At 66.1% G+C, this 54,471-nt stretch carries 55 protein-coding genes, 1 tRNA gene and 2 pseudogenes (2 of these 58 cut by a window edge); 27 read left to right on the top strand and 31 right to left on the bottom strand.

The genetic code is table 11. The features are described 5' to 3' along the window. From boxC to VARPA_RS00550, 5 genes and pseudogenes are all read left to right on the top strand, one after another. Positions 1–788, top strand: partial view of a 2,3-epoxybenzoyl-CoA dihydrolase gene (gene boxC / locus VARPA_RS00530; protein WP_013538578.1) — the end only. It extends 889 nt beyond the left edge of the window; only the last 788 of its 1,677 coding nucleotides appear in the window; its start codon lies off the left edge, out of view; the stop codon is at positions 786–788. A gap of 31 nt (positions 789–819) precedes the next feature. Then, entirely contained in the window at positions 820–2,247 is a 1,428-nt protein-coding gene (gene boxB / locus VARPA_RS00535) for a benzoyl-CoA 2,3-epoxidase subunit BoxB (protein ID WP_013538579.1), read from the top strand. A 125-nt stretch (positions 2,248–2,372) separates the two neighbouring features. Next, the gene (gene boxA, locus VARPA_RS00540; protein ID WP_013538580.1) at positions 2,373–3,662 is read left to right on the top strand and encodes a benzoyl-CoA 2,3-epoxidase subunit BoxA; all 1,290 of its coding nucleotides are present in this window, start codon (positions 2,373–2,375) and stop codon (positions 3,660–3,662) included. A 10-nt stretch (positions 3,663–3,672) separates the two neighbouring features. Further along, positions 3,673–4,116: a MaoC family dehydratase gene (locus VARPA_RS00545; protein ID WP_013538581.1), complete on the top strand. Its 444-nt coding sequence runs from the start codon at positions 3,673–3,675 to the stop codon at positions 4,114–4,116. A gap of 106 nt (positions 4,117–4,222) precedes the next feature. Continuing rightward, positions 4,223–4,609, top strand: a pseudogene (locus tag VARPA_RS00550) (Rrf2 family transcriptional regulator); the annotation flags it as partial. On the opposite strand, the pseudogene VARPA_RS31925 reads toward VARPA_RS00550, so the two are convergent. Next, positions 4,607–4,675 (bottom strand): annotated as a pseudogene (locus tag VARPA_RS31925) (hypothetical protein); the annotation flags it as partial. The pseudogenes VARPA_RS00550 and VARPA_RS31925 overlap by 3 nt on opposite strands. On the opposite strand from VARPA_RS31925, the gene VARPA_RS00555 reads away from it, so the two are divergent. Next, complete coding sequence (locus VARPA_RS00555; RefSeq protein ID WP_013538583.1) at positions 4,674–5,582, top strand: NAD(P)/FAD-dependent oxidoreductase; 909 nt, start codon at positions 4,674–4,676, stop codon at positions 5,580–5,582. The pseudogene VARPA_RS31925 and the gene VARPA_RS00555 overlap by 2 nt on opposite strands. 65 nt (positions 5,583–5,647) lie before the next feature. Continuing rightward, positions 5,648–5,723 (top strand) — tRNA-Gly (locus VARPA_RS00560). Positions 5,724–5,776: 53 nt separating this feature from the next. Here VARPA_RS00560 and fahA read toward each other — a convergent pair. From fahA to VARPA_RS00595, 7 genes are all read right to left on the bottom strand, one after another. Further along, positions 5,777–7,099 carry a fumarylacetoacetase gene (gene fahA, locus VARPA_RS00565; RefSeq protein WP_013538584.1) on the bottom strand — a complete coding sequence of 441 codons (1,323 nt, stop codon included), beginning with the start codon at positions 7,097–7,099 and terminating at the stop codon, positions 5,777–5,779. A 19-nt stretch (positions 7,100–7,118) separates the two neighbouring features. Then, positions 7,119–7,925: a cyclase family protein gene (locus tag VARPA_RS00570; protein ID WP_013538585.1), complete on the bottom strand. Its 807-nt coding sequence runs from the start codon at positions 7,923–7,925 to the stop codon at positions 7,119–7,121. Positions 7,926–7,993: 68 nt separating this feature from the next. Continuing rightward, a complete protein-coding gene (locus tag VARPA_RS00575; RefSeq protein ID WP_013538586.1) occupies positions 7,994–8,785 on the bottom strand; it encodes an ABC transporter permease in 792 nt (263 codons plus the stop codon). Next, positions 8,782–9,552 (bottom strand): ABC transporter permease, encoded by a 771-nt coding sequence (locus tag VARPA_RS00580; RefSeq protein ID WP_013538587.1) that lies wholly within the window; start codon positions 9,550–9,552, stop codon positions 8,782–8,784. Before VARPA_RS00580 ends, VARPA_RS00575 begins: the two co-directional genes overlap by 4 nt. Next, on the bottom strand, positions 9,545–10,402 hold the full coding sequence (locus tag VARPA_RS00585) for an ABC transporter ATP-binding protein (protein ID WP_041942722.1): 858 nt from the start codon (positions 10,400–10,402) through the stop codon (positions 9,545–9,547). Before VARPA_RS00585 ends, VARPA_RS00580 begins: the two co-directional genes overlap by 8 nt. Further along, positions 10,399–11,346 (bottom strand): ABC transporter substrate-binding protein, encoded by a 948-nt coding sequence (locus VARPA_RS00590; RefSeq protein WP_013538589.1) that lies wholly within the window; start codon positions 11,344–11,346, stop codon positions 10,399–10,401. Before VARPA_RS00590 ends, VARPA_RS00585 begins: the two co-directional genes overlap by 4 nt. After that, entirely contained in the window at positions 11,343–12,077 is a 735-nt protein-coding gene (locus VARPA_RS00595) for a TetR/AcrR family transcriptional regulator (RefSeq protein WP_013538590.1), read from the bottom strand. Before VARPA_RS00595 ends, VARPA_RS00590 begins: the two co-directional genes overlap by 4 nt. Positions 12,078–12,177: 100 nt before the next feature. Here VARPA_RS00595 and VARPA_RS00600 point away from each other — a divergent pair, with 100 nt between their 5' ends. Both VARPA_RS00600 and VARPA_RS00605 read left to right on the top strand, forming a co-directional pair. Then, positions 12,178–14,181, top strand: coding sequence for an acetoacetate--CoA ligase (locus VARPA_RS00600; RefSeq protein ID WP_013538591.1), 2,004 nt, complete (start codon positions 12,178–12,180; stop codon positions 14,179–14,181). An 8-nt stretch (positions 14,182–14,189) separates the two neighbouring features. Beyond that, the gene (locus VARPA_RS00605) at positions 14,190–14,636 is read left to right on the top strand and encodes a YbaY family lipoprotein (RefSeq protein ID WP_234974900.1); all 447 of its coding nucleotides are present in this window, start codon (positions 14,190–14,192) and stop codon (positions 14,634–14,636) included. A 7-nt stretch (positions 14,637–14,643) separates the two neighbouring features. Here VARPA_RS00605 and VARPA_RS00610 read toward each other — a convergent pair whose 3' ends face one another. Next, positions 14,644–16,617 (bottom strand): adenylate/guanylate cyclase domain-containing protein, encoded by a 1,974-nt coding sequence (locus VARPA_RS00610; RefSeq protein WP_041942723.1) that lies wholly within the window; start codon positions 16,615–16,617, stop codon positions 14,644–14,646. A 184-nt stretch (positions 16,618–16,801) separates the two neighbouring features. Beyond that, positions 16,802–17,518: a 2OG-Fe(II) oxygenase gene (locus tag VARPA_RS00615; RefSeq protein WP_144298932.1), complete on the bottom strand. Its 717-nt coding sequence runs from the start codon at positions 17,516–17,518 to the stop codon at positions 16,802–16,804. A 112-nt stretch (positions 17,519–17,630) separates the two neighbouring features. On the opposite strand from VARPA_RS00615, the gene VARPA_RS30380 reads away from it, so the two are divergent. Both VARPA_RS30380 and VARPA_RS00625 read left to right on the top strand, forming a co-directional pair. Continuing rightward, positions 17,631–19,463, top strand: coding sequence for an AAA family ATPase (locus VARPA_RS30380; RefSeq protein WP_080559342.1), 1,833 nt, complete (start codon positions 17,631–17,633; stop codon positions 19,461–19,463). A gap of 106 nt (positions 19,464–19,569) precedes the next feature. After that, positions 19,570–20,076: a GFA family protein gene (locus VARPA_RS00625; protein ID WP_013538596.1), complete on the top strand. Its 507-nt coding sequence runs from the start codon at positions 19,570–19,572 to the stop codon at positions 20,074–20,076. Positions 20,077–20,086: 10 nt separating this feature from the next. Here VARPA_RS00625 and VARPA_RS00630 read toward each other — a convergent pair whose 3' ends face one another. Further along, positions 20,087–21,019: an AraC family transcriptional regulator gene (locus tag VARPA_RS00630; protein WP_041943127.1), complete on the bottom strand. Its 933-nt coding sequence runs from the start codon at positions 21,017–21,019 to the stop codon at positions 20,087–20,089. An 11-nt stretch (positions 21,020–21,030) separates the two neighbouring features. Next, entirely contained in the window at positions 21,031–21,933 is a 903-nt protein-coding gene (locus VARPA_RS00635; RefSeq protein WP_013538598.1) for a LysR substrate-binding domain-containing protein, read from the bottom strand. 185 nt (positions 21,934–22,118) lie between these two features. Between VARPA_RS00635 and VARPA_RS00640 the strand changes: the two genes are divergently transcribed. The 5 genes from VARPA_RS00640 (at position 22,119) to VARPA_RS00660 (ending at position 26,324) form a co-directional block, all read left to right on the top strand. After that, positions 22,119–23,318 carry an acyl-CoA dehydrogenase gene (locus tag VARPA_RS00640; RefSeq protein ID WP_013538599.1) on the top strand — a complete coding sequence of 400 codons (1,200 nt, stop codon included), beginning with the start codon at positions 22,119–22,121 and terminating at the stop codon, positions 23,316–23,318. Positions 23,319–23,328: 10 nt separating this feature from the next. Beyond that, on the top strand, positions 23,329–24,564 hold the full coding sequence (locus VARPA_RS00645; protein ID WP_013538600.1) for a CaiB/BaiF CoA transferase family protein: 1,236 nt from the start codon (positions 23,329–23,331) through the stop codon (positions 24,562–24,564). A gap of 16 nt (positions 24,565–24,580) precedes the next feature. Then, positions 24,581–25,012: a VOC family protein gene (locus VARPA_RS00650; protein WP_013538601.1), complete on the top strand. Its 432-nt coding sequence runs from the start codon at positions 24,581–24,583 to the stop codon at positions 25,010–25,012. A gap of 244 nt (positions 25,013–25,256) precedes the next feature. Next, on the top strand, positions 25,257–25,646 hold the full coding sequence (locus tag VARPA_RS00655) for a hypothetical protein (RefSeq protein ID WP_013538602.1): 390 nt from the start codon (positions 25,257–25,259) through the stop codon (positions 25,644–25,646). Positions 25,647–25,727: 81 nt separating this feature from the next. Then, positions 25,728–26,324 (top strand): hypothetical protein, encoded by a 597-nt coding sequence (locus VARPA_RS00660; protein WP_013538603.1) that lies wholly within the window; start codon positions 25,728–25,730, stop codon positions 26,322–26,324. A gap of 6 nt (positions 26,325–26,330) precedes the next feature. Here the strand turns inward: VARPA_RS00660 and VARPA_RS00665 are convergent, their stop codons facing one another. Next, positions 26,331–26,789 (bottom strand): CopD family protein, encoded by a 459-nt coding sequence (locus VARPA_RS00665; RefSeq protein WP_013538604.1) that lies wholly within the window; start codon positions 26,787–26,789, stop codon positions 26,331–26,333. 96 nt (positions 26,790–26,885) lie between these two features. Between VARPA_RS00665 and VARPA_RS00670 the strand changes: the two genes are divergently transcribed. After that, complete coding sequence (locus tag VARPA_RS00670; RefSeq protein WP_013538605.1) at positions 26,886–27,716, top strand: isocitrate lyase/PEP mutase family protein; 831 nt, start codon at positions 26,886–26,888, stop codon at positions 27,714–27,716. Positions 27,717–27,732: 16 nt separating this feature from the next. Further along, on the top strand, positions 27,733–28,311 hold the full coding sequence (locus VARPA_RS00675) for a uracil-DNA glycosylase family protein (RefSeq protein WP_013538606.1): 579 nt from the start codon (positions 27,733–27,735) through the stop codon (positions 28,309–28,311). On the opposite strand, the gene VARPA_RS00680 is transcribed toward VARPA_RS00675, so the two are convergent. Both VARPA_RS00680 and VARPA_RS00685 read right to left on the bottom strand, forming a co-directional pair. Next, on the bottom strand, positions 28,312–30,003 hold the full coding sequence (locus VARPA_RS00680) for a hypothetical protein (RefSeq protein ID WP_013538607.1): 1,692 nt from the start codon (positions 30,001–30,003) through the stop codon (positions 28,312–28,314). Between the two features lie 67 nt (positions 30,004–30,070). Continuing rightward, the gene (locus VARPA_RS00685) at positions 30,071–30,265 is read right to left on the bottom strand and encodes a DUF1127 domain-containing protein (protein ID WP_013538608.1); all 195 of its coding nucleotides are present in this window, start codon (positions 30,263–30,265) and stop codon (positions 30,071–30,073) included. A gap of 90 nt (positions 30,266–30,355) precedes the next feature. Here VARPA_RS00685 and VARPA_RS00690 point away from each other — a divergent pair, with 90 nt between their 5' ends. Then, positions 30,356–31,246, top strand: coding sequence for a LysR family transcriptional regulator (locus VARPA_RS00690; RefSeq protein WP_013538609.1), 891 nt, complete (start codon positions 30,356–30,358; stop codon positions 31,244–31,246). On the opposite strand, the gene VARPA_RS00695 is transcribed toward VARPA_RS00690, so the two are convergent. From VARPA_RS00695 to VARPA_RS00705, 3 genes are all read right to left on the bottom strand, one after another. Beyond that, positions 31,237–32,274 carry an aliphatic amidase gene (locus VARPA_RS00695; RefSeq protein WP_013538610.1) on the bottom strand — a complete coding sequence of 346 codons (1,038 nt, stop codon included), beginning with the start codon at positions 32,272–32,274 and terminating at the stop codon, positions 31,237–31,239. The two genes, VARPA_RS00690 and VARPA_RS00695, sit on opposite strands and share 10 nt — an antisense overlap. Before the next feature lie 194 nt (positions 32,275–32,468). Further along, the gene (locus tag VARPA_RS00700; protein WP_013538611.1) at positions 32,469–32,969 is read right to left on the bottom strand and encodes a hypothetical protein; all 501 of its coding nucleotides are present in this window, start codon (positions 32,967–32,969) and stop codon (positions 32,469–32,471) included. Continuing rightward, positions 32,966–33,919 (bottom strand): LysR family transcriptional regulator, encoded by a 954-nt coding sequence (locus tag VARPA_RS00705; protein WP_013538612.1) that lies wholly within the window; start codon positions 33,917–33,919, stop codon positions 32,966–32,968. The genes VARPA_RS00700 and VARPA_RS00705 overlap by 4 nt, the downstream gene beginning before the upstream one ends. Positions 33,920–34,014: 95 nt before the next feature. Here VARPA_RS00705 and VARPA_RS00710 point away from each other — a divergent pair, with 95 nt between their 5' ends. Further along, complete coding sequence (locus tag VARPA_RS00710; protein WP_013538613.1) at positions 34,015–35,013, top strand: SDR family oxidoreductase; 999 nt, start codon at positions 34,015–34,017, stop codon at positions 35,011–35,013. Positions 35,014–35,119: 106 nt separating this feature from the next. Here VARPA_RS00710 and VARPA_RS00715 read toward each other — a convergent pair whose 3' ends face one another. Both VARPA_RS00715 and VARPA_RS00720 read right to left on the bottom strand, forming a co-directional pair. Next, positions 35,120–36,052 carry a glutaminase gene (locus VARPA_RS00715; RefSeq protein WP_013538614.1) on the bottom strand — a complete coding sequence of 311 codons (933 nt, stop codon included), beginning with the start codon at positions 36,050–36,052 and terminating at the stop codon, positions 35,120–35,122. Between the two features lie 8 nt (positions 36,053–36,060). Next, positions 36,061–36,969 (bottom strand): DMT family transporter, encoded by a 909-nt coding sequence (locus VARPA_RS00720; RefSeq protein WP_013538615.1) that lies wholly within the window; start codon positions 36,967–36,969, stop codon positions 36,061–36,063. A gap of 247 nt (positions 36,970–37,216) precedes the next feature. On the opposite strand from VARPA_RS00720, the gene VARPA_RS00725 reads away from it, so the two are divergent. The 3 genes from VARPA_RS00725 (at position 37,217) to VARPA_RS30385 (ending at position 39,474) form a co-directional block, all read left to right on the top strand. Beyond that, the gene (locus VARPA_RS00725) at positions 37,217–38,314 is read left to right on the top strand and encodes an aromatic ring-hydroxylating oxygenase subunit alpha (RefSeq protein WP_013538616.1); all 1,098 of its coding nucleotides are present in this window, start codon (positions 37,217–37,219) and stop codon (positions 38,312–38,314) included. A 112-nt stretch (positions 38,315–38,426) separates the two neighbouring features. Then, complete coding sequence (locus VARPA_RS00730) at positions 38,427–38,759, top strand: DMT family transporter (protein ID WP_013538617.1); 333 nt, start codon at positions 38,427–38,429, stop codon at positions 38,757–38,759. 34 nt (positions 38,760–38,793) lie between these two features. Beyond that, on the top strand, positions 38,794–39,474 hold the full coding sequence (locus VARPA_RS30385) for an NBR1-Ig-like domain-containing protein (protein WP_013538618.1): 681 nt from the start codon (positions 38,794–38,796) through the stop codon (positions 39,472–39,474). Positions 39,475–39,505: 31 nt separating this feature from the next. Here VARPA_RS30385 and VARPA_RS00735 read toward each other — a convergent pair whose 3' ends face one another. From VARPA_RS00735 to VARPA_RS00745, 3 genes are read right to left on the bottom strand one after another with little or no spacing between them, the layout of a single operon-like run. Then, positions 39,506–40,024: a BON domain-containing protein gene (locus VARPA_RS00735; protein ID WP_013538619.1), complete on the bottom strand. Its 519-nt coding sequence runs from the start codon at positions 40,022–40,024 to the stop codon at positions 39,506–39,508. Then, the gene (locus VARPA_RS00740) at positions 40,024–40,533 is read right to left on the bottom strand and encodes a flavin reductase family protein (protein ID WP_013538620.1); all 510 of its coding nucleotides are present in this window, start codon (positions 40,531–40,533) and stop codon (positions 40,024–40,026) included. Before VARPA_RS00740 ends, VARPA_RS00735 begins: the two co-directional genes overlap by 1 nt. A gap of 41 nt (positions 40,534–40,574) precedes the next feature. Then, the gene (locus VARPA_RS00745; RefSeq protein WP_013538621.1) at positions 40,575–41,522 is read right to left on the bottom strand and encodes a LysR family transcriptional regulator; all 948 of its coding nucleotides are present in this window, start codon (positions 41,520–41,522) and stop codon (positions 40,575–40,577) included. A gap of 107 nt (positions 41,523–41,629) precedes the next feature. Between VARPA_RS00745 and VARPA_RS00750 the strand changes: the two genes are divergently transcribed. Beyond that, complete coding sequence (locus VARPA_RS00750; RefSeq protein ID WP_013538622.1) at positions 41,630–43,603, top strand: alkyl/aryl-sulfatase; 1,974 nt, start codon at positions 41,630–41,632, stop codon at positions 43,601–43,603. Positions 43,604–43,610: 7 nt separating this feature from the next. Here VARPA_RS00750 and VARPA_RS00755 read toward each other — a convergent pair whose 3' ends face one another. Beyond that, on the bottom strand, positions 43,611–44,840 hold the full coding sequence (locus VARPA_RS00755) for a nucleoside recognition domain-containing protein (RefSeq protein WP_013538623.1): 1,230 nt from the start codon (positions 44,838–44,840) through the stop codon (positions 43,611–43,613). A 70-nt stretch (positions 44,841–44,910) separates the two neighbouring features. Here VARPA_RS00755 and VARPA_RS00760 point away from each other — a divergent pair, with 70 nt between their 5' ends. From VARPA_RS00760 to VARPA_RS00770, 3 genes are all read left to right on the top strand, one after another. Next, positions 44,911–46,488, top strand: a complete 1,578-nt coding sequence (locus tag VARPA_RS00760) for a phospholipase D family protein (RefSeq protein ID WP_013538624.1) — start codon at positions 44,911–44,913, stop codon at positions 46,486–46,488. A gap of 86 nt (positions 46,489–46,574) precedes the next feature. Next, positions 46,575–47,732 carry an ABC transporter substrate-binding protein gene (locus VARPA_RS00765; RefSeq protein ID WP_013538625.1) on the top strand — a complete coding sequence of 386 codons (1,158 nt, stop codon included), beginning with the start codon at positions 46,575–46,577 and terminating at the stop codon, positions 47,730–47,732. Between the two features lie 98 nt (positions 47,733–47,830). Then, positions 47,831–48,196: a hypothetical protein gene (locus tag VARPA_RS00770; RefSeq protein WP_013538626.1), complete on the top strand. Its 366-nt coding sequence runs from the start codon at positions 47,831–47,833 to the stop codon at positions 48,194–48,196. Between the two features lie 15 nt (positions 48,197–48,211). On the opposite strand, the gene VARPA_RS00775 is transcribed toward VARPA_RS00770, so the two are convergent. The 7 genes in view from VARPA_RS00775 to VARPA_RS00805 are tightly spaced (at most 48 nt apart) and all read right to left on the bottom strand, a layout consistent with a single transcriptional unit that may run on beyond the window. After that, complete coding sequence (locus VARPA_RS00775) at positions 48,212–48,934, bottom strand: ABC transporter ATP-binding protein (protein WP_013538627.1); 723 nt, start codon at positions 48,932–48,934, stop codon at positions 48,212–48,214. Beyond that, positions 48,927–49,694 (bottom strand): ABC transporter ATP-binding protein, encoded by a 768-nt coding sequence (locus VARPA_RS00780; RefSeq protein ID WP_013538628.1) that lies wholly within the window; start codon positions 49,692–49,694, stop codon positions 48,927–48,929. Before VARPA_RS00780 ends, VARPA_RS00775 begins: the two co-directional genes overlap by 8 nt. Further along, positions 49,691–50,653 carry a branched-chain amino acid ABC transporter permease gene (locus tag VARPA_RS00785; RefSeq protein ID WP_013538629.1) on the bottom strand — a complete coding sequence of 321 codons (963 nt, stop codon included), beginning with the start codon at positions 50,651–50,653 and terminating at the stop codon, positions 49,691–49,693. The genes VARPA_RS00780 and VARPA_RS00785 overlap by 4 nt, the downstream gene beginning before the upstream one ends. After that, the gene (locus tag VARPA_RS00790; RefSeq protein WP_013538630.1) at positions 50,650–51,510 is read right to left on the bottom strand and encodes a branched-chain amino acid ABC transporter permease; all 861 of its coding nucleotides are present in this window, start codon (positions 51,508–51,510) and stop codon (positions 50,650–50,652) included. Before VARPA_RS00790 ends, VARPA_RS00785 begins: the two co-directional genes overlap by 4 nt. 35 nt (positions 51,511–51,545) lie before the next feature. After that, the gene (locus VARPA_RS00795; protein WP_013538631.1) at positions 51,546–52,745 is read right to left on the bottom strand and encodes an ABC transporter substrate-binding protein; all 1,200 of its coding nucleotides are present in this window, start codon (positions 52,743–52,745) and stop codon (positions 51,546–51,548) included. Positions 52,746–52,793: 48 nt separating this feature from the next. Continuing rightward, a complete protein-coding gene (locus VARPA_RS00800) occupies positions 52,794–53,117 on the bottom strand; it encodes a 2Fe-2S iron-sulfur cluster-binding protein (RefSeq protein ID WP_013538632.1) in 324 nt (107 codons plus the stop codon). 15 nt (positions 53,118–53,132) lie between these two features. After that, a protein-coding gene (locus tag VARPA_RS00805) for a glutamine synthetase family protein (RefSeq protein WP_013538633.1) crosses the window boundary here: on the bottom strand, positions 53,133–54,471 show its 3' portion. 116 nt of this gene lie beyond the right edge of the window; 1,339 of the gene's 1,455 nt are visible here — the last part of the coding sequence; its start codon lies off the right edge, out of view; its stop codon occupies positions 53,133–53,135.

Consider the following 54,471-nt stretch of genomic DNA (forward strand, 5'->3'; position numbering starts at 1 on the left):
CCGCCATCGAAGCTGCGGGCGCCGCCTGGTGGCCGCTCGCGATGTGCCGCGAACTCGACGACGCGATCCTGAACCTGCGCACCAACGAACTCGACGTGGGCACCTGGCTGCTCAAGACCGAAGGCGAAGCCGCCGCCGTGCTCGCATCGGACGCCGTGATGCTCGCCAACAAGGACCACTGGCTCGTGCGCGAAACCATCGGCGCGCTGCGCCGCACGCTCGCGCGCCTCGATGTGTCGTCGCGCAGCCTGTTCGCGCTGGTCGAAGCCGGTTCGTGCTTCGCCGGCACGCTGGCCGAACTGGCCTTCGCGGCCGACCGCACCTACATGCTCGCGCTGCCCGACGACGCCGAGCGCGCCCCGAAGCTCGTGCTCGACGAATTCAACTTCGGATTCTTCCCGATGGTGAACGACCAGAGCCGCCTGCAGCGCCGCTTCTATGAAGAAGCCGCGCCGCTCGATGCTGCTCGAGCCGCAGCCGGCAAGCCGCTGGACGCCGACGAAGCGCTCAAACTCGGCCTGGTCACCGCCGCGCCCGACGACATCGACTGGGACGACGAGATCCGCATCGCCATCGAAGAGCGCGCCGCGATGTCGCCCGACGCGCTCACCGGCCTGGAAGCGAACCTGCGCTTCGCGAGCAAGGAGAACATGGCGACCCGCATCTTCGGCCGGCTCACCGCCTGGCAGAACTGGATCTTCAACCGCCCCAACGCCGTCGGCGAAAAGGGCGCGCTCAAGGTCTACGGCACCGGCGAGAAGGCCGGCTTCGACATGAACCGCGTTTGATACCGCAGTCCGTACAACCCAAGGAACAACGATGAGCACGATCAACTACAGCGAGAAGATCCCCAACAACGTCAACCTCGGCGAAGACCGCACGCTGCAGCGCGCGCTCGAAGGCTGGCAGCCGAACTTCATCAACTGGTGGGACGACGTGGGCCCCGAAGGCTCGACCAACCACGACGTGTACCTGCGCACCGCGGTGAGCGTCGATCCGCAGGGCTGGGCGCAGTTCGGCCACGTGAAGATGCGCGACTACCGCTGGGGCATTTTCCTGAACCCGGGCGATGCCAACCGTGAGATCCACTTCGGCGACCACAAGGGCGAGAAGGCCTGGCAGGACGTGCCCGGCGAACACCGCGCCAACCTGCGCCGCATCATCGTGACGCAAGGCGACACCGAGCCCGCGTCGGTCGAGCAGCAGCGCCACCTGGGCCTGACGGCGCCGTCGATGTACGACCTGCGGAACCTCTTCCAGATCAACGTGGAAGAAGGCCGCCACCTGTGGGCGATGGTCTACCTGCTGCAGAAGCACTTCGGCCGCGATGGTCGCGAAGAAGCCGATGCATTGCTGCAGCGGACCTCGGGCGACGAGAACAACCCGCGCATCCTGGGCGCCTTCAACGAACGCACGCCCGACTGGCTCGCGTTCTTCATGTTCACCTACTTCACCGACCGCGACGGCAAGTTCCAGCTCTCGGCGCTGGCCGAGAGCGCGTTCGATCCGCTCGCGCGCACGACGAAGTTCATGCTGACAGAAGAGGCGCACCACATGTTCGTGGGCGAGAGCGGTGTCTCGCGCGTCATCGCGCGCACCGCGCAGATGATGAACGAATTGAAGACCGACGACGCGCAGAAAATCCGCGCGGCGGGCTGCATCGACCTGGGCACGATCCAGCGCTACCTGAACTTCCACTACAGCGTGACCATCGACCTGTTCGGCGCCGACCAGTCGAGCAACGCGGCCATCTTCTACAGCTCGGGCCTGAAGGGCCGCTACGAAGAAGGCAAGCGCACGGATGACCACATCCTCAAGGGCCAGACCTACAAGGTGCTGGAAGTGAAGGAGGGCCAGCTCGTCGAGAAGGACGTGCCGATGCTCAACGCACTCAACGAAGTGCTGCGCGACGACTTCATCAAGGACTCGGTGGCCGGCGTCGGCCGCTGGAACAAGGTGCTCGAGAAGGCCGGCATCCCGACCCGCCTGGTTGTGCCGCACAAGGCCTTCAACCGCCAGATCGGCGCGCTCGCCGGCATCAAGATGTCGCCCGAGGGCCGCGTGGTGAACGAGGTCGAATGGGCCGCCAAGCGCGATGAGTGGCTGCCCAGTTCCGAAGACTTCGCTTTCGTGGCATCGTTGATGGGCCGCGTGGTGGAGCCGGGCAAGTTCGCCGGCTGGATCTCGCCGCCGGTGATGGGCATCAATCGCCAGCCCGTCGATTTCGAGTACGTGCGTTTCGGCTGAAATTGGGTATTACTCCCTCTCCCCTTGGGGAGAGGGCAGGGGTGAGGGTAAGCGGCGTCCCCACGACAAGCCGCTCCCCCTCACCCTGACCCTCTCCCCAAGGGGCGAGGGAAAGGAGAAAAAACATGGACATGGCCGTTGAAGCCGGAGTCATCAAGCAGCACCTGATCGACCCCGAGATCTGCATCCGCTGCAACACCTGCGAGGCCACCTGCCCCGTCAACGCGATCACGCACGACGACAACAACTACGTCGTGCGGGCCGACGTGTGCAATGGCTGCATGGCCTGCATCTCGCCGTGCCCGACGGGCTCCATCGACAACTGGCGCACGATGCCGCTGGTGCGCGCGTACACGATCGAAGAACAGCTCACCTGGGAAGAACTGCCCGCGGAACTGACGCCCGAGGAGCTTGAGGCCGCCGGCATTTCCGCCGATGTGGGCGATGAAGCCGGCGCCAGCGCCGCACCTTCGCCGACGCAAGCGCAAGCCGCGGTCGAGCCCATCGAAGCGGTCTTCAATTCCGCGCAGTACGGCGCGACCGTGCCGCCCTGGTCGGCCGCACACGCGTACACCAACCTGTTCCCGCCGAAGACGCCGACGATCGCCACCGTGGTGGGCAACTTCAATTGCACCGAAGCTGGCTTCGAGAGCGAGACGCACCACATCGTGCTCGACTTCGGCGTGGTGCCGTTCCCGGTGCTCGAAGGCCAGTCGATCGGCATCGTGCCGCCGGGCGTGGATGCCATCGGCAAGCGCCACCATGCGCGCCAGTACTCGGTGGCGAGCCCGCGCAACGGCGAGCGGCCCGGCTACAACAACGTCTCGCTCACCGTCAAGCGCGTGACCGAAGACCACCAGGGCGACCCGGTGCTCGGCGTGTGCTCCAACTATGTGTGCGACCTGAAGGTGGGCGACACGGTGCAGGTGGTGGGGCCCTTCGGCGCCTCGTTCCTGATGCCGAACCATCCCAAGTCGCACATCGTGATGATCTGCACCGGCACCGGCAGCGCACCGATGCGCGCGATGACCGAATGGCGCCGGCGCCTGCGCAAGAGCGGCAAGTTCGAAGGCGGCAAGCTCATGCTGTTCTTCGGCGCGCGCACGCAGCAGGAGCTGCCGTACTTCGGCCCGTTGCAGTCGCTCCCCAAGGACTTCATCGACATCAACCTCGCGTTCTCACGCACGCCGGGGCAGCCCAAGCGCTACGTGCAGGATCTGATGCGCGAACGTGCCGCGGACCTGGCTGCGCTGCTGAAGGACGGCACCAGCCACTTCTACGTGTGCGGCTTGAAGAGCATGGAGGAGGGCGTGGTGCTCGCGCTGCGCGATGTGGCGACGGAAGCGGGGCTCGACTGGGACACGCTCGGTGCATCGCTGAAGCGCGAAGGCCGCCTCCACCTGGAAACCTACTGAGCCGCGGCGGATGAAGTTCGCCGACTTCCATGCGGGCCAGGTCATCGAGGCCGGGCCGTACGTGCTCACCGAAGAAGAACTGGTCCGGTTCGCGAAGGACTACGACCCGCAGTGGTTCCACACCGATGCAGAAGCCGCCGCGCACAGCGCGTTCGGTGGACTGATCGCGAGCGGTTGGCACACCTGTGCGATCGCAATGCGCCTCGTGGTCGAAACGGCGCTGAAGGGTTCGGAGTCTTTTGCGTCACCGGGGCTCGAACATGTGCGCTGGCCCAACCCCGTGCGGCCCGGCGATGCCTTGCGGCTCGTGGCCGAAGTGATCGAGGTGCGCCGCTCCGAGAAGCGGCCCACGCTCGGCATCCTGCGGTGGCGCTGGCGGCTGTTCAACCAGCGTGAACTGATGGTGCTCGATGTGGAAGTGACGAGTCTCTTCAGGCTCGAAGCTCCCAGCTGAACGCACTGGCCGCATCTTCACGGCCGTTCCGCCACAACCTTTTCCTCGGCAGGGTCAAAACAGCCCTGCGTCGACGCTTTGCATCTCACGCAACAAATAATGTTGCATGAAACGAGACAGCAAGCTTTCAGCCGTTCTCCACGTGCTGCTGCACATGGCCGAGATGGACGGACCCATCACCTCCGAGTCGCTCGCCGCGGCGATGCACACCAACCCGGTCGTCGTGCGGCGGATCATGGCGGGCCTGCGACAAGCCGGCTTCGTGAGTTCGGCCAAGGGGCACGGCGGCGGCTGGGTGCTGTCGTGCTCGCTGGCGCGCGTGACGCTCGGCGACATCCACAACGCCGTCGGCGCGCCTGCGCTGCTGGCCATGGGCAACCGCACCGAGAGCCCGGGCTGCATCGTCGAGCAGGCCGTGAACGCGGCGCTCGACGACGCTTTCGATGCGGCCGAGGCCTTGCTGCTCAAGCGTTTCAACAGCATCACGCTGGCCGATCTCTCCAAGGACTTTCATCGCCGCATGACGGGCGGCGGCTTTACCCAGAAGGACATTGAACATGCGCTATGACGCTCTTGTCGTGGGCGGCAGCTTTGCCGGCCTTTCCGCTGCCATGCAGCTCGCGCGCGCGCGCAAGAACGTGTGCGTGGTCGATGCGGGCGCGCCGCGCAACCGCTTCGCCGCCGCGGCGCACGGCTTCTTCGGGCAGGACGGCGTGCCGCCGCTGAAGATGATTTCCGATGCGCGGGCCAAGCTCCTGGCCTATCCGAACGTGACCCTTATCGAAGGCCGCGTGGCGAGTGCGCAGGCCGATGGTGCGGGCGGCTTTGTCGCATCGCTCGATGACGGCGACCGGCAGCTCTCGGCCGGCAAGCTCCTGCTGGCCTTCGGTGTGCAGGACGGCTTTCCGGACGGCATCGCCGGTGTGCGCGAACGCTGGGGCACCAGCGTGCTGCACTGTCCCTATTGCCACGGCTATGAATTCAGCGGCCGCAGGCTCGGTGTGCTGATCGAGGCGCCGCACCCGCCGGATCACGCGATGCTGATCGCCGAATGGGGGCCGGCGACGCTGTTCCTGAACGGCAACAACACGGTGGAGGAGGAGGCGCGCGCGAAGCTGCAGGCACGCGGCGTGACGGTCGAACCTGGCCGCATCGTCGCGCTGGAAGGGCCGGCAAAGGACCTGAGCGGTGTGCGCCTCGAAGACGGACGCATCGTGCCGGTCGACGCGCTGTTCATGGTCCCGCGCACGCGTCCTTCCAGCCCCATTGCGGAACAGCTGGGATGCGCATTCGACGACGGCCCGGCCGGTCCGGTGATCCGCACCGACGCGATGAAGATGACCACCGTGCCCGGCGTGTATGCCGCGGGCGATGTGGCCATGCCGATGCACAACGCCACGCTGTCCTCGGCCGACGGCGTGATGGCCGGCACGTCGATGCATCGGGCGATGGTGTTTGGCGCTTGACCCCACTTTTTTCTCGGGCTCGGGAAAAACGGGCTCGGAGCCCCCTATAATTCGACGCTCGAAATGCGGGAATAGCTCAGTTGGTAGAGCGCAACCTTGCCAAGGTTGAGGTCGAGAGTTCGAGACTCTTTTCCCGCTCCACATTTCATGCAAAAGGCCACCTCACCGGTGGCCTTTTCTTTGGGGGCGCGTGTTCAGCCCTTCGCGGGCAGCACCGTTCCCCGGCTCTCGCCGAATCCGATGCGCGCATGCCCCGGCTTCTCGCACCAGCCGCGCAGCAGCACCGCATCGCCGTCTTCCAGGAAGCCGCGCTGCTCGCCGTTCGCCAGCGCCACAGGGCTTTGCCCCGCACGCGTGAGCTCGATGATCGCGCCGGCTTCGCCTTCGCCCGGTCCCGAGATCGTGCCGCTGCCGAACAGGTCGCCCGGGTTCAGCTGGCAGCCGCCCATCGTGTGGTGCGCCACCATCTGCGCCACGCTCCAGTACTGGTGTTTGAAGCTCGTGCGCGACAGGCGTGAGGGGCCGCTCTTGCCCTCGCGCGCCTTTTCGCTTTCGAGCCACACCTCCAGGCGGATGTCGATCGCGCCGCTCTCCCGGTTCGATTTGCTCTCCAAGTAGTCGAGCGGCTGGGGCTCGCTGCTCGGCCGCGTCCAGGCCTGGCGATAGGGCGCGAGCGCTTCCATCGTCACGATCCACGGCGAGATCGTGGTCGCGAAGTTCTTCGCAAGAAAGGGCCCGAGCGGCGCCATCTCCCAGAACTGGATGTCGCGCGCGGACCAATCGTTGAGCAAACAGATGCCGAAGATATGTTCCTCCGCGCGTTCGAGCGGAATCGGCTCGCCGGCCGCGTTGCCTTCGCCGATCCACACGCCGAGTTCGAGTTCGTAGTCGAGCCGTGCGCACGCGTGGTACGTCGGCGCCTTCGCACCGGGCGCCAAGGTCTGCCCCATTGGCCGGTGAAAGCGCTGCCCGCTCACACCGATGGTCGAGACGCGCCCGTGGTAGGCCGTCGGAATCCAGCGAAAGTTCGGCGTCACGTCACCCTCGGGATTGAACAGGCGCGTGATGTTCAACGCATGGTCGATCGATGTGTAGAAGTCGGTGTAGTCGCCGATGCGCGCGGGCACGGTGTATTCCACTTCGGACTGCGGCACGAGGCACTTGCGCAAGTCGTCCACGGTCGCTGCCGGCGCATCGCTTCGCAGCAGCGCGAAGACCAGATGGCGCAGCGCTTGCCACGCAGCAGGGCCGAGAGCGAAGAAATCGTTCAGCGCGGGCAGGGCGGCCACGCGAGCTGCATCGAGCGCGAGCCCGTCGGCATGCGAGCCGGCAGCCAACGCCGCCAGGTCGAGCACTTGGTCGCCGATGGCCACGCCGCCGCGAAACGGCTCAGGGCTGCCGATGCGGCGGAACACGGCATACGGCAGGTTCTGGATCGGGAAGTCGCTGCCCGCGACGTTGGCCGCGTCCACCCAACTGCGGGCGTCGACGTCGTGCGTGTGGTTGAGTTCGATCATCGGAGAGGTTCTCTTTCGCTCAGACCGACGCCATCAGCGCGTCGTCGAAGATCGCCACTGCGCGCGTCCAGCCCGCCGACGCGCCGCGGATCTTGTGCGGGAAGCAGCTGATGAAGAAGCCCGTGGGCGGCAGCACTTCCAGGTTGTGCAGCTTCTCGATGTGGCAGTAGCCGATGTCGCGGCCGGCCTTGTGGCCCTCCCAGATCAATGAGGCGTCCTGCGTCTCGCCGTATTTCTTCGCGGTGTGCACGAAGGGCGCGTCCCAGCTCCACGCGTCGGTGCCGGTGAGGCGCACGCCGCGTTCCAGCAAGTACATCGTCGCTTCGTAGCCCATGCCTGCGCCGGCCGATACGTAGTCGTTGCTGCCGTAGCGCTTGCCCGCACGTGTGTTGACCACCACGATCTCCAACGGGCTCAGCGTGTGGCCTATGCGCTTCAGCTCGGCCTCCACGTCGGCAGCCGTGACCACGTAGCCATCGGCGAAGTGGCGAAAGTCGAGCTTCACGCCGGGCTGGAAGCACCACTCGAGCGGCACGTCGTGGATGGCGATGGCGGGCTTCTTTTCGCCGAGCGCCTTGTCCATGGTCGAGTGGAAGTGATAGGGCGCATCCAGGTGCGTGCCGTTGTGCGTGGAGAGCTGCACCAGTTCCACGGCCCAGCCTTCGCCATCGGGCAGGTCTTCTTTCTTTAAGCCGGGGAAGAAGGGCTCGATCTGCTCGTAGGTCTGCTCGTGCGTGAAGTACTGGATCTTCGGCGCGAAGGCGGGCGGGTCGGAGAGCACATCGTTCTCCAGAAAGATCGAGAGGTCGACGAATTTGCGTGGCATGGCGGGGCTCCTTGTGGGGGATGTTGGTGTTGGCGTGAAGGAAGGAATGAATGACTGAAGCAAATCGATCAGGGTTGCTGCCAGCGCAGCAGGCGCTTCTCTGCAAAGGCCAGCAGCGCGTTGCTCACGAAGCCGATGAGCCCGAGCAGCACGATGCCGGCGAACAGATCGCTCGCGCGGAAGGCGCGCGCGGCCAGCAGGATGGCTTGGCCCAGGCCGCTCTGCGAGGCGATCATTTCGCCCACCACTGCGACGATGAGCGCGATGGTCAGCGCGAGGCGCATGCCGGCCAGGATGTCGGGCATCGCATTCGGCAATCCCATCTTCCAGATGTACGCGGCGCGCGACATCTGCAGGCAGCGCGCCACTTCCGCGAGGCGCGGCTCCACCGCCGCGAAGCCGTGCACCGTGGCCAGCAGCACCGGCCACATCGCGCCGAACGCGACCACGAAAAGCACCATGCCGGGGTTCAGCCCGAAGATCGAAATGGCGAGCGGCAGCAATGCCGAGGCGGGCAGCGGACGGATGAATTCGAGCGTCGGTTGAATCCACGCGCGCACCGCGGGCGACACGCCGATGGCCGCGCCCAGCACCACGCCGAAGAGCGAGGCCAGCAGCCAGCCCTCGACCATGCGGCCGACCGTCGCTTGCGTGAAGGCCAGCAGTTCGCCGTTGCCTGAACCGCCGGAGAGGTTGAGCCCTTCGAGCAGGCTCGCGAAGGTGGCCTGCGGCGTCGGCAGGAACACACGGCTGACCCAGCCCGCGTTGCTCGCGACCCACCAGAGCGCAATGAGCGCGCACAGCACTGCGAACGAGCCAAGCCAGTTCAGGCTCGAGGGCGCGCGATCGTTGCTGTTCATGCCATCACCCCCATGCGACGCGCGACCGTGCGCTGCAGCAGCACCATGCCCGCGTTGACCGCGAAGCCCACCACGCCGATCCAGCCGAGCCACGCGAGCATCAGCGCGGGGTCGAAGCTCTGCTGCGCGATCATCATCGCGTAGCCCATGCCGTTGGGGTTGGCGGCGATCTCCACCGTCACCGCAACCACCAGCGCCACTGCCACGCCCAGGCGCAGCGCGACAAAGAGGCGCGGCACGATGGCCGGCAGCACGATCTTGAAGGCACGCTCGCGCGCCGAGAGGCCGAGCACGCGGCTCACCTCGAGCAGGCGCGGCTCGATCTGCTGCACCGCCGACTGCACCAGCACCAGGAGCGGCCAGAAGGTGGCGAAGGCAACGATGGCCAGTTCCATGCGCACGCCGAAGCCGAAGGCCAGCATCGCGAGCGGAATCAGCGCGACCGAGGGAACAGGCCGCAGCACCTCGATGGAGACCGAGCCCAACTGTGCGGCACGGCGCGAGAGGCCGAGCACCAGGCCCAGCGCAATGCCGAGCACCGCGCCGATCAGCAAGCCGAGCGCCGCGGTGCCGAGCGTGAAGCCGGTGGCCTGCCAGAGCGAACCGTCGAGCGCCGCGCCGGCGAAGGCCTTGGCGGCCGCACTGGGCGGCGCGAGCGCATCGCTGCCCAGCGCCGCTGCGCGCCGCGCATACCACTCGAAGGCGCCGACCAGCAGCGCGGGAAACACCCACGGCCGCAGCCAGCGGAAGAGGCGGCCTTCAGTCATGGCCCTGCTCGATGAAAGCGAACAGCTCACGCCGCAACTGCAGGTATTCGGGATGCTCCTTGGTCGTGAGCTGGTCGCGTGGGCGCGGGATCTTCACGTCGATCATCCGCGCGAGGCTCGGCCGTCCCGGGCCGGGGTTGGCCTGCAGCGCGATCACGCGGTCGCCGAGGTAGATGGCTTCTTCGAGGTCGTGCGTGACGAACAGCACCGTGAGCCCGTCGTCGCGCACCAGCCGCGCGAGTTCGTCCTGCAGGCTCTGCCGCGTGAGCGCGTCGAGCGCGCCGAAGGGCTCGTCCATCATCATCAGTTCGGGCTTCTGCGCGAGGCAGCGCGCGATCTGCGCGCGCTGCTGCATGCCGCCCGAGAGCTGCACCGGAAACTTCTGCGCATGCTTCGCGAGGCCGACCTTGCCGAGCACATCCGCGATGCGCGGCGAGCGTTCGGCGGCGGGCACGCCGGCCGCTTCGAGCGCGAGGCTCACGTTGCCTTCGACCGTGCGCCATGGCAGCAGCGCGCGGCCGTAGTCCTGGAACACGAAGGCCACTTCACGCGAAGGCTCGGTCATCTTCACGCCGTTGCGCCGCACCTCGCCGGCACTCGCGGTGACGAGGCCGCTGGCCGCGCGCAGCAGCGTGGTCTTGCCGCAGCCGCTCGGGCCGACGATGCAGACGAACTCGCCGCGTGCCACGTCGAACGAAGTGGGCGACAGGATCTCGCGGCCGCCCAGGCGGATGGCGACGCCGTCGAAGCGAAGGAACGGTGTGGCGTGCATCGTGGAACTTGTCGGCGAACGCGCGGCGCTCACGGAAAGCGCGGCGCGCGCGGTGATCGGGGCGGGTGAGGAAATCACTTGGCGATCAGCTTTGCAACGTCGATGTTGGTCTTGAGCATGTCCTGCTCCTTCATGAGCCCGGTCCAGTAACCGAGCTGCTTTTCGGTGACGACCGGGCCGGGCGGCGAGACCTGCACCTTGGCCAGCACGTCGGGCGGCAGCTTGATGTATTTGCCGATGGCCGCGCGCACCTTCGCATCGTTCTTCGCCTGTTGCATGAAGCCGCCGGACTCCACCAGCGCCTCGCGGAACGCGCGCGCCGTCGCGGGGTTCTTCGCGACCCATTCGCGCTTGGCCGCATGCACGATGGTCTGGTTGTTCTCGGGCAGGAAGGTCGAGTAGTACGAGGCCACATAGCCTGCGCCGCTCTCGGTGATGCGGCTCATGAACGGATCGGCCGACACCACCGCATCCACCGAGCCGCCACGCAAGAGGTCGGCGTGCTGTGGGAACGAGGCTTCGACGAAGTTGACCTTTCGATAGTCGACGCCGCTGTCTTTCAGCCACGCACGGAAGGTCACGTGCAGGAAGGCGCCGAGGCCCGGCACGCCGATCTTCTTGCCCACGCAGTCTTGCGGACTCTTGATGCCCGAGCCCGCGCGCGCCACCAGGCCGAAGCCGGTGATGGTCTTCGAGGTGAGGCCGCCGCCGGCCACGAGCACCAGGTCGAGCCCGCCATCGACTGCCTGCAGGAACACCGAGGGCGTGGGGCCGCCGATCTGCAGCGAATCGGACTGCAGCGCCGCAGGAATCGTGGAGTTGAGCGGAATGAACTTCAGCTCCACATCGAGCCCGCGCTTCTTGAAATAGCCCTCTTCGGCCGCCACGAAGACGGAGGCGAAATCGGTCACGGCGGTGTAGCCGAACACGATCTTCGGATGGGACTGCTGCGCGCGCGAAGGCAGCGCCGCGCTGGCCGATGCGGCCGCGAGCGCCGACAGCAGGGTGCGTCGTTTCATCATGTCTTCTGTCTCCGGGTGGGGGTTTTCTGTTGTGTGCGCGGGGTCTTGGGCTTCGGCAGCGCGGCGCGCAGGCCGCCGACGATGAAGTTCACGAGCATCGGCGCCACGGCCGGGTCGGCGCGCTTGTTCTCGCCGCGCGAGAGCCGTTCGATGCGGCTGTCGTTCAGGTGATGCAGCAGCGCACCGAGCGCGAACTGGTAGCCCCATGCGACCTGGCCGCGCGTGGCGTGCGGCAGCGCGACGTGCAGCGCATCGATGTATGCGGCGGCCAGCGGATCGAAGTAGCCGCGCAGCACGCGGTCGGCTTCCTCGGTCGCGTGATAGAGCTCGCGCGCCACCAGCAGCGCGTAGTACTCGCCCTCGGCGCTCGCGCGCAATGCGAGCACGGGCGTGGTGAAGGCTTCGATGATGCTCGGCAGCGTGCAGGCGTCGTCGGGGTCGTTGTTCACCTCCGCGAGGCGCGTGAGCCGCTCTTCGATGGTGTGGCTCCAGTGCTCGAAGATGGCGTGAAAGAGTTCGTGCTTCGGCCCGAAGTAATAGCCCACCAGCGCGAGCGGCACGCCGGCCTCTTCGGCGATCTGCCGGATCGTCACCGCGTGATAGCCGTGCTGCGCGAAGAGCTTCTCGGCGGCCAGCAGGATGGCCTGGCGGCGGTCGGGCCTGCCGGCCTCGGCGGTGATCGCCGCGGCCCGCGGGGCACTGCGTCGGGCGGTCGGGGTGCGGGTGTTCATGGGGCCGTATTGAACAGCCGTACAAAAATGTTGAACACGCGTACAAACCCTGAGGTCAACCCCCATTGAGCACGGTCGTTCGCAGCGCTACGCTCGGGTCATGCCTGTTCCCAATGTTCCCAACATCCCCCAGATCCGCCTCTATCAAAACTGGCTGCGCGAGCAGCGCGGCCTCTCGTTCGACACCTACGACGCGCTCTGGCGCTGGTCCGTCACCGACCTCGATGCGTTCTGGCAGAGCATCTGGGATTACGCGGGCCTGCAGTCGCCCACGCCGCACACCGCGGTGCTCGCCGAGGCGCGCATGCCCGGCGCGCGATGGTTCCCTGGCGCGCAGGTCAACTATGCGCGCGAGGTGCTGCGGCATGCCGATGCAGCGCATGCCGCCGGCATGCCCGCGATCGTGAGCGACAACGAACTCGGCGAAGTGCGCGAGCTGTCGTGGCCCGAAATGCGCCGCCAGGTCGCCGCAGTCGCGCTCACGCTCAAGTCGCTCGGCGTGCAGCGCGGCGACCGTGTCGCGGCCTACATGCCCAACGTGCCCGAGACCATGGTCGCGTTTCTCGCATGCTCCAGCATCGGCGCGATCTGGAGCGTATGCGCGCCCGACATGGGCACCGCCGCCGTGGCCGATCGCTTCCGCCAGATCGAGCCCAAGGTGTTGATCGCTGTCGACGGCGTTCACTACGGCGGCAAGCCGCTCGACCGCAGCGCCGTGCTGCAGGAGCTGCGCGCTCAATTGCCGAGCGTGAAGAAGCTGCTGCTCGTGAAGACGTCTTTCGCCGCGAGCCCCGTTGCACACGACGTCGACTGGACCGAGGCCACCGCGCGCAACGACGGCGAGGTCGGCGCCTTCGAGCCCGAGTGGCTGCCCTTCGACCACCCGATCTGGATCGTCTATTCGAGCGGCACCACGGGTCTCCCCAAGCCCATCGTGCACGGGCAGGGCGGCATTCTGCTCACCATGCATGCCTGCGGCCTGCACAACGACGTGGGCGCGAGCTACGGCGCCAACAACTTCGGCGAGCGCTACCACTGGTACAGCTCCACCGGCTGGGTGATGTGGAACTCGCAGCTCTCGGGCATGGCCTTCGGCGCGACCATCTGCATCTACGACGGCAACCCCGCGGGCAGCAAGGAGAAGCCCGACTGGGGCGTGCTGTGGCGCTTCGTCGCACGCCACAAGGTCAGCTTCTTCGGCGCGGGCGCGGCCTACTTCACCAACTGCATGAAGGCCGGCATCGTCGCGAAGGAATGCGGCGATCTCTCGCGCGTGCGCGCGCTCGGCAGCACCGGCTCGCCGCTGCCCGAGGAAGTGCAGCGCTGGGGCTCGCAGCAGATCCTCGATGCGGGCTCCAAGGATGTGTGGTGGTGCAACATCTCCGGCGGCACCGACTTCTGCGGCGCCTTCGTCGGCGGCAACCGCGAGCTGCCCGAGGTGCCGGGCCAGATGCAGTGCCGCGAACTCGGCCATGCGGTCGAAGCGTGGAACGAGCAGGGCCAACCGGTCATCGGCGAAGTCGGCGAGCTGGTCTGCACGAAAGCCATTCCGTCGATGCCGCTCTACTTCTGGGGCGACGAGGGCAACGCGCGCTACGTGTCGAGCTACTTCGACACCTACCCCGGCGTGTGGCGCCACGGCGACTGGATCAAGATCGGCGAAGACGGCGGCTGCGTCATCTACGGCCGCAGCGATGCCACCATCAACCGCCAGGGCCTGCGCATGGGCACGAGCGAGATCTACAGCGCGGTCGAGGGCCTGCCCGAAGTGCTCGACTCGATGGTGGTCGATCTCGAATACCTCGGCCGCGACAGCTACATGCCGCTCTTCGTGGTGCTGCGACCGGGCGTGGCGCTCGACGAGGCGATGCGCACCCGCCTCAACAACGCGATCAAGACCTCGCTCTCGCCGCGCTTCGTGCCCAACGACATCTTCCAGGTCGCCGAGATCCCGCGCACGCTCTCGGGCAAGAAGCAGGAGCTGCCGATCAAGAAGCTGCTGCTGGGCCAGCCGATCGAGAAGGTGGTGAACCGCGAGGCGATGGCCAACCCCGGAAGCCTCGATTGGTACGTGGCCTTTGCCGCGGAGCGTGCCTCCGCATAATGAGCCGGATGAAAAGACGTACCAGCCTCCTGATGCTTTCCGCCGCAGCCGGCGCTTCGATGTTGAGCGCCTGTGCTTCTTCCACACCCGCATCGAAGCCCGCTGGCGCCGCATCGCTGCGTGTGAGCGGCACGGTGGCCTACCGCGAGCGCATCGCGCTCGACCCCGCGGCCGAGGTCGTGGTCCAGCTGCTCGATGTGTCGCGCATGGACGCACCTTCGGTCACGCTGGCCGAGCAGCGCATCAAGGCCAACGGCAAGCAGGTGCCCTTCGCCTACGAGTTGCAGGTCGATGCCGCGCGCATCGATCCGCGCATGCGCTACGCGGTGTCGGCGCGCATTCTGCGCGGCGAGCAACTGCTGTTCATCAACGACACGCAGTACCCGGTGCTCACGCAGGGCAGCGGCACCACCGCCAACCTCGTGCTGGTGCGCGTAACGCCGTCGCCGCGCTGAGCGGCGCTCAAAGCTTCATCAGCTCGTAGAGCACCATGCGCGTCTGCCGGCCGCGCAGCTCGACCAGCTCCTCGATGCGGCGCGTGCTGAGCCGCCCCTTCAGTCCCGCGAAGGTGTCCTCGGACATCAGCGTCTGCGTCCCCAGTTGCTTGTTGATGCCCTCGATGCGGCTCGCCACGTTGATGACGTCGCCGAATGCCGTGTACGACAGCCGGTCGTTCGAGCCCAGCACCCCCGCGATCACCACGCCGGTGTGGATGCCGATGCGGGTGCGGAACTCGGGCAGGCCCCGCGCGCGCCACTTGCTGTTGAGCTCGCCCATCTGCGCATGCAACTGCAGTGCGGCGAGGCAGGCGCGGTACTCCGCATCCTTCATGTCGGCAGGCGCGCCCCACAGCACCATGATCCCGTCGCCGATGAACTTGTCGACCACGCCGCCGTAGCGCGCGAACACACCGGTGGCGAGGTTGAAGTACTCGGTCAGCATGCCCACCAGCACGTCGATGGGGAGCGACTCCGAAATCGAGGTGAAGCCCTCCACGTCGGTGAACATCACCGTCACTCGCCGCGCCGAACCGCTGGGCGCGAGCGCATGCCCCTCGGCGACGAGCTGGTTGATCACGTTCACCGGCACGAACTTGCTGAAGGCCTTGAGGCTGCGCGCCGAGTCGTCCAGCGCCTGATCCAGATGCTGTATCTCCAGCACGCGGCTGGGTTCGCGCGGCAGGTTGTCCAGCTCCAGCAGGCCGATGCGGCGCGCGATGCGCGAGAGGTTTTCCACCGGCGAGGTCACCAGCTTGGAGAGCTTGAGCGACATGAACAGCGCCAGCGCCAGGAACACCAGCGCCAACAGCAGCCCCCAGAGCACCGCGCGGCGCAGGTCGCCCAGCACCATGTCCTCGGGCACCCAGCTCACCAACTCCCAGCCGGTGGATGGGATCAGCGAGGTCTGCACCAGGTAGCGCTTGCCTTCGAAGTCGAACGGGAAGGTCGAGTCGCCGTTGCCGTCGGGGGTGCCGTCGGTCGCCATGTGCAGGTGCATCTGCGCGTGCAGCGTGCCGAGCACGCCCGTGGGCGCATCCAGCTGGTGCAGCACGCCCGGCAAGTCGCTGCGCGCCAGCACCTTGTGGTCGGCGCTCAGCAGGGCGCTGTGGCCATAGCCGTTGCTGCTGAAGAGCCGCACGAACTCCGACAGCCGCCCGAGCGACACGTCGCCCGCCACCACCAGCGCCTTGGGGCTGCCCTCGGTGTAGCGCCGCTCGCTCGGCAGCGCGTAGGTCACGCCCAGTTCCTGCGCCGCGGCGAACACGTAGGGCTGCGTCCATATCGGCCCCTGCATCTTGTTGGCCTGCTGGAACCAGCTGCGCCGCGTCGGGTCGTAGCTGCTGCGAAAGGATTCGATGCGCTGCGTGGCAAAGCGCTGCTGCGCATCGAGTTCCGCCCCGAGCGGCCGCTTGTACTGCCAGGTTTCGGTGGTGAATTCCGCGCCGCGCGCGATGTGCCGGATCGCCGGCACCGGGTAGCGCAGCGCCATCAGCATCTGGCCGTTTTCGTTGGCCACGTACACGCTGTCGAGCTCGGGCGATTGCTGCAGCAGCGTCCAGAGCAGTTCGGCGGTGCGCTCGGAATGCTCGCCCGCCGGGCTCAGGCTCGGCGCGCTGCCGATGGCGCCGACCACCGACTCGGCCTTCGTCAGGAAGGCGAGCACCTTGTCCTCGGTCCGGTCGTGCGCGGCCCGGTGCGCGGAGGTGCCGATGTTCGACACCAGCCGCTGCGAGCCCCAATAGCCTAGGGAGACCAGCAGCAGCGACTGGGCCAGGGCGACCGCGCTGACGATGGTGCCCACGTCGACCCTGAAACGGCGCGAGCGCCGAGGTGGGGCCTCGGGCCCGACCGTCGGCGGCGGCGACGTGTGCGCACCGGCGGATTCAAACGGCGGCTTCCCCGCCACATCCGGCGATCCGGACGAGTTCATGTTCATACAGCTCCCTGTCGACCACTCCAACGCATCCGCTGCGGGTCGGCCGCGGATCGGCACCAGGCTTGCCCGCCGTTCCGATCGTTGGGTGTCGGGAATTCAGGCGGGCGCGCCTGGCGCGACAGGATTTTGCGCGACTTCGGCTTTTCTGTGCGTTATCGCACGGTCGTTCTGGAGCCGGGAGTTGTCAGCGCGCGTCGTGAAAGATGAGGCCCACCGTGTGCCGCCGCCCCGAGCGCAGGCGGCTCACGCCGTGTCGCATCGTCACGCGGTAGGTGCCGCGCGTGCCCGCCACCGGGCGCTGGTTGACCGCGAAGATCACGGCCTCGCCCTGCGCGAGCGATACGACTTCGGCGCGCGACTGCATGCGCGGGCGCTGCTCGGTCAGCACGAACTCGCCGCCGGTGAAGTCCTCGCCCGGCCGGCTCAGCAGCACCGTGAGCTGCAGCGGAAACTGCAGGTCGCCGTACAGGTCCTGGTGCAGGCAGTTGTAGTCGCCTTCGTCGTAGCGCAGCAGCAAGGGGGTGGGGCGCAGTTGGCCCGCCGCGTGGCAGCGTGCGAGGTAGGCGGCGTGATCGGGGGGATAGTCGGCCGCCTGGCCCATCGCGCTCGCCCAGGCATTGGCGAGCGGCGCGAGGCGTTCGTAGAGTGCGCTGCGCCACGCCGTGATCAGCGGCGGCAGCGGATTCGCGAAGTACTGGTATTCGCCCTCGCCGAAGCCGTGGCGCTGCATGACCACGCGGCTGCGGAAATGATGGCCGCCTTCGTCGTACATCGCCGCGAGCTGGGCGCATTCCTTCGGCGTGAAGAGCTGGCCGGTGGTGGCGCAGCCGCGGGTGGCGAGATCGGTCTCGATGCGCGGCCAGTCGAGTGCGTCGATGCGGGAAGGATGGGTTGTCGTCATGCCCGCAGTGTCCCGCCGCGCCGCAAGCATGGCTCGCCGTTTTCGGCCCCCTTTTTCAGGGCTTACTACCGAACATGGTTGAGATGCGTTGGCGTCTGAACGATGGCGCGACATGAGTTCACTCACTATTGCAAAGCGTTATCTTCTCTACATCACAAGGAGAAGGCCGATGCCCGGATCTATTTTTCTGCATGGAATTGCACTTGCCAACTATCGAGGGATTGGCAGCGACATCGTCCGAATAGGACCATTTCAAAGATTTAACTTCTTTGTAGGTCCCAATAATTCGGGTAAATCGACCGTTCTGAACTTCATTTCGCAGCATTTGAGTACGCATGTCAGTTCACCCCCGCGGGGATCCAGAAATCAACCTGTAAGTTTGCGGCCATTAGATAAAAACACAAAAACTAATGAGGATGTGGTCATGGGCATTGGCCTTCCTATGTCGAAGGCGCGCGAGCAACTTGAGCATATTTTTAATGAAGAGCCTTATGACTGGCACTCGCACATGAATGCCATCGAATATTTGTTGGAGTTCTTTCAGGAGGAAAATATTCTGTGGTTTCAGCGTGGCGCAGATCCGAGCAAGCCGTTGGCGCCTATACCTTTAAATCGCCTCCCCTCCGTTGAAGAGATAACAAATGCTAGTCGAGTGAATATCAAAGGATTGTGGTCAAGACTGACGAGGCAGAGTGGTGGGGGCCCAAATCTTTGGGTTGGCGAATCAATCAATCGATTGCTTTCGTTGATCGACATTTCTCTTCCTGCAGTTGCTTTAATACCGGCAATTAGGCAAATATCTGAGAGAGGGCAAGATTTTTCAGACTGGTCTGGCAAAGGGTTAATTGAAGAGCTTGCGAGGCATCAAAACCCAGATTATTCCGAGCGCTTGAAAATAGAAAAATTCGAGGCGGTGAATAGCTTTGTCAGAGTGGTAACCGCCAATTCATCGGCAAGAATTGAGATTCCGTATGATCGGCAGCACATTTTGGTTCATATGGATGACAAAGTTCTTCCTCTTCATGCGTTAGGAACAGGGATTCACGAAGTCATCATGTTGGCTGCCTTTTGCACTCTACTTGAGCAGCAAATTGTGTGCATAGAGGAGCCTGAAATTCATTTGCATCCTCTCCTGCAACGACGGTTGGTGCAGTACCTTGCAGATCAAACTTCAAATCAATATTTCGTGGCAACGCACTCTGCGAGCATCATCGATGCAACCGAGGCCGCGGTGTTCCATGTATCCAATAAATCGGCGACAACTAAAATCGAGCCTGCATTGACTTCTGCAGCAAAATTTCAGGTTTGTCGGGACTTGGGATATCGAGCATCAGATATCTTGCAAACCAATGCGATTGTTTGGGTTGAGGGACCATCGGATCGGATTTATTTGAATCATTGGATAGTTGCAAGGGATTCAACACTGCGTGAAGGCACGGATTACTCAATTATGTTTTATGGAGGGCGCTTGCTAAGTCATCTAGCCGCAACGGATGATGTTGAAGTCGGCGATATTGAAAAAGATCTTGAAGCATTGATTGAGGTTCGCCGGTTGAATAGACATCTTTGTGTGGTAATTGATAGTGACAAATCCAGCAAAGATTCTCCAATTAATTCTACGAAGAGACGAGTCATTGCCGAGTTGCATCGGCACGGCGGAATTGGCTGGGTCACCGAGGGTCGAGAAATCGAAAATTATGTGGAAAAAGAAGAGATGAGTATTGCCTTGCGCGAAGTTTATGGAGAACGTTTTGGTCGCCGCCTCAAGAGCGGGCAATTTGAGCACGTTCTCCCATTTGTGAAAGCAGATGGAAAAATATTCAAGGAAGTGGATAAGGTGGCGGTGGCTCGTGCAACCTGCAAAAAACCAGCGAACTTGGATATCCTTGATCTCAAAATGCGCGTAGAGGAAATCGTCGCATTCATACATGAGGCGCGCGAATAGCCGGAGGTATTTTCGAATTTTTTCGTAGAGAGTTAGTTGAATTTTCCCGGCGCTACATTTGCCCGGCATGTTTTAGCAGCCAATAGCGCTAGTCAGAAAGCACCTAGTGAGCACTTCGAAGCGACCGCCTGCCGACCAAGGCACCAACGACTGGCAACTCCCCTGGGACGGCGGCTGCCGCTGCGGCCAGGTGCGCTTTCGCATCACCGCGCCGCCGCTGCTGTCGATGGCCTGCCATTGCGCCGGCTGCCAGCGCATGAGCGCGAGCGCCTTCTCGCTCTCGCTCGCCATCCCGACGCCGGGCTTCGAGGTTGTCGCGGGCGAACCCGTCATCGGCGGCCTGCATGGCGACTCGCACCACTTCTGCTGTCCGCACTGCAAGAGCTGGATGTTCACCCGCACCGAGGGCATGGACGAGTTCGTCAACATCCGGCCCACCATGCTCGATCGCCACGAATGGTTCGTGCCGTTCATGGAAACCTGGACCGACGAGAAGCTGCCTTGGGTCACGACGCCCGCGGTGCACAGCTTCGGCAAGCTGCCCGATTTCGCTGCGTTCCCGGCGCTGATCCAGGCCTACGCGCAAGAGGGCGCGCGCCCCGGCAAAGCCTGAAGCCCTTCGCTCAGAGCGGCGCGATCGGAATGCAGATGTCGCATTCAAAGGCGCCGGTCTTCTCGTCGAAGGCCATGCCGGGCCCGTAGTACTCGAACGCGGGCCGGCTGTCGAACTGGAAGCCGCTGGCAGGCAGCCAGTCGCGCATCAGGCGCATCCACGCATCGTTGATCTCCGCAGGCAAGCCCTGGAACCTCAGCGAGACATAGCGCCCGCCCGGCAGCACCGTCTTGTGAAAGCCGCCATCGGTCACGAAGTTGTCGGGCACCTCCACGCAGGCGTCGTAGCGCGAGTGCTCGGGCGCGGTGATGCTCGGGTCGTCGTGGCTGATTCCGTAGCGCGCATGCGACCACAGGTCGTGCGCGCAGATCCAGGGCGCGACTTTGGTGGCCCAGAACGCGCCCACCGGTGCGCCGAACGGGCCGGTGTAGCGCAGGTAGGCAATGGTGACGGGTGGGCGGGTGATCAGCTGGACATTCACGGGTGGCTCCTCGTGCGCGGGGTTGCGCAGTGGAGAGCCATTCTTCGTGAAGCCGTGCAGGGCGATCTGATCGGGATTGCTATCGCGTGAGGGGTCGTCGCAGGGCGGCGACCCGTCGTGCGCTGCACGCCACGCGCTGGGCGCGCTGCCGAAATGCGCACGGAACGCGCGGGTGAACGCCTCGCCCGAACCGAAGCCCACCGACACTGCCGCCTCAAGCACCGACAGGTGCGGCTGCGTCGCGAGCCGCAGTGCCGCCACCTCCACGCGGCGGCGCCGGATGTAGTCGCCCAGCGTCTCACCGGCCCAGGCCGCGAAGAGGCGATGGAAGTGAGACGCCGAGAAATGCGCCACGTCGGCCAGCGCCGCGAGTTCGAGCGGCTCGTCCAGGTGGTCGTCGATGTGCGTGAGCACCTTGTGCATGCGCCATTCGTATTCGGAGCGGCTGTCGCGCGTCGTCATGGCGCGCATTCTCAACCTTGGCGCGCCTGCTCCAGCAACCAGTCGCTGAAGAACTTGAGCAGCGGCCGCTGGTCGGCGCGCTCCGGCGTCACGAGGTAGTAGTTGCGCTCACCTGATAGCGGCCGTGCGCACGCCACCACCAGTTCGCCGCGCGCCAGTTCGTCGGCAACCAGCATCGTGGGCATCAGCGCCACGCCCAGGCCGTGCGAGGCGGCCGCGGCGAGGATCGAGAACAGCTCGTAGCGCGGACCGCCGCGCGCGTTGGGCGCGTCGATCTGCTGCGCGTCGAACCACTGGCGCCAGCCGTCGGGCCGCGTGCTCTGCTGCAGCAGCGGCATCTTCGAAATGACCGCCGGTGCCACGGCCTTGCCGCGAGGGAGAAGGGAAGGGCTGCACACCGGCACCACGTCCTCGTGCATCAGCAACAGCGCGCGCGTGCCGGCCCAGTTCTCGACCTGCGCGGGCGTGCCGGCGTAGAGGGCCGCGTCGAACTCCGCGTCGGCAAAAAGAAAGGGACGGGTGCGCGTCTCGATGTGCACCACCACGTCGGGCTGCAGCGCGGCGAAACCCTTCAGGCGCGGCATCAGCCAGCGCGTGGCGAAGGTGGGCACGGCCGCCAGCGACAGCGAGCCGCCTTCGCCCTGGTGCGCCATGGCGTCGAGCGTGTCGCGCTCCATCGCTTCGAGCCGCTTGGTGATCTGCCGCGCATAGGCTGCGCCGCTGGCCGTGAGTGCCACGCCGTGCCGCGTGCGGCGAAAGAGCGCGACGCCGAGGAAGGCTTCCAGCGTGCCGATCTGCCGCGACACCGCGCTCTGGGTGAGCGCGAGTTCCTGGGCGGCGCGCGTGTAGCTCTCGTGGCGCGCGGCGGCGTCGAAGCACACGAGGGTTTGCAGGGGTGGGATCTTGCGGCGCATGTATGCCTCGGGTGTATTTATGGAGATCAAGCCTCACCAATGACAAGGCCGCTCGAACATCTTGCAAGACATTCTACAAACGCATATCTGGGTGAGGATTCATCGTTTGCGCCCGGCCCTTCGCGTGGCTAGGATCGCTCCCATCCCCCTCTTTTCTCTTTTTTCCCTCTTTCCGGAGACAGCACATGGCCGCCAAAGCGCAATTCCACTGGGACGATCCCCTTCTTCTCGACCAGCAACTGACCGACGAAGAACGCATGATCCGCGACGCGGCCAATGCCTATTGCCAGGAGCGCCTGGCGCCCCGCGTCATCGAGGGCTTCCGCACCGGTGAAACCGACCCCGCCATCTTTCGCGAAATGGGCGCGCTCGGCCTCCTCGGCCCCACGATCCCCGAGCAGTACGGCGGCCCCGGCCTCAACTACGTGGCCTACGGCCTGATCGCCCGCGAAGTCGAGCGCGTCGATTCGGGCTATCGCTCGATGGCCAGCGTGCAGAGCTCGCTGGTGATGGTGCCGATCTTCGAATTCGGCACCGAAGCGCAGAAGCAGAAGTTCCTGCCCAAGCTCGCCACCGGCGAATGGATCGGCTGCTTCGGCCTGACCGAACCCGACCACGGCTCGGACCCCGGCAGCATGGTCACCCGCGCGAAGAAAGTGCCGGGCGGCTATTCGCTCAGCGGCGCGAAGATGTGGATCAGCAACTCGCCCATCGCCGACGTGTTCGTGGTGTGGGCCAAGGAAGTCAGCGAAAGCGGCACGGTCGGCCCGATCCGCGGCTTCGTGCTCGAGAAGGGCATGAAGGGCCTCTCGGCCCCCGCGATCCACGGCAAGGTGGGCCTGCGCGCCAGCATCACCGGCGAAATCGTGATGGACGGCGTGTTCTGCCCTGAAGAAAACGTGTTCCCCGAAGTGCAGGGCCTCAAGGGTCCGTTCACCTGCCTCAACAGCGCCCGCTACGGCATCTCGTGGGGCGCCATCGGTGCCGCCGAAGACTGCTGGCACCGCGCCCGCCAGTACACGCTGGACCGCAAGCAGTTCGGCCGCCCGCTCGCCGCCAACCAGCTCATCCAGAAGAAGCTGGCCGACATGCAGACCGAGATCACGCTGGGCCTGCAAGGGAGCCTGCGCCTGGGCCGCATGAAGGACGAAGGCACCGCCTCGGTCGAAATCACCTCGATCATGAAGCGCAACAACTGCGGCAAGGCCCTGGACATCGCCCGCCTGGCGCGCGACATGATGGGCGGCAACGGCATCAGCGACGAATTCGGCGTGGCCCGCCACCTGGTGAACCTGGAAGTGGTCAACACCTACGAAGGCACGCACGACATCCACGCGCTCATTCTTGGCCGCGCCATCACCGGCATCGCCGCTTTCGCGAACTAAGCAAGAACGAATGACCAAGCCCGCAGCGCTCGACGGCATCAAGGTCCTCGATCTGTCCCGCGTGCTCGCGGGCCCGTGGTGCACGCAGATCCTCGCGGACCTGGGTGCCGACGTCATCAAGATCGAGCGTCCCGGCGTGGGCGACGACACGCGCACCTGGGGTCCGCCGTTCATCAAGGATGCGGACGGCAACGACACCGACCAGGCCAGCTACTTCACCGCCTGCAACCGCAACAAGCGCTCGGTCACGGTCGACATGGCCACGGCCGAGGGGCAGGCGCTGCTGCAGCAGATGGCGGCACAGGCCGACATCGTGGTGGAGAACTTCAAGACCGGGGGGCTGAAGCAATACGGCCTCGATCAGGAGAGCCTCCGCGCAGCCAACCCGCGCCTCATCTACTGCAGCGTGACCGGCTTCGGCCACGACGGCCCGTACGCCGAGCGCGCAGGCTACGACCTGATGATCCAGGCCATGACCGGGATGATGAGCATCACCGGCCGTCCCGACGACGTGCCCGGCGGCGGCCCGCTGCGCGTGGGCGTGGCGCTCACCGACCTGTTCACCGGCGTCTACGCGAGCACCGCCATTCTTGCGGCGCTGCAGGTGCGCGACCGCACCGGCGAAGGCCAGCACATCGACATGGCGCTGCTCGACGTGGGCATGGCCATCCTCGCCAATCAGGCGAGCGCGTTTCTGAACACCGGCAAGGCACCGCAGCGACAGGGCAACACGCACCCGAGCCTCGCGCCTTATCAAGACTTTCCGACGCTCGACGGGTCGATGCTGCTGGCCATCGGCAACAACGGCCAGTTCGCACGCTTCTGCGAAGCGGCTGCTCACGCTGAATGGGCCGCCGATGCGCGCTTTGCGACCAACACGCTGCGCGTGAAGCACCGCGGCGTGCTGATTCCAATGATGGAAGAGCTCACCCGCACCCGCACCACCGCCGACTGGGTCACGCTGCTCGAAGACAAGGCCGTGCCCTGCGGCCCGATCAACGACATTGCGCAGGCCTTCGACGATGCGCAGGTCAAGGCGCGGGGCCTGGCAGTCACGCTGCCGCGCGATGCGGGCGACGGCATTGCCAGCATCACCGGCGTGGCGAGTCCGCTGCGCCTGTCGGCCACGCCGCCCGTGCTGCGCCATGCGCCGCCGGCGCTCGGGCAGCACACGCGCGAAGTGCTGGCCGAGTTCGGCATCGACGCCGCGCGATTCGACGCGCTGCGCTCGGCGGGCGTGGTCTGAAGAAAGACGAGCGGCCATGACCGACTCGATGCGCACCCCACCGTTCTCGGTGCTGCGCATCGACCATGTCGTGCTGCGCGTGAAGGATGCCGATCGCGCGATCGCCTTCTACTGCGACGTGCTGGGCTGCACAGTCGAGAAGCGCCGCGACGACCTGGGGCTCGTGCACCTGCGTGCGGGCACCAATCTCATCGACCTCGTCACGCCCGAGGGTCCGCTGGGCAAACAAGGCGGTGCCTTGGCCGGCAAGGAAGGCCGCAACGTCGACCACCTGTGCCTGCGCATCGAGCCCTTCGATGAAGCGGCGATTCGCGCCTTGATGGCGCAGCACGGCGTGCCGGTGCACGGCGAGGTGCAGAACAACTTCGGCGCCGAGGGCAACGGGCCTTCGATCTACATCAGCGACCCCGACGGCAACAGCGTCGAGCTCAAGGGCGCGGCCGGCTGAGCGCCGGCCTTTCGTCCACTCTCTTTTTCCGAAGCGCAGCGCGGCCCGCGGGGTCGATTTGTACGCCACTGTGTCCAGCTGGCGAGGCGCACACACGCGCATGCAAAACGGCCTGGATCTCGACACATCGCAGATACAGCCCGCCGATGTAATTCATTCATCGCCACACGGCATCCCGACGTAGCGATGAATGTCCCGATAGATCACTGACTCACTCAACTCACTTCCTTTGAAAGATATCGCCATGAAGACCACCAAGCTCCTCCTCGCCGCGGCTGCTGCTACTGCCCTTTCCGCTTTCGCCGGTGGCGCGAGCGCCGAGGAATACCAAGGCGTGCTGCAGTTCCAATCGACCGCGAGCCGCGCCGCAGTGCGCGCCGATGCGGTCGTTGCAGCGCACAGCGCCGACCAGTACGCCGAAGGCGCATCAAGCGGCGTGCCCGTCGCCATCGCGAGCGCGACCGATCGCGCCACGGTGCGCACGCAGGCCGTGGCCGCCGCCCGCGCCGGCGACCAGTACGCCGAAGCCGCATCGGCCGGCACCGTGCCGCGCTTGTCGAGCACGCTGGACCGCGCCACCGTTCGCGCCCAGGCCGTGGCCGCGGCGCATGGCATCGGCGCACTCGGGCTGTAAGTCAATTGGCCACGTTGTGTCTCCATGCAGAATCGGGCGCGCGTCCCCAGAGGCGCGTTCGATTCACCAGGGAGATCACCAATGACCAGCCACCCGTTCGCCGCGCGCATTGCCGCGCGGCTTTCCTTTGCCGTGGGCACTGCCGCACTGCTCGCCGCCTGCGGCACACGCCAGCCGGCGCCCCCCGAGCCCCCGCCGCCTGAAGCCACCGCGCGCAACAGCGTGGTCATGTCCGCCGTCACCTATGGCGCCACCGCCAAGGGCATCCAGCTGAAAAAGGAAGACGACGCGTGCGACGTCCCCGCGTCGCTCAAGCAGGCTGTGCAAGACCAGTTGCTCGAACCCTACGAATACCTGCTTGCGCCGCCGCCGACTGCCAACGCCGAGGGCGCGCCGGTTCTCAAGGTCGAGATCACCGACCTCTTGGCCAACGCAGGCGGCCTCTACGGCGGTCCGAAGATCGTGCAGTTGCGCGGCACGCTCGAGCGCAAGGGCGAGGCGCCCGCGCGCTTCACAGCCGAGCGCCAGATGTTCATCTACTTCGGCATGCCGCGCAGCACCTGCAGCATGGTCGGCGTCGTGACCTATGCATTGGGCGAGGACATCGCCAAGTGGCTGCAGAAGCCCGTCGATGGCGCCCTGCTCGGTGAACTGAGCACCACTGCCGGGAAGCGCTGACGGACTCTAGCCCGCGCGCCCGATGGTCGCGACGGCGAACACCGCCACGCCGAGCGCGAGGTTCAGGCTCACCAGCTTGCGCACCGTGTTGAGCCGCGCGGCCGCCACCGGCCACGCGCTCTCTTCGACCGCGCGGCGCAGCGCCTTGAACACCGAGGCGCGGATGTAGACATAGATGCCGGCCATCACGATGGCGATGCTCATCATGGCCTCGATGCGCCAATGCACGCTGCGGAATCCACCCGCGAGCAGGATCATCGAAACCCCGCTCACGAACAGCAGCGTGACCGACGCATCCACACCGACGAAGAAGCGTCGCAGCGCCGCGGCCATCGTGCGCAGGCGCAGCGGCGGCTCCAGCGTGGCGACGGCGGCGGGGCGCACCGCGAAGTGCATCGTGGCCATGCCGCCGACCCAGAAGGCGGCAGCGACGAGATGAAGGAAAAGCAGGATGGCGTAGGGCATGGGGGCCGATCAGAACACCGAACGCCGTGGGCGCGCAATGTCTGCCTCGTTGCGTTAAAAACCATCCTCCGGACAAAGCAGAAAGATGAGGCCCCCATGACCCGCACCGTCGCCCAGAAACGCGCCGACTTCCGCGCGCTCCACGAACAGGGCTGCTTCGTCATCCCCAACCCCTGGGACACCGGCAGCGCGCGCTACCTGCAGGGCCTGGGCTTCAAGGCACTGGCTACAACGAGCTCGGGCCATGCGTGGTCGCAGGGCTTTGCCGATGGGGCGCAATCGCGCGACACCGTGCTCGCGCACCTGCGCGACATCGTGGCGGCGACCGACCTGCCGGTGAACGCGGACTTCGAGAACGGCTTCGCATCCGACGCGCAAGGCGTGGCCGAAAGCGTGCGGCTCGCGGTCGAGACCGGCGTGGCGGGTTTGTCGATCGAAGACTCGACGGGCGACGCAACGAATCCGCTCTTTCCCATCGACGTTGCGGTCGAGCGCCTGCGCGCCGCGCGCCGGGCCATCGATGCGGCGGGTGGCGACACCTTGCTCGTCGGCCGTGCCGAGAACTTCTTCGCGGGCCGGCCCGACCTGGACGACACCATCGCGCGGCTCAAGGCCTATGCGGAGGCCGGAGCCGATTGCCTCTATGCGCCCGGCATCAAGACGCGCGAGCAGATCGCCGCCGTGGTCGCGGCCGTGGCACCGAAGCCCGTCAACCTGCTGGTCGGCGGGGTGAGCGATCTCACGATGAAGGACATTGCCGAACTCGGCGTGCGGCGGGTCAGCGTGGGCGGTGGGCTCGCGCGCGCGGCATGGGGCGGCTTCGATCGCGCCGCGCGCGCGCTTGCCGAACACGGACGCTTCGACGGCTTCGAGGGGGCCGCCGCGGGTGCGGATCTCAATGGGTTCTTCGGCCGTTTTTCCAGTTAGCGGACCGGCCGGCGCCATGGACGCGCTGCTCACGGAAATCCGCGATTGCCGCGCCTGTGCCGCGCACCTGCCGCTCGGGCCGCGTCCCGTCGTGCAGACCAGCGCCACGGCGCGCCTGCTGCTCGTCGGCCAGGCGCCGAGCGTGACGGTGCACACCACCGGCGTGCCATGGAACGACAAGAGCGGTGAGCAGCTGCGCCGCTGGCTCGGCATCGACCGCGAAGTGTTCTACGACGCCACGCGCGTCGCGCTCATGCCGATGGGTTTCTGCTACCCCGGCCGCGGCACCAGCGGCGACCTGCCGCCGCGCAGGGAGTGCGCCGAGCTCTGGCAGGCGCGGCTGCTCGCAGAGATGAAGCAGGTCGAGCTCACGCTGCTGATCGGCCAGTACGCGCAGCGCCACTTCCTGGGCGCGGCCCGCAAGGCCGGCGTGACCGAAACCGTCGAGGCCTTTGCGGAATACGGGCCCCGCTTCATTCCGCTGCCGCATCCGTCGCCGCGCAACACCGGCTGGTTCAAGCACCACCCGTGGTTCGAAAGCGATGTGCTGCCGGTGCTGCGCGAGCGCGTGCGGCAGGCGCTCGCGCAGCGCTGATCAACGGGCTGTGCGACCCACGGCCTTCTTGCGCGCTGCGGGGCGTCGCGGCGGCTTCGACTCCAGCACCAGCTCCGCGGGCAGCGTGTCGTTCCACGATTCGGTGAAGTAGGCGCGATCGCTCGGCACGAGCTGAGGCAGGGCTTCGCGCAACACGCCCAGCGACTGCTCGGCTGCTTTGAGGTCGCCCGCATGCGCGGCATACCAGGCGTGCTCGAACAGAAGGCTGCAGTGCTGCAGGCCCGGGTAGCGTCGCCGCCCGGCCTGGTGATCGGCCAGCCGCGCCTGCGCCACGTCGACCCAGCGTGCCGGCCAGTGCGCGGCATCGAAGGCATCGGCCAGCGGCCCCGCGAGCCTGGAGATCGCCGCCGGGTCCAGCGGCTTCTGCATGCGGAATTGCGCGAGGGTGGGTTGCTTGTCGGGCCGGCAATGGCCGCGGGCGATGCGCATCAGGTAGATCGCGTTCCATGCCGAGCGGCCTTGCCCGTCGGTGTGGCCGCAGAGCCATTCGCTGAAGGCGATCCACTGCACCGCACGGCGCGTGGTGTCGGCGTGGCCATCGTGCGCGAGCGCGGGAAGATCGGAGAGCCCGACGCGATCGAACAGCCACGCGGCCATGCCCATGTTGGCGGCCACGTGCTGGGCTGCGTCGAACGAATGCGATTCGAAGGCCGCGGCCAGCGCCTCGCCGAAGCGCTGCAGCGACTCTTCGGCGAGCGCGGCGGCGGCCGGCTTGTCGTCGGCCGAGAGACCGAGCGCGCGCGAGCGGCACACCAGCGCCCAGAGGTTGCACCACTCGAAGCGCACATCGGGGTGATGCCGCAGCACCAGTCCGCGCGCCGCGTCCTCGGCCATGCCGCTCAGGAGCGATTGCGCGAGCGGCAGATCGCGCGCCGTGTAGGCGCACCAGGCCGAGACGATGCATTCCATCGCGCCCAGGTAGTCGTTGCCCGCCACGTGATGGGCCAGGCGCTGTTTCTTGAGCGCCTGCAGCCGCCGGCGCGCCTGCTCGTTGTCGCCGAGCCGGCGCCACAGCATCGCTTCGTTGAGCGTGACCAGCGCGCGCTGGAAATCGGTGGCGGCCAGCGTGCCGGCCAGGCGGATCGACTCCAGCGCGCTGACTGGCAACCCGGTCGCGCTGCTGTCCGCCATGGGTGCCACCGGCGTCATGAGCCGGCCCTGCCGCGCTGCCTGTTGCGACGCGACCAGTTGCTTCCAGAACGCGGCATCCTGCAGGTGCACCGCATCGGGCGGCGGCGAGCCGGGTTCCGCCGCGTGGCGCTTGCGCGAGCGCAGGCCGAGAAAGGAGGCCACCTCCGCGGCGGTGGCCGCACGGCCCTCCACCAGCACGCGCATGCGCTTCGCCTCGGCGGCCGGCAGCCAGAACGGCCCCTGGCTGCGCCGCTCGGCATTGAGGAAGCGCGGCTCGCGCTGCGTGTCTTCGCCCCAGCCGACTTCGATGTTCCAGGTCTTGAAGTCGCGGAAGGCGCGGCTCACGACCATGCGCAGCGTGCTCGCATCGGAGACTTCGCCGCGCAGATCGGCCAGTCGCACGAGGCCGCCTTCGGCATCGTGCGCGTGCTGCATGCGCACCAGCAGCCAGAGCGACTGGAAGGCCGCGCGCTTGCCGTTGACCGACTGCGGCGAGGTGAGTTCGATGGAGAGCGGGGCGGGTGTCTTGAGTTGGGGCACGCCCGGATTGAACCTCAAATTCAGGGGCGAAGGCTGAAGGCCGACGCCGCTTCCTTCGCTTCTTTCTTCAGTACCGGTTGCGGTCGATCAGCTCGCGCACTTCGCTGCGGCCGATGCCCAGGTCGCGCAGTTCGTGGTCGCTCATGCCGGTCAGGTGCCGTGAATCGGCGCGGCTGCGGCGGCGCTGTGCGGCGCGGCGGCGCCAGTCGTGCAGGGCATGCATCAGGCGTTGATGAAAGGTCGAAGGCTTCGGCGCTGTCACGGTGGGCTCCTTGGTGGGGAGCGCTCATCTTCAGTCGCTGCATGCTATTGTGGAAGTTGAGATTCCTGAACCACACAATCAGCATTCCTGATGCGACAGCTCAACCTCGACCAACTGCGAACGCTCATCGCCATTGCAGACCTCGGTACCTTCTCCGCAGCAGCGAAGGCGCTGCACCTGGCGCAACCCACGGTGAGCCTGCACATCAGCGAACTCGAATCGCGCCTCGGTGCGCAGCTCGTGGTGCGCGGCAGCCGCACTGTCACGCCCACGGCCGCCGGGGCGGCGCTGGTGGAGCGCGGACGCAGGCTGTTGCGCGACACCGACGAGGCCATCGACGCCGTCAAGCGCCAGACCGAAGGCCGCACCGGCCGCGTGCGGCTGGGCACATCGACCGGCGTGGTGGTCGACCTGTTGCCGCAGGTGCTCGAGGCACTGGGCACGGTGCATGCGGGCATCGACGTGGAGGTGAGCATCCTCGGCTCCAACGACGCGATGGCGCGGCTGGCTGCCGGCACGCTGGACATCGGGCTGGTCGCGATGCCGCAGCCGCCCGGGCGCGATCTTGTCGTCACCCCGTGGCGCGATCAGGCCATGATGGCCTTCGTGCCGCAGCGCTGGAAGGCACCGAAGCGCGTGACGCCCGCGTGGCTCGCCGCGCAGCCGCTGATCTTCAACGACGCCACCACGCACATGTACCGGCTCACGATGGAGTGGTTCGCCGGGGCCGGCTTCGCGCCGCGTGCGCGCATCGAGCTCAACTACGACGCGGCGATCCAGAGCCTCGTCGCCGCGGGCTATGGCGCGTCACTTCTGCCGCTGCAACACACGGCTGACGATGCGCTCAACCAACGCATGCAGGTGCTGCCGATCACGCCGAAGCTCACGCGCCGCCTGGGCATTGCGCACCGGCTGCCCGGCGTGATCGATGGCGCCACGCAGAGCGTGCTGAAGGTGCTGACGACATTCCGTCAGCTTTGATTGCTGCCTTCATTCGGAAGCCCCTCGATCGGACACTCGGCCGTGCCGATCGTGCGGCGCGTGAACGACTCCACCTGTTCGCGCGCGCCCTTGGGGTCGTTGATCCACTGTTTGTAGAAATCGAAGGGGCAGTCCGCCACGCCCTTGTCGCCGTCGCCCGAGTTGATGAGGCCGGTGTAGCCGCGGTGCATGAGCTTGAAGAGATGGTTCTGCGACTGCCCGTTCCTGCGTGCATCGCGGATCAGGCTCATCGAGAGTTCGGCGTAGTTGATGCCCATCTCTTCCTCGCCGCATTCGCCCAACGTGCGGCCGTCGAAGCCGATGAGCGCCGAGTGCCCGAAGTACGAGTACACGCCGTCGAAGCCCGCCGCGTTGGCCACCGCCACGTAGGTGTTGTTCATGAAGGCCATCGCCTTGGACACCAGGATCTGCTGCTCCTTGGCCGGGTACATGTAGCCCTGGCAGCGGATGACGAGTTCGGCGCCGCGCATCGTGCAGTCGCGCCAGATCTCGGGGTAGTTGCCGTCGTCGCAGACGATGAGGCTGATCTTCATGCCCTTGGGCCCGTCGCTCACATAGGTGCGGTCGCCCGGATACCAGCCCTCGATGGGCACCCACGGCATGATCTTTCGGTACTTCTGGACGATCTCGCCCTCGTTGTTCATGAGGATCAGCGTGTTGTAGGGCGCCTTGTCCGGGTGCTGCTCGTGGCGCTCGCCGGTGAGCGAGAACACGCCCCACACGTTGGCGCGGCGGCAGGCGTCCGCGAAGATCGCGGTCTCCTCGCCGGGCACGGTGGCGGCGGTGTCGTACATCTCCTTGGTGTCGTACATGATCCCGTGCGTGGAGTACTCGGGAAAGATCACCAGGTCCATGCCGGGCAGGCCCCGCTTCATGCCGACCAGCATCTCGCCGATCTTGCGGGCGTTGTCCAGCACCTCGGCCTTGGTGTGAAGGCGGGGCATCTTGTAGTTGACGACCGCGACGCCCACGCAATCGCTGCTGCTCGAAATATCACCATGTCGCATGACGCTGCTCCTGAAATCCTGATGGATGGTTGAGAAAACAAAAAGGCCCGGCCGGTGTTCAACCGGGTCGGGCCTGCTTTGTCTTGCGTCTTGAATGGATTCGTGTCGTCGGAGCCGATTGTTCTCAACTCACCGCGGGCTGCCCATACGTCATTTCGCTGATTGCGGGCTGCGGCGGGCGGGCGGGCAATCGCTCAGCGCGGGCGGGCGAAGTCGGCCTCGATCCAGCTGGTGGCGCTGCCGGAAGTGAGCTTGAAGGCCGGCGAGACATTCACGCTCGCCAGCTCGCTGTCGTCTTCGTCGTCGTGTGCGCTCAGCGTGGCCGAGGGGTTGTCCTCGTCGGGCACGATGGCCAGCGCCACGCGAATGCGCCGTCCGTCGCGCGCCGTCACGGTCACGCTCTTGTTGAGCGTGGCGTGCAGCTGCTGCTCGTGGCGGCGGATCACCTCGGCGGCGGTCTTCACCAGCGTGGAGAACGCGGGGCCGTCCATGGGCTTGGGATTCTTCTTGTCGCGGCCCATGGTCCAGGGGCCGACCAGCGCGGGCTCGGGGTCGCCGTCGCGGGTCATTTCGACGGCCCAGCCGTCGTCTTCCTCGTTCTTGATGATGCGGGCGGTCCAGCCTCTGTCTTGCCAGAAGCGGTCTTGCTGGAGGGCGGGGGTGTCGGGGTTTGCGGAGTCGATGGGTTCGGTCATTCGGAGGCTTGTGTTCGTGCGCGGCCTATTTTCCCCCTTGTCCCTTGCACGGGCGGATCGATGTAGGCCTGCAGTCCGTCGACCAGTGCATCGAAGGCCACGCGGCAGCGCGGACTGTTGCGCAGGTCTTCATGCATCGTGATCCAGGTCTCCAGCTTCATCGAGAAAGCGCGCGGCATCAGGCGCACCAGCGCGGCGTCGCGGCGGGCGAGGCCGGCCTGGCAAATGCCGATTCCCGCACCGGCGCGGATCAACGCCAGCTGCGCGAGGTCGCTGTCGGTGCGCAGCGAAAAAGCGTCGCGGCCGTAGCCCGGGAGCGCCTTGCCCGCGTTGCGCACGAACGCCGAAGGCTGGTCGTAGCCGATGACGGCGTGCGCCGCGAGGTCTTCCTGCTTGCGCGGCGTGCCGCGGCGGGCCAGGTAATCCTTGCGTGCGTGAAAGCCCAGTTCGATCTGCCCGACCCGGCGCGCGACCAGCTGTTCCTGCTTCGGGCGCACCATGCGCACGGCGATGTCGGCCTCGCGCCGCAGCAGGTCCTGCACGCGGTTGGTAAGCACCAGCTCGACCTTCAGGGCCGGGTGCGCCTCGCGCAGCCGCGCGACGATGGGCGGCAGCACCTCGACGCCTATCACCTCGCTGGCGGAGATGCGCACGACGCCCCGGATCTTTCCTCCTTCTTCGCCCTGGCTCGTGGCAGCGCGCTCCAGCGAAGCGGCGGTGCTTTCCATTGCTTCGGCGTGGCCTTGCAATGCAAGCGCCACCTCGGTGGGCATCAGCCCCACCTGCGAGCGCGTGAACAGCACCACGCCGAGCGCCGCCTCGAGCGCGGCGACATGGCGGCCGACCGTCGGCTGCGTGATGCCCAGCGCACGCGCCGCGCCGGAGAGCGAGCCTTCCCGCAGGACGCCGAGGAACGAGCGGTACAGCTCCCAGCCGATGTTCGAAGTCATACGGAAATGTATAGCTGCTCTCTCATGTTCGGCAATTCCAATGGAACAGGCATCGACCCAGAATTGGCCCATCGACAACGTTTCTGGAGCATTTCATGGCACACGACAACAACACGGTTCTGGTTCTCGGCGCAACGGGCGGCATCGGCGGCGAGGTGACTCGGCAGCTCCGCCAGGCGGGTTGGACGGTGCGGGCACTTCAGCGCGGCATGGCGCAACCCGTGAAGCAGGAGGAGGGCATCACCTGGCTGCGCGGCGACGCGATGGACCGGCAGGCCGTCATGGAAGCCGCAAAGGGTTGCTCGGTCATCGTGCATGCGGTCAACCCGCCCGGCTACCGCAACTGGGCGCAGCTGGTGCTGCCGATGCTGGACAACAGCATCGCCTCCGCAAAGGCCGAAGGCGCGACCATCGTGCTGCCGGGCACGGTCTACAACTACGGTCCCGATGCGTTCTCCGGACTGATTCGCGAAGACGCGCCGCAGAAGCCCGTCACCCGCAAGGGCGCCATCCGGGTCGAGCTGGAACGGCGCCTCGAAGCCGCCAGCCGCAACGGCGCCCGCGTGCTGATCGTGCGCGCCGGCGACTTCTTCGGCCCGAAGGCCGGCAACAACTGGTTCTCGCAGGGGCTGGTGAAGGCGGGGCTGCCGGTCAAGGCCGTGAGCTACCCAGGCAATGCCAACACGGCGCATCAATGGTCCTACCTGCCGGATGTCGCCCGCACCATGGTCGCGTTGCTGGCGCGGCGCGACAGGCTCGAACCCTTTGCGCGCTTCCACATGGCGGGCCATCGCGACACCGACGGCACCCAGATGAGCAACGCCATTCGCAACGTGGTGGCGCGCCGCACCGGCATCACGCCGCGCGTGACGGCTTTCCCGTGGTGGCTGCTGGCGCTGGCTTCGCCCTTCGTCACCACCTTGCGCGAAATGCGCGAGATGCGCTACCTCTGGCAAACACCGGTGCTGATGGACAACGCGAAGCTGGTGGCCTTCCTCGGGCACGAGCCCCACACGCCGCTGGAAGAGGCGGTTGAGGCGTCGCTGGAAGGCATGGGCTGCCTGGGTGGAGCGCCGATGGCGGTTACAGCCTAAGCGACTTGATCAACCGTTCGGGCTGAGCTTGTCGAAGCCGTGCGCGGCGCTTCGACAGGCTCAGCCTGAACGGGTTTGCTCTTTCTTGGAGGGGGTGCGGCCCGGATCAGAAAACCGAGAGCCCCGTGCGCGTCACGAACAGCTCCAGCGCCTTCATGCCCAGCAGCGAATTGCCCGTCGCGTCCAGCGCCGGCGACCAGACGCAGAGCGTGAGCTTGTCGGGCACGACCGCCACGATGCCGCCCCCCACGCCGCTCTTGCACGGCAGCCCGATGGAGAACGCCACGTCGCCCGCGGCGTCGTAGGTGCCGCAGGTCAGCATCAGCGCGTTGATGCGCCGCGTCTGCCGCTCACCGGTGATCTCGGGCTCGCCATCGATCGGATGCGCGCCGTCGCGGCAAAGGAAGGCGGCGGCGCGCGCGAGCTGGCGGCAGCTCATGCGCAGCGAACACTGGTGGAAGTAGGTGTCGAGCACCGTGCCCACGTCGTTGTCGATCTTGCCGAAGCTCTTCATGAAGTTCGCGAGTGCCACGTTGCGAAAGCCCGTGTCGGCCTCGGACCTGGCCACTTCTTCATCGAACGCGATTGGTTCGCCGCACAGACCGCCCATCAGCGCGAGGATGTCGGCCTTTGCGCTGCCGCCATTGGCGGCCGCCTGGCTCACCAGCCGGTCGGCCACCGCGATCGCGCCTGCATTGATGAACGGATTGCGCGGCTTGCCCTGCTCGTTCTCCAGCTGCACCAGCGAATTGAACGGATTGCCCGAGGGCTCGCGCCCGATGCGCTCCCACAGCGCGTCGCCCATGCGTTGCATCGCGAGCGTCAGCGTGAAGAGCTTCGAGACGCTCTGGATCGAGAACGGTACCTCGCCATCGCCCGCGAAGGCTTCTTCGCCCTCGCAGGTGCGCAGCGCAATGCCGAACTGCCGCGCATCGACGCGCGCAAGCGCCGGGATGTAGCTGGCCACGGTGCCCGCCTGGCCGAGTTCGGGGCGCAGGGTGGCGACGATGTCGTCGAGGACGTGCTGGAAACTCATCATGTCCGCGCTCATGCCGTGCGTTGCACCGCGGAGCGCCGGTTCACCAGCACGATGCCGAGCGCGACGCCTGCGAGCGCCACCATCAGCTGCAGCGTCAGCGGCTCCTTCAGCAGGACCACGCCGAACACCAGTGCGAAGAGCGGCGTGAGAAAGGTGAAGGACGACATCTGCGTGGCGGGGTAGTGCCGCAGCAGCCACATCCAGGTGAGGTAACTCGCGAACGCGCCGATCACGGTCTGCAGGCCGATCGAGGTCCAGGCCCAGCTGGAGTACGAAAAGCTCCAGGTCTCGCCCAGCGCGAGCGACAGTACCGGGCACACCGCCGCGGTCACCGCCACCTGGTAGAAAAGCGTTTTTTCCGCGCTGGCGGTGGCGAGCTTGGTGGTGCGCAGCGTCAGCGTGGTCAGGCCCCAGAGCATGCCGGCCGCCAGGCCCATCGCATCGCCGATGAGTTGCGACGAACTCATGTGGCCGAAGCCTTCGCTGAATGCGAGCACCACGCCCGAGAACGCGATGAAGAGCCCGAGCCATTGAAAGCCGCGCAGGCGCTCGGCGGGCACCCAGCGCGGCAGCAGCAGCGAAACCCAGAACGGCGCGGTGTACAGGAACACGGTGAGCCGCGAGGCGCTGGTGTGCTGCAGGCCGAGGTAGATGCCGGCGAACTCGCCCGCGAAGAGCGCACCGGCCAGCAGGCCGGGCCACAGCGTGCCGTCGCGCTTGAACAGCGGCACGCCGCGCGAGGCGCACCACAGCCACAGGAGCACGGTGGCGCCCACCATGCGGATCGAGGCCTGCCACATGGGCGGCACTTCGGTCACGGTGGTCTTGATGAGGATCTGCTGCAGGCCCCAGAACGCGCAGCACGCGATGAGAAGGCCGATGGCGAGGGAGTCGAGGTGGGTCTTGCGCTGGATCATTCGCGGTCAATCGTGCTTTTTTCTGTTCAACATTCAAAAGGCCAATTTCGACGATCCTAGCGTGCGATATTGTCGAGCCGCAGAAATATGGGTTTCGTCGGAAATCTTATCTGCGCGAGATATCACTCGACCGGGCGGGGCGGCATGCTTTGAAGCATCGTGTCCTCCAAAGTAGACACGCCACCACCATTTGACCTTCAGACTAAGATTCTTTTCAGGAAGGAAAGATGTGGCATTCAAACAAGAAATGATTTCGCCGTTGTCGCCGGCGACGCAACTTCCAGTCAGTGCGTATTTCGATGAAGCGCTACTCAGGCGCGAGCAGGATGAAATATTTAACAAGTGGCCTCGCTATGCGGGCCACTCTCTACTCGTGCCAGCGCTTAACGATTACTGCGTCCTACCCCATCACCACAACGGTCTTGCCATGGTGCATGGCGAACAGGGCATTCAACTGTTCTCCAATGTTTGTCGTCATCGGCAGGCGACGATTCTTCAGGGGCGCGGAAACTCCAAACGCTTGTCCTGCCCGATGCATCGATGGACTTACGACAATTCCGGTGTTCTCATTGCAGCCCCCAAATTTACAGAGCTCCCTTGCATGCAACTGGAGCGCTTCCAAACAACGGCCTGGAAGGGGCTTCACTTCATAGGGAAAACTGATGCAATCAACGAGTTGGTCAACTTGCCGCGTGATGTAAAAGGTCTTTTGGATTTTGAATCAAGCTACTTTGGGCATATGGAAGTGCACGAGTGCAACTTCAACTGGAAGACATTTTTAGAGTTTTACCTCGAGGACTATCACGTTGCATCATTTCATCCAGGCTTGGGACATTTCGTATCCTGTGACAATCTTCGTTGGTTCTTTGGTGCGAACTGGAGTGCCCAGATGGTTTCCTTTCACAAGAGGCTTGAACAGCCTGGGAATAGCGAGATATACAGGGCTTGGCATCAGGCGGTCCGAACTTACTATGCTGACGATTTACCATCGATCGGGGCCATGTGGCTTCTGATCTACCCGAATGTGATGATCGAGTGGTACCCCCTCGTCACAGTAATTTCGACGGTCTTTCCCAAAGGAACTGGCCGATGCGTAAACGTGGTGGAGTACTACCACCCGCTTGACCTGAAGATGCGGCCCGATGGAGATGCTATGGCTTCATTGGCTGCAAGTGCGTATCTCGAAACTGCGGTTGAGGATAACCAAATCGGGGAGCGTATCCATGAGGGGCGATTCGCTCTGATGAGTCGCAGAACATCGGAATACGGGCCGTATCACGAGAACCTTGAGGCCGGAATGGTGCACTTCCACCAATTCTTGCGTGATCAGTTGAATTGCATTTAGGTCTTGCCTCGAGTCAAAACTACTATTCCGCTAGCATCAAGGCGTTCACTTTGGGTACCGCTCCCTTTCATTGCTCTGCATCCGGTATAGATGCAGGGCCGAGAGGTATTTGATGGGTACACAGGCCTTCTCTTGGCTCGTTCTGGCAATGAGTGTCGCGGCAGAGGTCGCTGGAACCATTGCACTGCGCTACGCCGATGGCTTTTCCCGTCCGCTTCCCTCCTTGGTGGTCGGGGTCTCCTATGCAATCGCAATTTGGCTTATGGCGATTGCGGTTAGGCACTTGGAAATAGGAATGGCGTATGCAATTTGGGCCGGTGGCGGAGCCGCTCTGATCGCGCTGACCGGTGTCGTCTGGTTCGGCGAATCCATGACGCCCTCACGAGCCATTGGCGTCACCATGATCATCATCGGGGTTGTAGTGCTCAACCTTGAAACTCGATAGTCCCGATGTAGGTTAGAAGTCTGTTTCCGCTGTGATGGAACTCAACACTGAAACCAGGTTGCACGGACTCTTGATACGTCGAGCGCGTGAACTTGGCAAGACACTAAAAATGATGGCCATCGAGGCGGGACTCGCTCGATCGGGTCTTTACAAGCTTGCCGACGGGACGATTCGCGATCCTTCGGTACACACGTTGCTTCGTCTTGCCGCGGCAATGGAAGTCTCGCCAATTGCGCTAATTCGACTCTATGGAGACATAAATGCACCAGCGGGTGTAAGAGATCGCGGTGGCTCTTCCTTGGGACGCGCTCAGGGGCTGAATGATTCGCGCGATGCCGCGATGTTGAATGCCGACGTCACGATCCCTCATCACGCAGTCGTGAACGGTGGGGAAGTCTTTGAGAAAGTATGGGAAGTCCAGAATGTTGGAGAGGTTTTCTGGATGGGGCGACGTCTTGTTCGTGTTGACAGGTCATGCAGTCGAATCGATGCCGATCTTTCTGCGGAATCTCGCCTGCACCTCGCTTCCGCAGCGCGAGAAATAGTGATTCCGAACACACCGCCGGGAGGAGTCGTTCGACTGAGTGCTCGGTTTTCTGCCCCAAGAGAAAACTGCTCCATCGCATCAGTTTGGCGTATCGAAGATCAGGCGCTGCGTCCTTGTTATGGCACTGGTTTTTTCTTGGGAGTGATCGTGACTGTTATTGATCGATGAGGAATCGATCTGAGCGGTGGATTGGAAATTCCTAACGTATGGGCATAGCCACCGGATACGGCGGCTTGCCCCGCGTACCGATCATCAGGTCGGGCACCACCGTCTCCACGTCGGGCACCGCACGCGCTGCGCGTTCGAGCCGCTTGGCCAACTCGGGCGTCGGCACGCAGCCCTGCAGATAGACCCAGCGGCGCTGGACCATCACCCAGACGCTGCCGCTGCGCACGCCCGGCACGGCCAGCAGCGCGGCGCGCACCTTGGGCGCGAGGGGTTTGTCGTAGCGGTAGGCGTTGCTGTCGGCGCACTTGCCGGCGAGCCAGCAACTGGTGCCGCGCTCCAGGCGCGAGTGGGTCTGGACGCGCCGTTCCTCGGCGGTATAGAAAGGGCCTTCGGGCACGGCGCAGGCCGCAAGGCCGGCGGACACCTGGAAGTACGGGTCGTCGAACCAGTTCTGCTTGGGCGCCGTTCCCGCCGCGTCCTGTGCCTGCTGCTGCGCTACCGCGGTCTGCGCGGCCAGCAGCAGGACGGGCACGAGCGCAGCGGTGCGCATCACAAGGGATGTTCCGTGTAGAAACGCCCGCCGTGGAACAGCAACGGCGAGGCGCCTGCGTCGTGGGTGCAGCGCTCGACTTCGCCGACGAAGATCACGTGGTCGCCTTCGTCGTAGCGGCTGCGGTTGAAGCACTCGAAGCTCGCCGCAGCGCCGACCAGCACCGGCGCGCCGCCGATGCCCCGGGTGAATTCCACGTCGGCCCAGCGGTCGATGTTCTTGGTGGCGAAGCGCTCGGCCAGTTGCTTCTGGCTCGCGGCCAGGATGTTGACCGCGTAGTGCGAGCCGGTGCTGAGCGCGGGCATCGAGCCCGCCGCGCGGGCCAGGCTCCACAGCACCAGCGGCGGCGTGAGCGACACCGAATTGAAGGAGTTGGCCGTGAGGCCGACCAGCGTGCCGTCAGCCGCGCACGCGGTGACGATGGTGACGCCCGTGGCGAACATGCCGAGCGCTTCCCGGAACTCGTCGGGCGAAAAGGTGGGCGGCTGGGCCCGGCGGGGAGTGGTCACGAGGGAGGCTGGGCGGTGGTCGGCAAGAGGGCCATTTTGGCTCAGCGACCGGCGGGCCGCTTGAACGGCGCCATCAACTCTGTCACGAGGCGGGTATAGACGGTGGCGGCGGCAGAGGGCGTGCGGCCCGCGAGCGTGACCAGGCTGTAGTGCGTCTGCATGCCCGCGAAGCCGGCGACCGGCAGGGGCACGAGGGCGTCGGTGTCGGTGTCGGTGTTCAGGGCCGGCGCGTGCAGCGCATGCGGCGCGAGGATCACCGCGTTGGCGGTGAGGGCAAGGTGGCGCAGGGTGCCTGCGTCGTCGCAGGTGACGTTGAACACGCCGCGCTCGTCGCGTCCATCGCCCCGGGTGTCGCGCTGCACATGGCGCTCGAAATGCGCGGCCACTTCAGCGGGCAGGTTCGGGCCGGCCAAGGGATAGGCCATCGCCTTTTCCAGCGTCACCTGCTTCAGCCGGCGCAGCGGGTGCTTCGGCTGCACGAAGAACGACACCGGCAGGTCGGGCAGGCGCGCGAGCTTCAGGCCGGGCTGCTTTTTCAGGTCGCGCGTGTCGGCGATGAACAGGTCCAGCTGCCGCCGGTGAAGCCGCTCGCTGAGCGTGACGGTGTCGGCCACTTCCATGCGCATGAGCAATTGCGGGTGCCGCTGCGCCATCAGCGACAGAGCCATGCGCCCCAGCGTGCTGGCCGCAAAGGGGCCGAGCCCCACGGCGAGGCTGCCGATGGACAGGCCCTGGAGCTGCAGCACGTCGCGCTGGATCTGCTGCGCATCGGCGATGAGCTCGCGGGCGCGGGCGAGCACCAGTTCACCGGCCTGCGTGAAGCGCACGGTGCCGTAGGCCCGGTCGACCAGGCGGGCCTGCAGCTTGTCTTCGAGCATGTCGATGCTGCGCGAGAACGCGGGCTGCGACAGGTGCGCGGCCTGCGCGGCGCGGCCGAAGCTCCCTTGCTCGGCAAGGGCAACCAGGTGCTGGAGCTGGCGCAGTTGCATTTTGCGTTTTCCGTAAAAAGGATCAGCACATTTTGCATTTGCCAATGCTTCGGGCGGTTCGGAGAATCGCGCGTTGTTCCTGTTTCACCGAAGACAAAGAGACGCCGATGACCCCTTCTTCCTTCTCCATGGCCCTGGTCGCGCTGGCCTGCACCTTCGGCAGCGCACAAGCGCTCGCGCAGATCGCACCCAAGCCGCCCGAGGCCGCCACGCTCAAAGCCAACGCCGACATGGCGAAGACGTTGCCCTTCGCCAACCGGCAGGACTTCGAGGACGCGATGCGCGGCTTCATCGGCACCGTGCCCGATGCCCTGGTGCCCGGCGCCGGCCCGCGCCCGGCCTGGAGCATGAAGCCCTACGACTTCCTGAAGGCGAACGAGCCGGCCGACACCGTCAACCCGAGCCTGTGGCGTCAGGCACAGCTCAACGCGATCCACGGCCTCTTCCGGGTGACAGACCGCGTCTACCAGGTGCGCGGCTTCGACATCGCGAACATGACGATCGTCGAAGGCGACACCTCGCTGATCGTCATCGACCCGCTGCTCACCGCAGAGACGGCGCGCGCCGCGCTGGCGCTGTATTACCAGCACCGCCCGAGGAAGCCCGTGGGCACGGTGATCTACACGCATGGCCATGCCGACCATTTCGGTGGCGTGAAGGGCGTGGTCGATGAAGCCGATGTCGCCGCGGGCAAGGTGCAGGTGATCGCGCCTTCGGGCTTCATGGAAACCGCCGTCGCCGAGAACATCCTCGCGGGCAATGCGATGAGCCGGCGCTCGCAGTACCAGTTCGGCACGCTGCTGCCGCCGGGCGCGCGCGGGCAGGTCGACACGGGCCTGGGCAAGGCGCTCGCGCGCGGCACCATCACGCTGATCGCGCCGACCTCGACCGTCGACAAGACAACCGAGGAGCGCACCATCGACGGCGTGCAGGTCGTGTTCCAGCTGGTGCCGGGTTCCGAGGCGCCGTCGGAAATGCTCATGTACCTGCCGCAGTTCCGCGTGCTCAACATGGCCGAGGACGTGACGCACACCATGCACAACCTCTACACGATCCGCGGTGCCGAGGTGCGCGACGGCAACCTGTGGGCCAAGTACATCGACCAGGCGCGCGTGGCCTTCGCCGGCAAGACCGACGTGCTGATCGCCCAGCACCACTGGCCGACGACGGGGCAGGCGCGCATCGCCGACCTGCTGAAGAAGCAGCGCGACATGTACAAGTTCATCAACGACCAGTCGCTGCGCCTGCTGAACCAGGGCTACACCGCGGCCGACATCGCCGAGACGCTGCGCATGCCCGCGAGCCTGGAAGAGGAGTGGTCCGCGCGCGGCTACTACGGCACGCTCAGGCACAACGCCAAGGCGGTCTACCAGAAGTACCTCGGCTGGTACGACGCGAATCCCGCCAACCTGAACCCGCTTCCGCCGGTCGACTACGCGAAGAAGACGGTGCAGTACATGGGCGGCGCCGACGCGGTGGTCGCGCGGGCGCTGGACGATTTCCAGAAGGGCGAGTACCGCTGGGTGGCGAGCGCGATGAGCCAGGTCGTCTACGCCGACCCCACGAACCGCGCGGCGCGCGAGCTCGGCGCCGATGCGCTCGAGCAGCTCGGCTACCAGTCGGAGGCCGGCACCTGGCGCAGCGCCTATCTCGTGGGCGCGATGGAGTTGCGCAATGGCGTGCCCAAGATCCCGGGCGGCAGCAGCTCGAACGCCGACACGCTCAAGGCGGTGAGCAACGACCTCTTCTTCGACTTCCTCGGCGTGCGGCTCGATGCGGCCAAGGCCGAGGGCAAGACGATGGTCATCAACTGGAACTTCACCGACTCGAACCAGCAGTTCGTGCTGACGCTGGAGAACTCGGCGCTCACGCACATCGCCGGCCAGCAGGCCGGGGCCGACGCCACGGTGACGCTGAGCCGCGCCACGCTGGATGCGATCACGCTGAAGGAGACGAGCTTTCCCGCGGCGGTGCTGACGGGCAAGGTGAAGATCGACGGCGACCGCGCGAAGCTCGGGGAGCTGATGGCGATGCTCGATACCTTCGAGCCGATGTTCCCTGTGGTCGAGCCGCGGAAGTGAAGCAGGCCTAGCCGAAGAACCAGTAGCACACCGCAATCGCCGCGACCACGCCCGCCAGCTCGGCCAGCAGCGCACACGACACCGCGTGCCGCGCGCGCTGGATGCCGACCGCGCCGAAGTACACGGCCAGCACGTAGAAGGTGGTCTCGGTGCTGCCCTGGATGGTGGCGGCCACGAGCGCCGGGAAGCTGTCGACGCCCTGGCTCTTCATGGTCTCGATCAGCATCGCGCGCGCCGCGCTGCCCGAGAAGGGCTTGACCAGCGCGGTGGGCATGGCGTCGACGAAGCGCGAATCCCAGCCGCCCGCGGTCACCAGCCAGCGCAGGCCGCCGAGGATGAAGTCGAGCGCGCCCGAGGCCCGCAGCACGCCGACCGCGCACAGCATCGCGACCAGGTACGGCAGCAGGTTCTTCGCGATGTCGAAGCCTTCCTTCGCGCCTTCGATGAAGCATTCGTAGACCTTGATGCGCCGGATCGCGCCGGCCGCCAGGAACACGAGGATCACGCCGAAGAGCGCCAGGTTGCCCATCAGCGAGGAGAGCGAGGCAATCGCCGCCGCCGACAGCGTGCCCAAGAGGGCCATGAAGCCGCCCAGCAGCAGCGCGCCGGGGATCAGGTAGGCCAGCACCACCGGGTCCCAGAGTCGGAGGCGCTGCGCAATGGCCACCGTGAGCAGCCCCACCAGCGTCGATGCGCTCGTGGCCAGCAGGATCGGCAGGAACACCATCGTCGGGTCGGGCGCGCCTTGTTGCGCGCGGTACATGAAGATGGTGACGGGCAGCAGCGTCAGCGATGAGGCGTTGAGTACGAGGAAAAGAATCTGCGCGTTGGTGGCGGTGACCGGGTCGGGGTTCAGCCGCTGCAACTCGCGCATGGCTTTCAGCCCGATGGGCGTGGCGGCGTTGTCCAGGCCGAGCGCATTGGCCGCGAAGTTCATGGTAATGAGGCCGAGCGCCGGATGCCCTGCGGGCACGCCCGGCATGAGCCGGCGGAACAACGGCCCGAGCAGCCGCGCTAGCCAGCCGACCAGCCCCGCCGCCTCGGCGATGCGCAGGAAACCGAGCCACAGCGTGAGCGTGCCGAACAGCAGCACCATCACCTCGACTGCGAGCCGCGCCATCGTGAACAGGCTTTCGACCAGCGCCGCGAACACGGTCGGATCGCCGCCGACGAGCCACCGCACCAGCGCCGCGAGCGCCGCCATTCCGAAGAAACCCAGCCACAAGCCGTTGAGCACGCGTTTTTTCCTTTTTTGCCGGCGCGATCATAGGCTCCGTGCCGGCGCGCTCCGCGCTACAGTTCGGCCCATGCGCGCCTCCCTAATTCGCGGTTTCACGGCCCTCGTCGGGGTACTTGCGGCCGCCTGGCTGACCGGTTGCGTCAGCCTGCCGCCGCCGGAGCCGCGGGCGCCGGTCACGGCCTTCACCGATGTGGCGAACACCGAACTCGGCCAGCTCGCGGCCAAGGGCGTGCCGGGCGACTCCACCGCACTCTCGGGTTTCCGGCTGCTGCCCGAGGCTGCGTTCGCATTCGATGCGCGCATCTCGCTCGCGCGCCACGCCGAGAAGTCGCTCGACGTGCAGTACTACCTGATCCAGAAGGACGACGTCGGCCTGCTGTTCCTGAAGGAGCTGCGCGAGGCCGCGGCGCGCGGCGTGCGGGTGCGCCTCTTGGTGGACGACCTCTACACCGCCGGCGAGGACGAGGTGTTCAGTTCGTTCTCGGCCTTTCCGAACGTGGAGGTGCGGCTCTTCAACCCGCTGCCGTCGCGGGCCGACTCGCTGGCCACGCGGCTGCTGTTCTCCCTCACCGACTTCGGCCGCATCAACCACCGCATGCACAACAAGATGCTGATCGCGGACAACAGCTTCGCGGTCTCGGGCGGACGCAACATCGGCAACGAGTACTTCATGCGCAGCACGGCTGCGAATTTCATCGACATGGACGTGATCTCCAGCGGCGCGGTCGTGCGGCAGATGTCCGAGGGGTTCGACCGCTACTGGAACAGTTCGCATGCCTGGCCCATCGAGCGCATCGCGCCGCTGCGCACGACGCCCGAGGCCGCGCAGCAACGCTTCGACGCGATCGTGCGCACGGCCGTGCCCGACGTGCCGATCCGCCCGCGCGACGTGCTGAACAAGTCGCCCGTCGGCGAGCAGCTCATCACCGGCAAGATCGACCGCTACTGGGCGCTGGGCACGCTGTTCGTCGACGACCCCGAGAAGATCACGCGCAAGGCCGACGATGCCTACGCGGGCAGCGTGACCGAGGGGGCGCTGAGCGTCATCAACTCGGCCCGGCGCGAGGTCAAGATCGGCTCGCCGTATTTCATTCCGGGCACGCGCGGCATGGAGATGATGAAGAAGGCCATCGAGAGCGGCGGCCGCATCACCGTGATCACCAACTCGCTGGGCGCCACCGACGAGCCGCTGGCCTATGCGGGCTACGAGCGCTACCGCGCCGACATGCTGAAGATCGGCGTCACCATCTACGAGATCGCGCCCATGCTCACGGCGCGCTCGGGGCAGTTCGGCGACTTCGGAAAGACGATCAGCCGGTTGCACGCCAAGCTCGCGGTGATCGACGACGAGCGCTTCTTCGTCGGCTCGATGAACCTCGACCACCGCTCGGCTGCGGTCAACACGGAGGTGGGCCTCGTGATCGACAGCCCCGAACTCGTGGCCGACTACAACAAGCTCATGAACAGCCAGCGCATCAACCTGGGCTACCGGTTGCGTCTTGCACCCAACGGCCGGCGTGTGCAGTGGCTCGAATACGACGATGCCGGCGGCGACATCGTCCACGAAGACGAGCCCGGCGAATTTCTCTGGCTGCGCTTCAAGAACTGGCTGCTGCTGCCCATCGTGGGCGAAGAACTGCTGTAGCCGGCTGTCATCTCCGGCACGGTGACGTGCGTTACATTTCTGAGTGAAATGTGAATTTTTGTCACTGAATTCTGGAGACCTCGACCATGACCGTTCCCGAGCAGCGCGTGTTCCTTGCGCCGCCCACCACCAGCCGTCGCCGTGTGCTGACCGGTCTGGCCGCAACCGCCGCTGCGGGCCTGGGCATGCCGGCCTTCGCGCAGGGCAAACCGATCCGCATCGGGACCACCTTCGACAACAGCAGCGTGGAGAAGGCCAACGGGCAGGGGCTCTTCCAGGGTTCGAGCGCGTTCTTCAACGCGCTGAACAAGGCGGGCGGCCTCAACGGCACCAAGGTCGAACTGGTCATGGCCGACGACACCTTCAAGCCCGATGTGGCCAAGGCCAACGCGCTGGCCTTCGAGAAGGACAGCTCCGTGCTCGCGCTGCTGCACCCGCTGGGCACCCGCCAGACCTCGGAGGTGATGGACGCCGTGCCCGGCATGGCCGTGGTCGGCCCGATCACCGGCACCGTCGCGTTGCGCAAGAAGACCGCGCCCAACACCTTCTGGGTGCGGGTGAACTACGACCAGGAAGTCGAAAAGCTGGTGACCACGGCGGCCGTGCTGGGCCAGACCCGCATCGGCCTCGTGCATTCGAACGACCCGCTGGGCCAGTCGGTGCTGGCGGCGTTCAAGGCGGCGCTCGCGAAGGCGAAGCTGGAGCCGGCCGTCATCGCGACCACGCCCAACACCACCAGCATGGAAGTGAGCCCCGCGGCCGAAGCCATCGCCAAGGCCAAGCCGCAGGTCGTGATCATCGGCCTGGCCGGCACAGCGCCGGTCTTCATGAAGGCGCTGCGCGATGCCGGCGGCAACAGCTCGGCCTACGGCCTGTCGATCACGGCCAGCGCGCTGGCCGCCATGGGCGATCTCGCACGGGGCCTGGGCTTCGTGATCGTGGTGCCCTCGCCGTACTCGACCAAGTTCGAGATCGTGCGCCGCTACCAGGCCGACATGGTGGCCAACGGCACCAAGGATTTCTCGCTCACGAGCCTGGAGGGCTACATCAACGCCGCCGTGCTCGCCGAGGGCCTGCGCCGCGCGGGCGGCTCGCCCACGCGCGCCTCGGTGATGGCGGGCCTGGCCAGCATCGAGAACTTCGACCTGGGCGGGCTGAAGATCAACTACGGCCGCACGAACCGCGAAGGCGGGCACTTCGTGGACGTGGCCGTGATCGGCAGCCGCGGGCAGATGCTGAGCTGACCTGGGTTCGTACCGCGAGCCGTGGCTCGCGGTAGCGTCCATCGGTACTCAGGCAGGCGCCGGGGCGTCTTCGGGAGGCGCGCACTTACAGTGCGGGCATGGTCCTCGACTTCTGCATTTCCTTCGGCCTGGCCGCCCCCGTGGTGCTGAGCGTCGTTCTCTATCAGGTGGGCCATCGCGCCGTCGCGCAAGGACGCGTGGGTCCGGTGACTGCCAGCCTCGTCTATGGTCTGTGCGTGGCGGCGCTGCCACTGGCCGTATGGTGGGGCGTTCATGCGCTCGCGGAGTTCTACATCGTGGGCGAGGGCACTTCGTTCTGGAAGTCCGTGTTGCAGATCGGGCTGGCCTTCCTCATGTACGCGTACCTGTGCATCTCGTGGGCCTTGAGCTTTGTGGCGGCCTGCCTGGCCACATGGCGGTTCACCGTCTGCGCGAAGCGGTTGAAGCAGGAAGCCCTGGCCTGACGCCGGGCCCGCCGGTCAGCCCGCAACGTCCTCGGCGATTCCCACGCCCAGCAGCCCTTCGAGCAACCCCTTGTCGGCCGCGAGCCCCGCGCTCGGGCCGGCATGCACGACGGTGCCGCGCTCCAGCACGATGGCCTGGTGCGTCATCTCCAGCGCAAGCACCGGGTGCTGCTCGACCACGATCGATGCCAGCCCTTCCGATTCGCAGAGCCGGCGGATCGCCGCGGACAGCTCCTCCACGATGATCGGTGCGAGCCCCTCCATCGGCTCGTCGAGCAGCAGCAGCTTGGGGTTGGTCATCAGTGCGCGGCCGATGGCCAGCATCTGCTGCTCGCCGCCCGAGAGCTGGTTGCCGTAGTTGCCTCGGCGCTCGCGCAGGCGCGGAAAGAAGTCGTAGACGCGCTTCAGGTTCCAGCCGCCCAGCCGCGCGATCACCGTGAGGTTTTCCTCGACGGTGAGCGAGGGGAACACCTCGCGCTCCTGCGGCACCCAGCCCAGGCCCGCGCGCACGCGCTGGTGCGGGGGCCAGCGCGTGATGTCCGTGCCCTGCCAGCGGATCGCGCCCTGCATCACGCGGGTGTTGCCCATCAGCGTTTCGAGCAGCGTGGTCTTGCCCACGCCGTTGCGCCCGAGGATCGCGAGGCTCTCGCCCTGCTGCAGCGAGAAGCCGAGGCGGTCGAGCACCACGGCGTTGCCGTAGCCAGCGGTGACCTGGTCGAAAGCGAGCACTTCAGGCATGGTGATGCGAACTCCCCAGATAGACCTGGCGCACGCGCGGATCGGCGCCGATTTCCGCGGGCGTGCCCTCGGTCAGGATGCGTCCGCCCACCAGCACCGAGATGCGGCGCGAGAACCGGAACACGAGCTTCATGTCGTGCTCGATGAAGAGCACGCTGATGTCATCTGGCAGCGCCGCGATGGCCGCGAAGAGCTCGCCGCTTTCGTCCTCGGGCACACCGGCCGCGGGCTCGTCGAGCAGGAGGATGCGGGGCTTGGCCGCGAGCGCGAGCGCGATCTCCAGCAGCCGCTGCTTGCCGTAGGCCAGCTCCGAGACCGGCACGTCGGAAAGGCTGTCGAGCTTCAGCGTGCCGAGCAGCGCATGCGCCTCGTCGAACACTGCCGTGCAGCCCTTGAGCGGCCGCCACCAGGTGGCGCCCAGCCCTTCGCGCTCGCTGATCGCCAGCACCACCGACAGGAGCGGCGTGAGGCTGGGGAACAGCGTGTTGATCTGGAAGGTGCGCGCGAGGCCCATGCGGGCGCGCTTGTCGCCCGACAGGCGCGTGATGTCGCGCTCGCCCATGTGGATCGACCCGCTCGTGGGCTTGAACACGCCGGTGAGCAGGTTGATGAGCGTGGTCTTGCCCGCGCCGTTGGGACCGATCAGCGCCTGCCGCGAGCCGGGCTCGAGCGAGAGGTTCACTTCGCTCACCGCCTGGAAGGCGCCGAAGCGGATGCCGAGGTCGCGGGTGCGCAGGGTGTGCGTCGCTGTGGGGGTCATCGCGCCTTCCCCGTCCGCACGAAGCGCGAGAGCGCGCCCATGATTCCGCCGCGCCCTAGCATCACCGCCGCGATCAGGAAGATGCCGAGCCAGAACATCCAGTACTGCGGATTCATGTCCGCGAACCAGTCGTGCACCAGCATGTAGACGATGGCGCCGATCATCCCGCCGTACAGGCGCCCGGTGCCGCCGAGCACCAGGATGATCAGCACCTCGGCCGAGCGGTTGAAGCCGATCGACTCGATGCCGACGAACTGCGTGGTCTGCGCGAGCAGCGCGCCCGCCACGCCGGCCACCGCGGCCGAGAAGGCGTACGCCATGCGCAGGCGCGCCTCCACCGGCGAACCGATGGCCGTCATGCGCTTGCGGCTGTCGTGGATGCCGCGCAACGCCAGGCCGAAGGGCGAGCGCAGCACCAGTCGCACCAGCAAGAACATCGCGAGCACCACACCGAAGGCGTAGCCGAATGCGGTCTTGCCGTAGAGATCGAACTCGAAGAAGCCGAGCACCGGCGCGATGACCACGCCCTGCAGCCCGTCGGTGCCACCGGTGATGCCCGAGAGCCGGTTGGCCAGCTCGTACAGCAGCACGCACACGCCGATGGTGATCATCAGCCGCGTGAGGTCGGCGCCGCGCACCACGAGGTAGCTGAGCGCATAGCCGAGGAGGCCGCTCACAACCAGCGCGAACGCAAGGCCGGTGAGGGGTTCGCTCCAGCCGTACTTGGCGAGCAGGCCGGCAGCGTACGCGCCCGCGCCGAAGAAGGCCGCATGGCCGACGGTGAGGATGCCCGCGTAGCCGAGCGCCATGTCGAGCGACACGGCGAACAGGCCGAAGATCATGATCTGGCTCATCAGCGTGAGCTTGTCGGGCAAGAGGAAGAAGCTGGACGCGAGCGCGAGCCAGAAGGCGACTTCGGCGATGCGCAGCTGCGCGGGAGAAACCGCAAAGGCCTTCATGCAAGACCCTTCTTCGCGACGATGCCATTCGGCCGCACCAGCAGCATGACGATCATGAAAACGTAGATAAGAAAAGCGCCCGCTTCAGGCCAGTAGTACTTGCCGGCCACGTCGACGATGCCCACCAGCAGCGCCGCGATGAACGGCCCGGTGACAGTGCCCGCACCGCCCACGCACACCACCATCAGGAAGTAGACGAGGTACTTGAGCGGGAACGACGGCTCCAGCCCCAGCATGCCCAGGCTCAACGCACCGCCCAGGCCCGCGAGGCCACAGCCCAGCGAGAAGGTCAGAAAGAAAAGGCGCTGCACATGAATGCCGGTGCCGCCGGCCACGCGCTGGTTGTCGACTGCCGCGCGCACCATTGCGCCGTAGCGCGTCTTTCCGAGCACCAGCAGCAACGCGGCCAGCACGGCCACGCCGCAGACGATCAAAAAGAGCCGGTAGCGGCCCACCTCGAGCCCGCCGATGGCCACTTGCCCGTCGAGCGACGGCGGCAGCGTGAACGGCTGCATCGTCGGCCCGAAGAAATAGGTGAACGCGGCGATCGACACGAACACCACGCCGATCGACAGCAGCACCTGGTCGAGCGGGTGCGCGCGGTACAGCCGCCGGTAGAACACGAACTCCAGCACCGCGCCCACCAGCGCCGCGGACACGAACGCCGCCGCGAGAGAGAGCCCGAAGCCGAGCCCCCAGTGGTTCATCAGCAGGCTCGCCGCGTAGCCGCCCACCATCGCGAAACTGCCGTGCGCGAGGTTGACGAAATTCATCAGCCCCATCGTGATGGACAGGCCCACGCCGATGAGGAACAGGAGCATGCCGTAGGCCACCCCGTCGAAGATCACGATGCCCATGGGCCTCCTGGTGCTGCTGCCTGCCGACGTGCCGTTTAGTTCGAGCTTTCCTTGGCCGGGTCCTTCACGCGGTCGAACTTGTCGAACTCCACGTTCACCAGCTGGCCGTTCACGCGCTCGGTCTTGCGGATGTAGACGGTCTGCACGATGTCGCGCGTGAGCGGATCGACCTCGATCGGGCCGCGCGGGCTCTCGAAGCGCAAGCCGCGCAGCGCGTCCATGAACTTGTCGCCGCTGGCGTCGCCCTTGGTCTTCTGCAGCGTGAGGTCGATGGCCGCCATGGCGTCGTAGGCGGTCACGGCGAAGTAGCTGGGGCGCAGCTTGGCGCCGTTGTCGGCGGCAAAATCCTTCACGAACTTCTGGTTCTTCGGGGAGTTGTGTGCGAACGAGTAGTGGTGGCTGGTGACGAGGCCCAGCGCCACGTCGCCGGTGGCGTCGAGGTAGCTGTCGTCGGTGGCTTCGCCGGTGGCGTAGAGCTTGATGCCGGCCTGCTCCATGCCGCGCTCCTTCCACACCTTGAGGAAGGCCGGCGGCATCACGCCCGAGGGGAAGAAGAAGAACACGGCCTGGGGCTTGGCGTCCTTGATGCGCTGCACGTAGGCCGAGAAGTCAGGGTTGTTCATCGGCGTGCGCACCTCGCCCGAGACCTTGCCGCCGCCGGCGGTGAAGGTCTTCTTGAAGGCGGTTTCGGCATCCACGCCCGAGGCGTAGTCGGCGACCACGGTGTATGCGTCCTTGATGCCTTCCTTCAGCATGAAGCGCGCCATCGGATCGGTGACCTGCTGCACCGTGAACGACAGCCGCGCGATGTAAGGCGAGCTGTTGGTGATGGCCGAGGAGGCCGCGTTCATCACGATGGTGGGAATCTTGGCCTGCGTGGCGATGGCGCCCACGGCGTAGGCGTTGGGGCTGAAGTCCAGGCCGGTGAGGATGCTCACCTTGTCGCGCACGACCAACTCCTGCGCGATGCGCTTGGCGGCATCGGGTGCGGGGCCGGCGGTGTCTTTCTTGACGATCTCGACGGTGCGCCCGCCCACCTTGCCGCCGTGCTCCTTCAGGTACAGCGCGATGCCCGCATCGAACTGGCGGCCGTAGTCGGCGTAGGGGCCGGAGTAGGTGGCGATGAGGCCGATGCGCAGCGGCTCGTCGGCAGCGTGCGCGGCCACGGAGCCCAGCATGCCGAAGCCGGCGAGCAGGAGGGTCGAGAGAACGGTTCTCTTCGTCATCGTCGTCATGGAAAAACGCCTTTCAGGTGGAATGGATGCGGAGCGGGCGAGTGTGCGTCAGACCTGTGACTCTGGAACGCGCACGGTGAGGCCGTCGAAGGCCGCGGTCACGGTGAGCTGGCAGCTCAGCCGCGAATTGGGTTGGCGCTCGGAGGCGACGACTTCGAGCAGGGCGCTCTCCATGTCGTCGGGTGGCGGCAGCAGGTCGGCGAAGGCCTCGTCCACGTAGACGTGGCAGGTGGCGCAGGAGCAGCAGCCGCCGCACTCGGCGTCGATGCCGCGCACGTTGCCGCGGATGGCGGTTTCCATGACGCTGGCGCCGATCTTGGCGTCGACCGCGCGGGTGCTGCCGTCCTTGAGGATGTAGTGGATCGTGGGCATGTCGTGGGAACTTGTTCAGAACATGTCGAAGTACTCGCGGTGTTCCCACTCGCTGACTTCGAGGTTGAAGCGGGCGATTTCCGCTTCCTTGATGTGGCAGAGGTAGTCGATGAAGACCTTGCCCATCTGGGTGTTGAGCATCTCGTCGCGGCGCAGGCAGGCGAGGGCGTCGCCGAGCGAACGCGGCAGGTGTTCGGCCGGCGTTTCGTAAGGTGCATCGGCCGAGGGACCGGGGTCGATCTTGTGGCGGATGCCGTCGAGCCCCGAGAACAGTTGAGATGCGAGGTACAGGTACGGATTCGCCGTCGGCTCCCCCACGCGGTTCTCGATGCGCGAGGCGCTCTGACCCACGCCGCCGAGCACGCGCAGCATCGCGCCGCGGTTGTCGCGCGCCCAGATCGCGCGGTCGGGCGCGAGCGAGAACGGGCGGTAGCGCCGATAGCCGTTGATCGTGGGGCTCGCGAGCGCGGCCGCGCCGCAGGCATGCGCCTTCAGGCCGCCGAGGTAGTGCATGCCGATCTCGCTCAGGTCCTGGCCCTCGGTCTCGGGCATGAACGCGTTGACGCCGTCGCTCTTGCGCCGCAGCGACTGGTGCAGGTGCCAGCCGCTGGACATCACGTTCGGGATCTTCGGCCGGCACATGAAGCTCGCGTGCAGCCCGTTGCGCTGGCAGATCTGCTTGATGGCGCTGCGCAGCAGCACCATGGTGTCGGCGGGCATCACGCCGGCCGTGGGGCCGAAGGTCAGCTCGAACTGGCTCGGGCCGAATTCGATTTCCAGCGAGCGCAGCGGCAGTCCGAGGGCGATGAGGTTCGAGCGCAGCAGCTCCATCAAGCCGTCGACGCGGTCGTAGCGCAGCTCGGTCAGGTACTGGTGGCCGTGCGAGAGCAGCGACACGCGCGGCGGCTCGCCGGGCTGGCCCGAGTCGGCCAGGTCCATGCGCGCATCGTCCAGCTTGAAGACATGGAACTCCACCTCGAGGCCGGCGATGAAGTCGAGTCCGAGGTCGTCGAGCTGCCGCACCGCCCGCTGCAGGACCTGCCGCGTCGCGAAGGGGCAGGGCTTGCCGTCGGCCATGTAGGCGTCGCACAGGATCCAGCCCGTGCGCGGCGCCCACGGCAGCACCTTGAAGGTGGCGGGGTCGGCCACGATGGTGAAGTCCGCGCCGCCCTGCAGGCCCTCGATGGCGAAGCCGCCATTCGTGGTGAAGACCGGGAACACCGTCTTGTGCGAGGTGTCCTTGGCCAGCAGCGTGGAGGTGAGGTTCACGCCCTCCCACAGCGCCGAGCGCGCCTCGGTGGCGACCAGCGTCTTGCCGCGCAGGATGCCGTGCTGGTCGGGCCAGGCGAAGCGC

The organism is Variovorax paradoxus EPS (genome assembly GCF_000184745.1).
GTDB classification, from domain to species: domain Bacteria; phylum Pseudomonadota; class Gammaproteobacteria; order Burkholderiales; family Burkholderiaceae_C; genus Variovorax; species Variovorax paradoxus_C.

Bases quoted from the DNA above. Each gene is read 5' to 3' on its own strand.
- VARPA_RS00640 (WP_013538599.1), top strand. From the start codon at position 22,119: ATGGCCGCCAAAGCGCAATTCCACTGGGACGATCCCCTTCTTCTCGAC.
- VARPA_RS00690 (WP_013538609.1), top strand. From the start codon at position 30,356: ATGCGACAGCTCAACCTCGACCAACTGCGAACGCTCATCGCCATTGCA.
- VARPA_RS00635 (WP_013538598.1), bottom strand. From the start codon at position 21,933: ATGCGCCGCAAGATCCCACCCCTGCAAACCCTCGTGTGCTTCGACGCC.
- VARPA_RS00665 (WP_013538604.1), bottom strand. From the start codon at position 26,789: ATGCCCTACGCCATCCTGCTTTTCCTTCATCTCGTCGCTGCCGCCTTC.
- VARPA_RS00750 (WP_013538622.1), top strand. From the start codon at position 41,630: ATGACCCCTTCTTCCTTCTCCATGGCCCTGGTCGCGCTGGCCTGCACC.
- VARPA_RS00605 (WP_234974900.1), top strand. From the start codon at position 14,190: ATGAAAAGACGTACCAGCCTCCTGATGCTTTCCGCCGCAGCCGGCGCT.
- VARPA_RS00645 (WP_013538600.1), top strand. From the start codon at position 23,329: ATGACCAAGCCCGCAGCGCTCGACGGCATCAAGGTCCTCGATCTGTCC.
- VARPA_RS00580 (WP_013538587.1), bottom strand. From the start codon at position 9,552: ATGACTGAAGGCCGCCTCTTCCGCTGGCTGCGGCCGTGGGTGTTTCCC.
- VARPA_RS00705 (WP_013538612.1), bottom strand. From the start codon at position 33,919: ATGACTTCGAACATCGGCTGGGAGCTGTACCGCTCGTTCCTCGGCGTC.
- VARPA_RS30380 (WP_080559342.1), top strand. From the start codon at position 17,631: ATGAGTTCACTCACTATTGCAAAGCGTTATCTTCTCTACATCACAAGG.
- VARPA_RS00745 (WP_013538621.1), bottom strand. From the start codon at position 41,522: ATGCAACTGCGCCAGCTCCAGCACCTGGTTGCCCTTGCCGAGCAAGGG.
- VARPA_RS00725 (WP_013538616.1), top strand. From the start codon at position 37,217: ATGATTTCGCCGTTGTCGCCGGCGACGCAACTTCCAGTCAGTGCGTAT.
- VARPA_RS00630 (WP_041943127.1), bottom strand. From the start codon at position 21,019: ATGACGACGCGCGACAGCCGCTCCGAATACGAATGGCGCATGCACAAG.
- VARPA_RS00595 (WP_013538590.1), bottom strand. From the start codon at position 12,077: ATGAACACCCGCACCCCGACCGCCCGACGCAGTGCCCCGCGGGCCGCG.
- VARPA_RS00675 (WP_013538606.1), top strand. From the start codon at position 27,733: ATGGACGCGCTGCTCACGGAAATCCGCGATTGCCGCGCCTGTGCCGCG.
- VARPA_RS00785 (WP_013538629.1), bottom strand. From the start codon at position 50,653: ATGAAGGCCTTTGCGGTTTCTCCCGCGCAGCTGCGCATCGCCGAAGTC.
- VARPA_RS00775 (WP_013538627.1), bottom strand. From the start codon at position 48,934: ATGCCTGAAGTGCTCGCTTTCGACCAGGTCACCGCTGGCTACGGCAAC.
- VARPA_RS00695 (WP_013538610.1), bottom strand. From the start codon at position 32,274: ATGCGACATGGTGATATTTCGAGCAGCAGCGATTGCGTGGGCGTCGCG.
- boxB (WP_013538579.1), top strand. From the start codon at position 820: ATGAGCACGATCAACTACAGCGAGAAGATCCCCAACAACGTCAACCTC.
- VARPA_RS00790 (WP_013538630.1), bottom strand. From the start codon at position 51,510: ATGGGCATCGTGATCTTCGACGGGGTGGCCTACGGCATGCTCCTGTTC.
- VARPA_RS00650 (WP_013538601.1), top strand. From the start codon at position 24,581: ATGACCGACTCGATGCGCACCCCACCGTTCTCGGTGCTGCGCATCGAC.
- VARPA_RS00700 (WP_013538611.1), bottom strand. From the start codon at position 32,969: ATGACCGAACCCATCGACTCCGCAAACCCCGACACCCCCGCCCTCCAG.
- VARPA_RS00780 (WP_013538628.1), bottom strand. From the start codon at position 49,694: ATGACCCCCACAGCGACGCACACCCTGCGCACCCGCGACCTCGGCATC.
- VARPA_RS00735 (WP_013538619.1), bottom strand. From the start codon at position 40,024: ATGCGCACCGCTGCGCTCGTGCCCGTCCTGCTGCTGGCCGCGCAGACC.
- boxA (WP_013538580.1), top strand. From the start codon at position 2,373: ATGGACATGGCCGTTGAAGCCGGAGTCATCAAGCAGCACCTGATCGAC.
- VARPA_RS00545 (WP_013538581.1), top strand. From the start codon at position 3,673: ATGAAGTTCGCCGACTTCCATGCGGGCCAGGTCATCGAGGCCGGGCCG.
- VARPA_RS00555 (WP_013538583.1), top strand. From the start codon at position 4,674: ATGCGCTATGACGCTCTTGTCGTGGGCGGCAGCTTTGCCGGCCTTTCC.
- VARPA_RS00660 (WP_013538603.1), top strand. From the start codon at position 25,728: ATGACCAGCCACCCGTTCGCCGCGCGCATTGCCGCGCGGCTTTCCTTT.
- VARPA_RS00800 (WP_013538632.1), bottom strand. From the start codon at position 53,117: ATGCCCACGATCCACTACATCCTCAAGGACGGCAGCACCCGCGCGGTC.
- VARPA_RS00760 (WP_013538624.1), top strand. From the start codon at position 44,911: ATGCGCGCCTCCCTAATTCGCGGTTTCACGGCCCTCGTCGGGGTACTT.
- VARPA_RS00795 (WP_013538631.1), bottom strand. From the start codon at position 52,745: ATGACGACGATGACGAAGAGAACCGTTCTCTCGACCCTCCTGCTCGCC.
- VARPA_RS00715 (WP_013538614.1), bottom strand. From the start codon at position 36,052: ATGATGAGTTTCCAGCACGTCCTCGACGACATCGTCGCCACCCTGCGC.
- VARPA_RS00720 (WP_013538615.1), bottom strand. From the start codon at position 36,969: ATGATCCAGCGCAAGACCCACCTCGACTCCCTCGCCATCGGCCTTCTC.
- VARPA_RS00730 (WP_013538617.1), top strand. From the start codon at position 38,427: ATGGGTACACAGGCCTTCTCTTGGCTCGTTCTGGCAATGAGTGTCGCG.
- VARPA_RS00765 (WP_013538625.1), top strand. From the start codon at position 46,575: ATGACCGTTCCCGAGCAGCGCGTGTTCCTTGCGCCGCCCACCACCAGC.
- VARPA_RS00655 (WP_013538602.1), top strand. From the start codon at position 25,257: ATGAAGACCACCAAGCTCCTCCTCGCCGCGGCTGCTGCTACTGCCCTT.
- VARPA_RS00770 (WP_013538626.1), top strand. From the start codon at position 47,831: ATGGTCCTCGACTTCTGCATTTCCTTCGGCCTGGCCGCCCCCGTGGTG.
- VARPA_RS00575 (WP_013538586.1), bottom strand. From the start codon at position 8,785: ATGAACAGCAACGATCGCGCGCCCTCGAGCCTGAACTGGCTTGGCTCG.
- VARPA_RS00710 (WP_013538613.1), top strand. From the start codon at position 34,015: ATGGCACACGACAACAACACGGTTCTGGTTCTCGGCGCAACGGGCGGC.
- VARPA_RS00615 (WP_144298932.1), bottom strand. From the start codon at position 17,518: ATGACGACAACCCATCCTTCCCGCATCGACGCACTCGACTGGCCGCGC.
- VARPA_RS00600 (WP_013538591.1), top strand. From the start codon at position 12,178: ATGCCTGTTCCCAATGTTCCCAACATCCCCCAGATCCGCCTCTATCAA.
- fahA (WP_013538584.1), bottom strand. From the start codon at position 7,099: ATGATCGAACTCAACCACACGCACGACGTCGACGCCCGCAGTTGGGTG.
- VARPA_RS00590 (WP_013538589.1), bottom strand. From the start codon at position 11,346: ATGATGAAACGACGCACCCTGCTGTCGGCGCTCGCGGCCGCATCGGCC.
- VARPA_RS00610 (WP_041942723.1), bottom strand. From the start codon at position 16,617: ATGAACATGAACTCGTCCGGATCGCCGGATGTGGCGGGGAAGCCGCCG.
- VARPA_RS00570 (WP_013538585.1), bottom strand. From the start codon at position 7,925: ATGCCACGCAAATTCGTCGACCTCTCGATCTTTCTGGAGAACGATGTG.
- VARPA_RS30385 (WP_013538618.1), top strand. From the start codon at position 38,794: ATGGAACTCAACACTGAAACCAGGTTGCACGGACTCTTGATACGTCGA.
- VARPA_RS00670 (WP_013538605.1), top strand. From the start codon at position 26,886: ATGACCCGCACCGTCGCCCAGAAACGCGCCGACTTCCGCGCGCTCCAC.